This window comes from Actinocrinis sp. (assembly GCF_035946395.1).
Lineage (GTDB): Bacteria > Actinomycetota > Actinomycetes > Streptomycetales > Catenulisporaceae > Actinocrinis.
This window is the reverse complement of sequence record NZ_DASYZI010000174.1, coordinates 1-44,995: the sequence shown is the minus strand read 5'-3', so window position 1 is coordinate 44,995 and position 44,995 is coordinate 1. Positions and strand designations below refer to the sequence as shown.

Annotated in this window: 36 protein-coding genes and 1 pseudogene; 20 read left to right on the top strand and 17 right to left on the bottom strand. The window is 71.4% G+C overall.

The window, feature by feature from the left end:
* From VGS97_RS11205 to VGS97_RS11180, 6 genes and pseudogenes are all read right to left on the bottom strand, one after another.
* Window positions 1-426: pseudogene (locus VGS97_RS11205) on the bottom strand (hypothetical protein); the annotation flags it as partial.
* Entirely contained in the window at window positions 423-1,766 is a 1,344-nt protein-coding gene (locus VGS97_RS11200) for a DUF58 domain-containing protein (RefSeq protein WP_326853290.1), read from the bottom strand. The gene VGS97_RS11200 and the pseudogene VGS97_RS11205, both read right to left, overlap by 4 nt.
* A gap of 449 nt (window positions 1,767-2,215) precedes the next feature.
* Window positions 2,216-3,370, bottom strand: a complete 1,155-nt coding sequence (locus tag VGS97_RS11195; RefSeq protein ID WP_326853289.1) for a MoxR family ATPase — start codon at window positions 3,368-3,370, stop codon at window positions 2,216-2,218.
* Between the two features lie 54 nt (window positions 3,371-3,424).
* Window positions 3,425-4,039, bottom strand: a complete 615-nt coding sequence (locus VGS97_RS11190; protein WP_326853288.1) for a hypothetical protein — start codon at window positions 4,037-4,039, stop codon at window positions 3,425-3,427.
* A complete protein-coding gene (locus tag VGS97_RS11185) occupies window positions 4,036-5,091 on the bottom strand; it encodes a DUF4129 domain-containing protein (RefSeq protein ID WP_326853287.1) in 1,056 nt (351 codons plus the stop codon). Before VGS97_RS11185 ends, VGS97_RS11190 begins: the two co-directional genes overlap by 4 nt.
* 105 nt (window positions 5,092-5,196) lie before the next feature.
* On the bottom strand, window positions 5,197-6,228 hold the full coding sequence (locus VGS97_RS11180) for a hypothetical protein (protein WP_326853285.1): 1,032 nt from the start codon (window positions 6,226-6,228) through the stop codon (window positions 5,197-5,199).
* A 273-nt stretch (window positions 6,229-6,501) separates the two neighbouring features.
* Here VGS97_RS11180 and VGS97_RS11175 point away from each other — a divergent pair, with 273 nt between their 5' ends.
* Window positions 6,502-7,626, top strand: coding sequence for a glycosyltransferase family 1 protein (locus VGS97_RS11175; RefSeq protein WP_326853284.1), 1,125 nt, complete (start codon window positions 6,502-6,504; stop codon window positions 7,624-7,626).
* A 336-nt stretch (window positions 7,627-7,962) separates the two neighbouring features.
* Here the strand turns inward: VGS97_RS11175 and VGS97_RS11170 are convergent, their stop codons facing one another.
* Window positions 7,963-8,778 (bottom strand): VOC family protein, encoded by an 816-nt coding sequence (locus VGS97_RS11170; protein WP_326853283.1) that lies wholly within the window; start codon window positions 8,776-8,778, stop codon window positions 7,963-7,965.
* Window positions 8,779-8,949: 171 nt separating this feature from the next.
* Window positions 8,950-9,597, bottom strand: a complete 648-nt coding sequence (locus VGS97_RS11165; protein ID WP_326853282.1) for a DJ-1/PfpI family protein — start codon at window positions 9,595-9,597, stop codon at window positions 8,950-8,952.
* A gap of 220 nt (window positions 9,598-9,817) precedes the next feature.
* On the opposite strand from VGS97_RS11165, the gene VGS97_RS11160 reads away from it, so the two are divergent.
* The 16 genes from VGS97_RS11160 to VGS97_RS11085 all read left to right on the top strand — a co-directional run bounded on the left by VGS97_RS11160 (window position 9,818) and on the right by VGS97_RS11085 (window position 31,415).
* Window positions 9,818-10,645, top strand: coding sequence for a polysaccharide deacetylase family protein (locus VGS97_RS11160; protein ID WP_326853281.1), 828 nt, complete (start codon window positions 9,818-9,820; stop codon window positions 10,643-10,645).
* A complete protein-coding gene (locus VGS97_RS11155) occupies window positions 10,642-11,946 on the top strand; it encodes a glycosyltransferase (RefSeq protein WP_326853280.1) in 1,305 nt (434 codons plus the stop codon). Before VGS97_RS11160 ends, VGS97_RS11155 begins: the two co-directional genes overlap by 4 nt.
* A 226-nt stretch (window positions 11,947-12,172) precedes the next feature.
* Window positions 12,173-13,405 carry a cytochrome P450 gene (locus tag VGS97_RS11150; RefSeq protein ID WP_326853279.1) on the top strand — a complete coding sequence of 411 codons (1,233 nt, stop codon included), beginning with the start codon at window positions 12,173-12,175 and terminating at the stop codon, window positions 13,403-13,405.
* A complete protein-coding gene (locus VGS97_RS11145) occupies window positions 13,402-13,635 on the top strand; it encodes a ferredoxin (protein WP_326853278.1) in 234 nt (77 codons plus the stop codon). The genes VGS97_RS11150 and VGS97_RS11145 overlap by 4 nt, the downstream gene beginning before the upstream one ends.
* A gap of 249 nt (window positions 13,636-13,884) precedes the next feature.
* Window positions 13,885-14,232, top strand: coding sequence for a LysR family transcriptional regulator (locus tag VGS97_RS11140; RefSeq protein WP_326853277.1), 348 nt, complete (start codon window positions 13,885-13,887; stop codon window positions 14,230-14,232).
* An 84-nt stretch (window positions 14,233-14,316) separates the two neighbouring features.
* The gene (locus VGS97_RS11135; protein ID WP_326853276.1) at window positions 14,317-15,204 is read left to right on the top strand and encodes an alpha/beta hydrolase; all 888 of its coding nucleotides are present in this window, start codon (window positions 14,317-14,319) and stop codon (window positions 15,202-15,204) included.
* 111 nt (window positions 15,205-15,315) lie between these two features.
* A complete protein-coding gene (locus VGS97_RS11130; protein WP_326853275.1) occupies window positions 15,316-16,752 on the top strand; it encodes an MFS transporter in 1,437 nt (478 codons plus the stop codon).
* Window positions 16,753-16,938: 186 nt separating this feature from the next.
* A complete protein-coding gene (scoE, locus tag VGS97_RS11125; protein WP_326853274.1) occupies window positions 16,939-17,847 on the top strand; it encodes a (3R)-3-[(carboxymethyl)amino]fatty acid oxygenase/decarboxylase in 909 nt (302 codons plus the stop codon).
* Window positions 17,848-17,869: 22 nt separating this feature from the next.
* On the top strand, window positions 17,870-19,087 hold the full coding sequence (locus VGS97_RS11120) for a cytochrome P450 (RefSeq protein ID WP_326853272.1): 1,218 nt from the start codon (window positions 17,870-17,872) through the stop codon (window positions 19,085-19,087).
* 1 nt (window position 19,088) lies between these two features.
* Window positions 19,089-19,667: an FcoT family thioesterase gene (locus VGS97_RS11115; RefSeq protein ID WP_326853271.1), complete on the top strand. Its 579-nt coding sequence runs from the start codon at window positions 19,089-19,091 to the stop codon at window positions 19,665-19,667.
* The gene (locus tag VGS97_RS11110) at window positions 19,664-20,080 is read left to right on the top strand and encodes an acyl carrier protein (protein ID WP_326853270.1); all 417 of its coding nucleotides are present in this window, start codon (window positions 19,664-19,666) and stop codon (window positions 20,078-20,080) included. The genes VGS97_RS11115 and VGS97_RS11110 overlap by 4 nt, the downstream gene beginning before the upstream one ends.
* 75 nt (window positions 20,081-20,155) lie before the next feature.
* On the top strand, window positions 20,156-26,674 hold the full coding sequence (locus VGS97_RS11105) for a type I polyketide synthase (RefSeq protein WP_326853269.1): 6,519 nt from the start codon (window positions 20,156-20,158) through the stop codon (window positions 26,672-26,674).
* Window positions 26,675-26,684: 10 nt separating this feature from the next.
* Complete coding sequence (locus VGS97_RS11100) at window positions 26,685-28,493, top strand: polyketide synthase (RefSeq protein ID WP_326853268.1); 1,809 nt, start codon at window positions 26,685-26,687, stop codon at window positions 28,491-28,493.
* A 23-nt stretch (window positions 28,494-28,516) separates the two neighbouring features.
* Entirely contained in the window at window positions 28,517-30,088 is a 1,572-nt protein-coding gene (locus VGS97_RS11095; RefSeq protein ID WP_326853267.1) for a long-chain-fatty-acid--CoA ligase, read from the top strand.
* Between the two features lie 44 nt (window positions 30,089-30,132).
* Window positions 30,133-31,161: a beta-ketoacyl-ACP synthase III gene (locus VGS97_RS11090; RefSeq protein WP_326853265.1), complete on the top strand. Its 1,029-nt coding sequence runs from the start codon at window positions 30,133-30,135 to the stop codon at window positions 31,159-31,161.
* Window positions 31,161-31,415, top strand: coding sequence for an acyl carrier protein (locus VGS97_RS11085; protein WP_326853264.1), 255 nt, complete (start codon window positions 31,161-31,163; stop codon window positions 31,413-31,415). The genes VGS97_RS11090 and VGS97_RS11085 overlap by 1 nt, the downstream gene beginning before the upstream one ends.
* A 5-nt stretch (window positions 31,416-31,420) precedes the next feature.
* On the opposite strand, the gene VGS97_RS11080 is transcribed toward VGS97_RS11085, so the two are convergent.
* Window positions 31,421-32,065, bottom strand: a complete 645-nt coding sequence (locus VGS97_RS11080; protein ID WP_326853263.1) for a TetR/AcrR family transcriptional regulator — start codon at window positions 32,063-32,065, stop codon at window positions 31,421-31,423.
* Between the two features lie 120 nt (window positions 32,066-32,185).
* Window positions 32,186-33,937 carry an AfsR/SARP family transcriptional regulator gene (locus tag VGS97_RS11075; RefSeq protein WP_326853262.1) on the bottom strand — a complete coding sequence of 584 codons (1,752 nt, stop codon included), beginning with the start codon at window positions 33,935-33,937 and terminating at the stop codon, window positions 32,186-32,188.
* Between the two features lie 425 nt (window positions 33,938-34,362).
* Here VGS97_RS11075 and VGS97_RS11070 point away from each other — a divergent pair, with 425 nt between their 5' ends.
* Window positions 34,363-34,929 carry a Chromate resistance protein ChrB gene (locus VGS97_RS11070; protein WP_326853261.1) on the top strand — a complete coding sequence of 189 codons (567 nt, stop codon included), beginning with the start codon at window positions 34,363-34,365 and terminating at the stop codon, window positions 34,927-34,929.
* A gap of 110 nt (window positions 34,930-35,039) precedes the next feature.
* Here VGS97_RS11070 and VGS97_RS11065 read toward each other — a convergent pair whose 3' ends face one another.
* Both VGS97_RS11065 and VGS97_RS11060 read right to left on the bottom strand, forming a co-directional pair.
* Window positions 35,040-35,240 carry a hypothetical protein gene (locus VGS97_RS11065; RefSeq protein ID WP_326853260.1) on the bottom strand — a complete coding sequence of 67 codons (201 nt, stop codon included), beginning with the start codon at window positions 35,238-35,240 and terminating at the stop codon, window positions 35,040-35,042.
* Entirely contained in the window at window positions 35,237-36,022 is a 786-nt protein-coding gene (locus VGS97_RS11060; RefSeq protein WP_326853259.1) for a hypothetical protein, read from the bottom strand. The genes VGS97_RS11065 and VGS97_RS11060 overlap by 4 nt, the downstream gene beginning before the upstream one ends.
* A 189-nt stretch (window positions 36,023-36,211) precedes the next feature.
* On the opposite strand from VGS97_RS11060, the gene VGS97_RS11055 reads away from it, so the two are divergent.
* Complete coding sequence (locus VGS97_RS11055; RefSeq protein WP_326853258.1) at window positions 36,212-36,334, top strand: hypothetical protein; 123 nt, start codon at window positions 36,212-36,214, stop codon at window positions 36,332-36,334.
* A 23-nt stretch (window positions 36,335-36,357) separates the two neighbouring features.
* On the opposite strand, the gene VGS97_RS11050 is transcribed toward VGS97_RS11055, so the two are convergent.
* On the bottom strand, window positions 36,358-36,642 hold the full coding sequence (locus VGS97_RS11050) for a hypothetical protein (RefSeq protein ID WP_326853257.1): 285 nt from the start codon (window positions 36,640-36,642) through the stop codon (window positions 36,358-36,360).
* 7 nt (window positions 36,643-36,649) lie between these two features.
* Window positions 36,650-37,129, bottom strand: coding sequence for a TIGR00725 family protein (locus tag VGS97_RS11045; RefSeq protein ID WP_326853256.1), 480 nt, complete (start codon window positions 37,127-37,129; stop codon window positions 36,650-36,652).
* 80 nt (window positions 37,130-37,209) lie between these two features.
* On the opposite strand from VGS97_RS11045, the gene VGS97_RS11040 reads away from it, so the two are divergent.
* Window positions 37,210-37,860 (top strand): hypothetical protein, encoded by a 651-nt coding sequence (locus VGS97_RS11040; RefSeq protein WP_326853255.1) that lies wholly within the window; start codon window positions 37,210-37,212, stop codon window positions 37,858-37,860.
* Window positions 37,861-37,883: 23 nt separating this feature from the next.
* Here VGS97_RS11040 and VGS97_RS11035 read toward each other — a convergent pair whose 3' ends face one another.
* The 3 genes from VGS97_RS11035 to VGS97_RS11025 form a co-directional block, all read right to left on the bottom strand.
* The gene (locus VGS97_RS11035) at window positions 37,884-39,893 is read right to left on the bottom strand and encodes a hypothetical protein (RefSeq protein WP_326853254.1); all 2,010 of its coding nucleotides are present in this window, start codon (window positions 39,891-39,893) and stop codon (window positions 37,884-37,886) included.
* 185 nt (window positions 39,894-40,078) lie between these two features.
* Entirely contained in the window at window positions 40,079-43,480 is a 3,402-nt protein-coding gene (locus VGS97_RS11030) for an error-prone DNA polymerase (RefSeq protein ID WP_349262088.1), read from the bottom strand.
* Window positions 43,480-44,995: DNA polymerase Y family protein (locus VGS97_RS11025; RefSeq protein WP_326853252.1), on the bottom strand; the 1,516-nt coding region annotated here is incomplete at its 5' end. The genes VGS97_RS11025 and VGS97_RS11030, both read right to left, overlap by 1 nt.

Here is a 44,995-nt window from a genome sequence, read left to right as displayed (position 1 = left end):
AGGGTCATTGAGTCCTGCGATGACCGTGCATCCGACGGCGAAGACCGTGTTGCGGTGCCGCGCCAACTGGGTGTTCCAATTCACCGCCGCGATGGCAGGACGCTGCGCCACGATGGGAGCAGCCCAGATCGCCGCGACCATCACGGCGGTGGTCAGCAACCAGTAGACCGGGCCGCGTTGGGCGAGTTCCGCCGGGTCGGTGGCGGTCAGGGCTAGGACGACTCCGAGGAACTGCACTGCCCGGTTCGGCAGCGCGGATTGAAGTGTGGATTGGCTGGATATCGCTTGAACTACATGACCGGACATTTGATTGGGCGCCGCGGATTGCTCGGACATCACGGGCTGCTCAGTCAACATGGCTTGCTCGATCAACATGGCTTGATTCGACGGTTCAGTTCGCCCGGGTGAGGCGCTTGTGTCGGTCATCGGGTCCTGCCTCGAACTCCGGTACGCAGTAGTGGCGCCAGTGCGAGATCCAATTCGCCTGTGCCATTCCACGCCACCACGGGGATACCGCGCTCCGCCAGGCTGAAACGCAGCGCCTCGCGGTCCAGCCGCCACAGCCGCAGGGCAAAACCGGCCGCCTCGTCTGTCGGGTCCACGCGCGGATCACCGGCCGGAATCTCCACGACCACCACCGGGTTGCCGCGCTCCGCCAAGTCCCGCAGCACGTCAAGGACCCGGTCGTCGGCGAGTGGCGTGATCGCGTACACCAGCGCGCCGTGCGGCAACGCGGGAGCGGGGACGTGGCTGAGGTCAGGTGTTTGATAACCGAGATCGCGACGCACTTCGAGCACTGTCTCGATGATCCGGTACAGGTAGGCGCCACCGGTGCGGGGTTGCAGCCACCGCAGCCTGCCGCCGATCGAGACCACTCCTACTCGATCATGGCTGCGCAGGTAGGCGCGCGTGATGCCGGCCGCCGCGCGCACCGAGTCGTCGAGCGTCGAGCGGCCGGTCGCCGGGTCGAGGAGGTCGCCGAACGCGTCGAGCAGCACGACCGCGTCCGCCGCTCGCTCGGCCGCGTATTGCGTGATCTGAATCGCGCCGCGCCGCGTCGTGGACGGCCAGTGGATGCGCCGCTGCCGGTCGCCCCACGCATAGGGCCGGACGCCCGCGAACTCGAAGCCGTCGCCGTTCTGCCTCGCCGTGTGCTCGCCGAGCCGATCGGGCAGCCGCGCCGGGATCGGAGTCAGGGCGGTGCTGGCGGGCCACGGGTAGATGTCCACCTCGCCCAACTCCACCCGCATGGTTCGCCGTCCGAGGCCACCGACGTCGTGCAGGTCGATGTCCGCGGTGCCCAGCGACCACCGGCCCCAGCGGCGCGCGGCAAAGGAGAGCGCGACGACCGGGCCTGTGATTGCGATGTCGGTGAGCTCGACCCCGGGACCAGGCGCCACGCCCGGATCGATCCAGCCGACCAATCCGTCGAAGGCCAGGTCGATACGCACGGCGATCGGTTCGCCTTCGAAGCACCGCCGCACCGGAACCGTCGCCCGCGCGGCGGCGCGCGTCGGGCGGGTCGATCCGGGCGCGCTGAGCGCGAGCAGCACCGCAGGTGCGGCGGCGAGGGCGAGTACCCAGGCGCGACCAGTGATCAAGGCAATCGAGATGGCGGCCAAGGCGACGCTGGTCAGGCGCAGCGCACGTTCAGTGAAGCGCCATTGCGTCGTTGGTGCGGGCGGTGCTCCGGCTGGTCCCGTGATTGCGTTCGGCCCGCCGATGGCGCGGCGTATGGCGTCGCTAGTGGTGTGAGCTGTGGGCATGCTGGGAGCGGCGTGGTCGGCGTGGTCGGCGTGGGTGATGGGGGTGATGGGGGTGATGGGGGTGATGGGGGTGATGGGACCGGCTGGACTAGCAGAGTTGGCTGAACTGGTGGCGCCGATTGCACTGGCCGGGTGTGTTCGAGCGGCAGGGCTGGGGGTTCCGGCGGCGTCGGCCAGAGCATTGGCACCGGTTGGGCTGGCGGGAATGTTGGTATCGGCAGGACTGCCCAGGCTAGGTGGACCATCTGCGCCAGGTGGGCTATCTGCGTTAGGCGAACGGGTTTCGTTAGGTGGACTGTCTACGTTAGGTGGGCTGCCTGCGCTGGGTGGATTGCTTGGGGCGACGGGGCCGACTGTGCCAGTTGGACCGCCTGTACCGGGTGGACCGCCTGCGCCGGTGGGTCTGCCCGGTGTGGACGGACTTGGTTCGCTGGCTGGGCCGGGCGTGGTCACGGCTGCGGGACCGTGCGTGGGGTGGCTACCGAGTTGACGATGCCTGCGATCACGTCGTCGGCGCTGATCCGGCGCACCCACAGTTCGGGGCGCAGCGTGACTCGGTGGGCGAGCGCGGGTACTGCGACGGATTTCACGTCTTCCGGGGTGACGTAGTCGCGTCCGTCCAGCACAGCCCGGCCCCGAGCCAGCTGGACCAGCGCCAGGCCGCCGCGTGGGGAGGCGCCGACTTGTATTTGCGCGTGCGCCCGTGTCGCGTTGACCAGGCCGATGATGTAGCCGAGCAGGTCGTCGTCCACCTCGACCGCTTCCAGGCTCGCCCGCATTGCCAGGACCTCGGCCGGGGTGGCCAGTGGCTTGAGTACCGCTTCCGGTGTCGCGCGGTCGAGGCGCTTGCGCAGCATCGCGGCCTCGTCTACCGGCGGCAGGTAGCCCATGCGTACGCGGAGCAGGAACCGGTCCAGTTGTGCCTCGGGCAGTGCGTATGTGCCCTCGTACTCGATCGGGTTGTCGGTCGCGATCACCACGAAGGGCTTGGGCAGCGGACGGGTCGCGCCGTCCACCGAGACTTGTCCCTCGCCCATCGCTTCGAGCAGCGCGGCTTGGGTCTTCGGCGGGGTACGGTTGATCTCGTCGGCCAGCAGCAGGTTCGTGAAGACGGGGCCGGGGCGGAAGACCATCTCGCCGGAGCGCTGGTCGTAGAACGGCGCCCCGGTCACGTCGGAGGGCAGCAGGTCCGGGGTGAACTGGATCCGGGTGAACTCCAGGCCAAGCGCGGTGGCGAAGGAGCGGGCCAGCAGGGTCTTGCCGAGTCCCGGCAGGTCCTCGATCAGCACGTGGCCGCCGGCCAGTACGCCGAGCATCACCAGTTCCAGCGCCGGGCGCTTGCCGACCACCGCGCGCGCGACCTCGTCGAGTACGGTGTGCGCTCGCTCTCCGGTCTGCTTTGGAGTCAGCGTGACGGCGTCGTTCGGGGTGGTGGTGGCGGCGTTCTCGGTCTTGGTCCCGGGCGCGCTCTTGTTTCCGTTTCCGGGAGTGGCGTCGGCTTGGTCGCCGGTGTCGGCCGTGTTCCTGTCTGCGTGCATTCCCGTCCCCCGATCCGTCGGCACCGCGGCGGCCGGCACCGCTCCGGTGGTCACTGCGTTCTCCAAGGCTTTCAGGCTCCTCATCCTCATCCGGTCACGCTGCTTCCCCGTCGGGAGGCTTCACAGCGTTTCGAGGCGGTGGACGAGCGCGCGGAGCACCACGTCCGGGACGGGCGGGGGATCGCTGGCGGACTGTGCGCGCCGGTCCAGCGTCTTGCGCGGCGGCAGCGGCCCCGAGTAGGTCGGCCGGCGCGGGTCGATCCACGCGAACACGTCGTAGCCGACCACGGCCGCGGCCCGATCCGGTTCGCGGTAGAGGGAGATCCCGTGCCTGTCGGCCAAGCGCACCGCGTAAAGCCGTTCCAGTTGCGGGCGCAGCACTCGCTCGAATCCGGCCGCGGACTCACGCGCCGACTCCACGGCCGTCGCCCAGCCGCGCAGGCTTGGCTCGCGCTGGTGCACGAGGCGCACGGACCTGCGGTGCGAGCCGTCGATCGCGTCTGCGCCGGCGACATACCGGGCGACCAGCAGTCCGACGACGACGATCGCCACGGCGCCTGCCGCTGCCGCTCCAGGGCCACCGCCGATCGCCAGCACTGCCTCGGACGCGATGGCTGTCGCGGAGAGCAGGAGTACGGCGCGTGTTGTGTGGCCCAGGGGAGATTGGCCGTTGCGCCGGTCTGTTCGGCGGAAGCGGCTTACGCGGAAGCGGGCTACTTGGGTGGGTGTGGTCATGAGGTGACCACCTGCGTCTTCGGGTCCTGGGTTGTCGGGTCTTGGGTTTTCGGACCCTGTGATTTCGGACCCTGTGATTTCGAGTCCTGCGATGTGTGGGCTTCGGCTTCGGCTTCGGCCTGCGCGCGTATTCGCTCGGACAGTGCGCTCGTGACCGTGTCCAGGGCGCTTCGCGCCGCCTCCAGGTGCTTGGGCGTCATGGGGTGCGAGGAGAAGCGGGCTTCGCGGAACAGGTCTGTCAGCGTCGCGGCGTTTCGGGCGCCAGTGTCGGGGAGATCGCGGGCTGCGCGGCGCAACAGGTCGGATGGACTGTCGGAATGCTCGCGCACGACGCCCACCCTTGCGAGCGAGTCCTCCATCGCGGCGTAGCAGGCGATGATCGCGGCACGTGCGTCCTGCCCGGACAGCGCCGACCGGCCGGCGAGTAGCGCGTCGGCCAGCGCCTCGTCTTCGGCCTGCGACTGCGCGAACGACGGTATGGACGTGGTCGGCGGGGCGATCGGCACCTTGCGCAGCAGGCGGATCGCCACGGCGATCATGGTCACCAGCAGCGCCACGCCGATCACGATCACCAGTCCCAGGAGGAATTGGGCCAGGTCGAAGGAGAAGCCGTGTCCCTTGCCGGGGGCATGCGTGGGTTGTGGCCGTAAGGCGCGCCACCGGGCAGCGCTCGGAGTCGGGAGGGGTGAGTAATCGGGGGCCTCTTCGCCCGTGATCGGCTTGCTCAGCAGCAACAGTGCGAAGGGGACCAGGACGGCGCTGGCGAAAAGCACCGCGATCGTCGCCTGGCGCAGCCGGTCCTGCGCGGTGGTGGCCGTTTCGGTCGAGCGCACGTGGTCGCGGTACTTCGCGGCGGTGAGGACCGCGATGAGGGCGAAGAGGATGCCCAGGCCGAGTGCGGCGCCGGTGGCCAGGCCGGAATCGCGCAGGGTGGCTCCGTTGGCTGCGCGGACGCCCACCGCGGCGACGGCCAAGCTCAGGGCCGCGGCCGCCGCGAGCAGCACGCCGGACCGGCGTATCAGCCGCCGATCATCGCTCCCGCTCCGTGTCACGCGCCCGTTCTCTCCAGTGTTCCCGCAGTTCGGCTGCCAGCCTGGCACACCGGCGCGGGCGATGTCAGCACACTGGGGTTTTTGTCCGCGTTCGCCCGGTTCCGGTCACAGCCGGGTCATCGTGGTGGTGGCCTCCATGATCTCCGAGCTGATCAGCGAGAGCTCGCCGCGCAGATCGCCGGGGATCTCCCGGACCCGGGCCGGCAGCTGCCGCGCCGCGGCGACCAGCGAGAGGTCGGGCAGCCGCGCGGTGAGCTGGAGATGCTGATCCATCAGCCGGACCAGCCGGCGCCTGCGCACCCGGGCGAAGGCCTGCGCCAGCCGCAGCGAGAGCAGCCAGACCGTCAGGTGCCACAGCGGGATCACGATGAGCCAGATCATGAAGTACGTGTGGGTCGCGTGCTGCACGGTGACCGCGTAGTGCTTGAGGTTGATCACGTGCGTCACCACCCGCGGCTCCCAGCGCCCCTCCAGGTACACCGGCAGCGCCCACATCGCCAGCGCGATGGAGCTGAGCGCCCACGGGATCGCGGCGTAGATCATCCAGCGCGCCCACGTGCCGACCGCCTGGAACCGCTTGCTCATCCGCATGAACGGACACGGCACCAGGACCGAGGCGAGGTTCCCGATGGCGATCGAGGCGATCGGCAGCACCGCGAGCTGCGGCAGGGCGGGGCCCACCCACGCGGAGTCGTGGCCGAGCAGCACGGTGGCGGCGACGACGAGCCCGACGAAGAACAGCTCCCACAGCGCGAGCACGATGTTGCGGGCCAGCAGGATGCGGCCCGGATCGGTGCCGGAGCGCAGTATCCCGGCGAGCCACCGCGGCTCGGCGGCCAGCTGGTTGGTCAGCGAGCCGTCCGCCACCGCGGTCAGGATGACCGGCACCACGAGCTGGTTCATCGGGTCGGCCAGGTTCGGCCTGGTGAAGACCAGCAGGAACGCGTACGTGCCCACGCCGAGCATCCAGCTGCTCAGCATCCCGTAGAGCCAGTCCGGGCGCGTTCGCAGTACCCTGATGAACTCGGTGAGGATGGTCACGCGCTGCGGCGGGCTGTCCGGGCCGGCCGGGGCGGCGGGCTCGATGAGGGACTCGCCGTCCGCAGAAGCCTGCGAAGCCGCTGTCCGGTCCGTCATGCTTCGCCCCTCTCGCCGACGCCCCTGTGCCGTGAACGATCGCCCGCTCGCCGAACCATGATTCACTGTACTTGGTCATTCCCCGGCGCAGCCGGGCTGATGCCCGCGCCCGGAGTCGAAGGGGCGCCCTGCGGGAGACTGCGGCGCCAGGCCGGACAACCACGAAGTAGCGTCCGGAATCCGCACCCGCACACACCGATCCTGCGACCAGAGTTCTCCCGTCGCCCCCACTCTGGTTACTTCGAGGCCATCCCCGACGGGCACATTCCGCACATGCGGGTCGCACTCGTCACAGAATCCTTCCTGCCGCAGGTGAACGGCGTCACGAACACCGTGTGCCGGATCCTTGAGCACCTCGCCTCACGGGGCCACGAGGCGCTGGTCGTCGCCCCCGGGCCCGGCCCGGATTCCTACGCCGGCTTTCCGGTGGTCGCGGTACCCGGGGTCGGCCTGCCCGGATACCGGGAGTTCAAGCTCGGCCTGCCCACCCGGCGGGTGGAGAAGATCCTGCGCGCCTTCCGGCCCGACCTGGTCCACCTGGCCTCGCCGATCGCCCTCGGCGCCGCCGGGGCGCGGGCCGCGCGCCGCATCGGCGTGCCGAGCGTCGCGGTCTTCCAGACGGACGTGGCCGGATTCGCCCGGCAGTACGGCTTCCGCGGCACCGACGCGGTGATCTGGTCCTGGATCCGGCACATCCACCGGCAGGCCGAGATCACCCTCGTGCCGTCCCGGGCCAGCTACGAGCAGTTGAGCGCACAGAGCGTCCCCCGGCTGGCCATGTGGGCGCGTGGTGTGGACGCCGACCGGTTCAACCCGGCACACCGCGACGAGCAGTTGCGCGCGTGGTTGCTCGGCGACCGCGAGGTGCTGGTCGGATACGTCGGGCGGCTGGCCGCAGACAAGCGGGTGCACCTGCTGGCGCACCTGGCCGACCTGCCCGGGGTGCGCGTGGTCGCGGTCGGCGACGGGCCGGCCGCGACCAGCCTCAGAGCCCTGATGCCCAGCGCGGCGCTGCCCGGATTCCTCAGCGGCCAGGCGCTGTCCGCCGCGTACGCATCTTTCGACGTGTTCGTACACACCGGCGCCGACGACACCTTCGGCCAGTGCGTGCAGGAGGCGATGGCTTCCGGCGTCCCGGTCGTCGCCCCGGCGGTCGGCGGGCCGCTCGACCTGGTCCAGCCCGGCCGCACCGGGTCGCTGTTCGAGCCGGACGACACCGAGGACCTGCGCGGCAAGGTCTTCGAACTGGTCTCGAACCCGGTGATGCGAAGGCAGTACGGGGCAAACGCCCGCGATGTGGTGCTGAGCCGGTCCTGGGCCTCAGTGTGTGACGAACTGCTCGGGCACTACCAGAACGCGCTCGCCCCGTTCCAGGGCCTGACCGGCGCGGCTGTGTGAGACGGCGGCGCGACCCTGCGTATGGCAGCGGCCGACAGGGCTCTGTGTGTAATGCTTCGGGGGTGGCGCGGATACGCCAAGGCAGGTTCCCGCCATGGCTGGGATCTGTCGTTCGACGTTGGTGACCGGCAGGGTAAGGGGTGCCGTGGGGGCCGTGGGCCGCATGCCACGGACACGTCCGTATCTGATCGTCGCCGCGCTGGGGGCGCGACGATCCCCTGAACGGCGGCGCCCTCCTCGCGTGGGGCGCCGTCGCGACACCGTTCCGAGCCGCTGCCCGACCCCGCAGCGGCTCGGAACGGCGTTATCAGCCGTGTTATCAGCCGTGCGGACGGATCAGGACGGCATCGCGGTGATCACCGAGAGTTCGGCGCCCTGCGGGTCGCGCAGCTTGGCGAAGCGCCCGTAGGGGGAGTCCTGGGCCTCACGCACCAGGCTCGCGCCGGCGGCCAGGGCCGCGGCCACCGCGGCGTCGGCGTCGGCGACCTGGAAGTACGGCTGCCAGTGCGGGGCACCGGCCGGCCCCTCCTTCTTGCCCTCTGTCATCTTGAGCTCCGGGGTCATCTTGAGCTCCGGGTCCTGGTAGATCCCGGCGGCCTGCTCGCCGCCGACGGTGACGATCCAGTAGGAGCCGGCCATCTCCGGGCTCGTCGGCGCCTCGACGCCGAGCAGCGCCGCGTAGAACTCGGCGCTGGCCTCGCCCTGCTGCGTCTCCAGCTCGAACCAGACCGGCGCGCCCGGTTCCATGGCGGCCTGGAAGCCGGGGAACGGCGCGGCCTCCCAGAGGCCGAACGGCGCTCCGGCGGGGTCGGCGGCGAAGACCAGCTTGCCGGTGCCGGGCACCTCGTCGGGGCCGACGAACTTGGTGCCGCCGAGCTTGCCGATCCGCTCGGCGACCGACGCGATGTCGTCCACCGCGAAGTAGGTGTTCCAGGCCGGCGGCTGCGGCGGCTGGTCCGGCATGAGCGGGGAGATCCCGGCCACGGCGCGCCCGTCCAGTGAGAGCACCGCGTAGCCGCCGAACTCGCTGTTCGGCTCGCCGACCCAGCCGAAGACCTTGTTGTAGAACGCCAGGGCGGCGCTCTGGTCGGCGGCGAACATGTCAAGCCAGCAGGGCTTGCCCTGGGCGTGCGGAAGCTTGGCGTCGGGCATAGTCCCGACCTCCTTAGCCATTGGGGATGAATGCCACGGCTCACTCTTCCACCGCACACCGACAGCAGCATCCCCTGCGCGGCTGGGCCGGGTATCGGCGGTTCGGCCGCGCAGGTGGGGATGCCCTCGCCGCGGCGTTATGCCGTCATCGTGTTGCCATGTCGGCCACGGTCACCGGCTCGCCGAGGCGGGCGGCAGGTCGCGCAGCGTCGCGTTGACGGCGATGATCTCCGGTCCCGCCTTGGCCGGCGATCCGGCGTCGAACGGCGGCTGAGGGTCGTACTCGATGGCCAGCTGGATCGCCTTCGCGATCCGTTCGCCCGCGATCAGCCCGGCGAGCGTCAGCGCCATGTCGATCCCCGACGAGACGCCCGCGGCGGTGATGATCTTCCCCTGCCGCACGACCCGCTGCTCGGTGTAGCGGGTGCCCAGCTTCTCCAGCTTCTGCACGGTGCTCCAGTGCGTCGTCGCCTCCAGCCCGTCGAGCAGCCCGGCGGCGCCCAGCACGAGCGATCCGGTGCACACCGACGTCGTCCACTGCGTCGTGGCGTCCACGGCGCGCACCCAGTCGAGCACCTTCTCGTCGGTCATCAGGGCCCTGGTTCCCCAGCCGCCCGGGAAGACCAGGACGTCGGCGGAGTCGATCTCGTCGAAGGCGGCGTCGGCGTGCAGGCCCACCATCAGGCTCTCGGTGCGCACGACGCCGGTCGCGGCGGCCGCGAAGATCACCTCGGCGCCCGGCACCAACCGCAGCACCTCGTACGGGCCGATCGCGTCGAGCGCGGTGAACTGCGGAAAAATCGGGATCACAACTCTCATGCGGCCAGCGTTCCGCGCTTCCGCGCATGGCGGCAAGGACATATTCACGGCGAGTTCCGCTGCCGGATTTCGCCTCAGCCGCCGGTGATAGCCTCTGCCACGGCGCCGCGGGCTCCGGCCGCAGACCAGCGGTCCCGGCGTGACCGTTCGCCGCGTGCCGTTTACCCGCTGCCAGAACGTTTGTCACGAGCCTGTCACCCGGACCCGTGACGCTCCACGTGTGCGCAGACCCTCCACCGACGAGCCGCCGCTGGTCGTCTCGATCCACGACGTCGCGCCCGCCACCGCCGCCGAGACCCGCAGCTGGCTCGCCGATCTGGACGGGCTGGGCGTGCGCGCCACGATGCTGGTCGTCCCAGGGCCGTGGCGCTCGCCGGCGCTGACCGACGCACCCGAGTTCGGCGCCGAGCTGCGCCGCGCGGCCGACGCAGGGCACGAACTCGCGCTGCACGGCTGGAGCCACACCGCGCAGCCGGGCGGCGCCGCTTCCCGCCGCTGGACCGGGCGGATCGCCGCGCGCGGCGCCGGCGAGTTCTGGACCCTGGACGCCGCCGAGGCCCGCGTCCGGATCGACCGGGGACTCGAAGCCCTGCGGCTCGCCAAGATCGAGCCCGAGGGCTTCGTCCCGCCCGGATACCTGGCCTCGCCGGGCACCCGGCAGGCGCTCGCGGCGTGCGGACTGCGTTACTGGACAAGCCATTTCGGCGTCCACGACCTACGCAGCGGCGTGCGGCACACCGTGGTGGCGCTGTCGCACAGGCCCGCGATGGGCGCGGACGGGCGCCCGTTCAGCGAGCGCAGCGGCGACTATCTCATCGAGCGCTCCCCGCAGTGGTTCACCCGCCGGGGGCGCCCGCTGCGGCTCGCCCTGCACCCGGACGACGTGCATCGCCCGGGGCTGCGGGACACCACGCTGCGCGCGATCGAACGGGCCCTGACATTCGGAGCCCGCGCCATGACGTACCGCGAACTGCTGGCCCGCAGCGCGGAAACCCTGGCCGGCGAGCGGCGCTCGGCGTCCGCGCGGTCGACGGCGGCCGCTCGGTGAGGATCGTCCAACTGGCCAACATGTACCACGCGCGCTCCGGCGGACTGCGCACGGTCGTGGACACCCTGGGCCGGGGATACATCGCGGCCGGGCACGAGCGGTTCCTCATCGTCCCCGGCGCCAAGCCGTCGATCGCGGCGGACGAGCGCAACGGCACGGTCATCACGGTGCCCGGCACCCCGGTCAGCGGCGGCTACCGGATGATCTTCCGGCCCGAGCGGGTGCTGCGCATCCTGGCCTCGCTCGCCCCGGACTCGGTCGAGGTCTCCGACAAGGCGACGCTGGTCGTCGCCGGGCCGTGGGCGCGGGAGCGGGGCGTGCGCGCCGTGTTGTTCTCGCACGAGCGCCTGGACTCGATGGTGGCGAACCGGACCGGGATCCGCACCCTGCCGCGCAGCATGGAGCGCGCGGTCGGCCGGTGGAGCCGCAAGGTCGTTGCCGGGTTCGATGATCATGTCGCCACCTCGGCCTACGGCGAGCGCGAGCTGACCGAGGCCGGGGCCACCGCCATCCGGCGTGTCCCGCTCGGCGTGGATCTGAACGTCTTCCGCCCGCATCCGCGAGCGCTCCCCGCGCCGCCGCCCGGCTTGACCACGCTGCCCCGGATCAAGGGCGCCGAGGCCGGGCCCGGGCTCGCGCCGACGCCGGCCGCGGGCCCGATCCGGCTGGTCTACTCGGGCCGGCTGTCCACCGAGAAGAACCCGCACACCGCCGTCGAGGCGCTCCGGGCCCTGCGACAGTGGGGAATCGACGCGACGCTCGACGTCTACGGCAGCGGCCCGCAGTTCGCCTCGCTCACCCGGCGCGCCGACGGGCTGCCGGTCACCTTCCACGGCCACATCGCCGACCGCGCCAGGCTGGCGGCGAAGCTGTCGCACGCCGATCTCGTGCTGGCCCCCGCCGCATGCGAGACCTTCGGCCTGTCCGTGCTCGAAGCCCTCGCCTGCGGGGTGGCCGTGGTCGCGGCGGCCGGATCGGGCGCGGCCGAACTGGTGTCGCCCGAACCGGGCGGCGCGATGCCGGGCGCGGGTCTCGCGGTCGAGGCGTCGGCCGACGGCATCGCGCTCGGCGTGATCGAGCTGCTGGCTCACCCCGCGCGCGAGCGGGCCACCGCGGCGCGAGCCCGCGCGACCCAGTTCCCGTGGTCCGCCTCGGTCGGCCGGATGCTCGCGATACACAGCGGCGAAGGGCACCGTTGCGACGACCTCGTCAGCGCGCTGGGTGGCGTTGCGAGCCCGGCGGCGGTCGAGGCCGGGCCGGTCCCGGTGGAGGATCACCGCAAAATCGATATCAATATCTGAGCCGGACGCGCCGATAAGTAGAAGTTATTGGCCTGAGCGCGTGCGTTTCTCTATGATTTTGTCGATTTTAGCGGCGTGCCGAAACGTCGGCCACAGGCACTGCGGCCATCCGGGTTCCGGTCCTGTCGGCTGCTCCGCCCGGAATTCATCGCCGTTTTCCGCCGCCGACGGCCGCGACGGATCTCGACGTCTGCGACACCTAAAACATCGCACCAGGGGGAGCACGATGACTGAGCTGGTCCAGACTTCTCCGGGAATCCACCCGGAAGCACTTGCGCCGCTGGCGGACGTCGTATTCGGCGAGGAGTACTTCGCGAAGCCCTATCCGCTTTACGACCAGTTGCGCGAGGCCGGTCCCGCGCACCGGGTCACCGCTCCGGACGGCTCGATGGTCTGGCTGGTCACCCGGTACGCGGACGTCCGCCAGGGCCTGGCGGACCAGCGGCTGGCCCGCCACCCCCGGCACAACACCGACGGCTATGCGGGCATCCCGCTGCCCGAGGAGCTGTGGGTCACCCTCGCCACCACCGACCCGCCGCACCACACCAGGCTGCGGTCGCTGATCAACGCCGCCTTCACCCGCCGCCGCATCGAGTCGCTGCGGCCCCGGGTGAACGAGGTCGTGGACGAGTTGCTGGACCGGATGGCCGAGCAGGAGCACGGCGCCGACCTGGTCACGGCGCTGGCCGCCCCGCTGCCCATCACCGTCATCTGTGATCTGCTGGGCATTCCGGAAGCCGAGCGCGGGACGTTCCGGCGGTACACGGACGCGATCGTCGGCACCGACCGCGAGGCTTCCGCGCAGGGCTGCCGTGACATGGTCGCCTTCCTGAAGCGGATGATCACGCTCAAGCGCGAGCAGCCCGACGACGCGCTGATCACCGGGCTGATCGAGGCCCGCGACCAGGACGACAGGCTGACCGAGAACGAGATGGTCGGCATGGCCTTCATGATCCTGATCGGCGGGTACGACACCACGCTGAGCATGATCAGCTCCGCCGCGCTCGCCCTGCTGCGCGACCCCGAGCGGCTGGCGGAACTGCGCGCCGATCCGGGGCTGCTGACGGGCGCCGTCGAGGAGTTGCTGCGCTTCGAGCCTCCGGTGCAGAACGCCATCCGCCGGTTCGCCACCGAGGACATGGAGATCGGCGAGGTGCCCATACCGGCGGGCAGCGCCGTGGTGCTGTCGATCGGCTCGGCCGGGCGCGACCCGCGGCAGTACGGCTGCCCGGCGCGGCTCGACTTCCACCGCGAGGAGAGCACCCACGTGAGTTTCGGCTACGGCCCGCACTTCTGCCCCGGCGCGCAACTCGGGCGGATGGAGGTGGGCGTCGCCGTCCACAAGCTCTTCGACCGGTTCCCAGACCTCGCTCTCGCCGAGAGCGGCGAGCTGCGTTACCGGCCGGGCTTCACCTTCCGCGAGCTGTCCTCGCTCCCGGTCACGTGGGGGAACGCATGAGCGGCGACTGGCGCCTGCGTGTAGACCGTTCGCGCTGCATGGGCACCACGATCTGCGCGTCGACCGCGCCGAGCGGATTCGAGATCGACGGCCGGGGGCAGTCCCAGCCGACGGCTGAGATCGTCGCGCCTGCGGATGAAGTGATGAGCGCGGCGCAACTGTGTCCGGTGGAGGCCATCTCGATCTTGCTGGCCGCCACTGGCGAAGAACTGTTCCCCGGCGCCGAGTAGCCGACACCCGGCCTCTGGTGCGAATTTCAGGTGTTTGACCAGGTATGACGCCTCTTCGAACGTGACCGCGGCTGACCCTGCGCCGTCGGCTGCGGTCACGCTCGAAGAGGGGGCATGACGCGCCAGGCTCGGTGGCTTCCGGACGACCTCAAGCTTATTTCTATGACCGTCGTCTAATGTCGGGAGTCGCACGGGGGTTCGACGGGCGTGGCGTCGGCATAATGGGTCGATCATCATGGGGGTTGTGGGGTGGGTGGCTTTTTCCTCTCGCACGGTGGGACGGCCGAGCTGGACGTGGCGCGCGTCGAGCCCGATCTCGGGGTCGGCAGGCTGCGCTCGTTCGTCTGCCTGGCCGACGAACTGCACTTCGGCCGGGCAGCGCAGCGGCTCTACATCAGCCAGCCCGCGCTGAGCCAGCAGATCGCCCGGCTGGAGCGGGATCTGGGCGTCCAGCTGTTCATGCGCACCGGCCGCGCGGTGCGGCTCACACCGGCCGGCCTGGAATTCCTCGCCGGAGCGCACCGGGCGCTCGACGCTCTGCGCGACGCCGTCGCGGCGGCCCGGGAGCACGGATGCATCGTCATGGCGGACTCTTGACTGCCAATACGACTGTATGCACGATCGTGCTATTATCTCGGCGGTTAGCTGGCACTGCTGTATCTGGAACTCAGGAGGCTGAGCATGCGTCCCCCCAACAAGTTCGCCGTCGGCGCGCTCAGCCTCATCGCCCGCGTTGTGCCACCGCTGGGCGGGAGCGTCGCGTACGCGCTGTTCAAGTACCCGCTCGCAAAGGCCAAGCCCGGCTCCAACGAGCGGTCGGTGCTCGCTGAGGCGCAGCGCGGCAGCGTGACCGTCAATGGCAAGAAGGCCGTGACGTATCGGTGGGGCACCGGCGAGCGGCCGGTGCTGCTCGTGCACGGCTGGCAGTCCCGCGGCTCCCGGTACGCCGCGCTGGTGCCCGTGCTACTGGAGCGCGGGTACAGCCCGATCTCCTTCGACGCCCCGGCGCACGGCGACTCCGAGGGCCGGACCACTGAGATCCGCGAGTTCCGCGAGATCATCAGCTCCCTGGCCGCCGAGTACGGCGAGTTCGAGGCCGTGGTCGCCCACTCGTTCGGCGCGCTGGCCACCTTCCTGGCCCTGCGCGAAGGCGAGGGCGTACGCGCCCGGCGGGTGGTGACCCTCAGCGCGGTGTGCGAGTTCGAGTACCTCGTCGACGAGTTCTGCCGGGTGCTGCACCTCGGCCCGCGGATCAACGGCCACCTGCGCAGGCAGGTGGAGCGGGACCTGTTCCCGGGCGAGGCGGACCTCTGGCGGCGCTTCTCGGTCGTGCACCGGCCGGAGGCCGTCGGCGTGCCGATCCTCGTCATCCACGACGAGGGCGACGACATGGCCGACATCGCCCAGTCCGAGCGGATCATCGCGGCATACGGCGATCAAGTGAGCACCCTGATCACCAAGGGGCTCGGGCACCGCACGCTGCGGGATCCCGCGGTCGTCGACGCGGTGAGCACGTTCGTGACCGCGGGGGAGCGGCAGGCCGCCGCCGCGGTCGACGCGGAGAACTGAATCAGGCACAGAACCGGATCAGACGTCAGGGTACGGGCTCCAGGCGCCGAGGCGGCCGGAGCCGGATCCGCCGGCAGCCGATCGGCTGGCGACATTCCGAGGAGAGCGCGGATGACCACGACCCCCACGCCGCAGACCGCCCAGGATGCGCCGGTGTCCGGCGCGCCGGACACGCGGCTGGCCGGCCGGGTGCTCGGGCTGGCCTGCGGGGCCACCTTCCTGGCCTTCTTCGACACCACCGTGGTCAACATCGCGTTCTCCGACCTGCACCGCAGCTTCCCGGACGTGACGCTGGCCCGGCTGACCTGGGTGCTGACCGCGTACGCGGTGTTCTTCGCCGCGCTGCTGGCCAGTGCCGGGCGGCTCGCCGACGTGATCGGCCGGCGCCGGCTGTTCGTTCTGTCCACGGTCGCCTTCGCCGTCATGTCCGCGTTGGCCGCCGCCGCGCCGAACGCGGACACGCTGGTGGTGGCCCGTGCGCTCCAGGGCGCCGCGGCGGCGGGAATGATCCCCTCCGCGCTGGGCCTGCTGCTCGCCTCCACCCCGCCGCAGAAGCGGCACGCCGCCATCGGCGCCTGGGGCGCGGCGGGCGCGATGGCCGCGGCGATCGGCCCGACCCTGGGCGGCCTGCTGATCACCGCCTGGGACTGGCGGGCGATCTTCGTGATCAACATCCCGCTCGGCCTGCTGATCGGCTACGCCACGGTGCGCGGCGTGCCGGTCGACGAGCCGTCCGGCAGGCAGCTTCCCGACCGGATCGGCGCGGTCGCGCTGGCCTTCGGCGTCGGCGGCGTGGTGGCGGGCCTCACCGAGGCCAGCGACTGGGGCTGGACCAGCGGCGCGGTGCTCGGCCTGCTCGCCGGCGGGGCCGTCCTGACCGTCACGGCCCTCGGCCGCTCGATCAAGCACCCGGCGCCGGCGGTCGAGTGGGAGTTGTGGCGCAGCGGCACCTTCTCCGCTTCGAACGTGACGTCGGCGCTGTTCGGCGCCGGGATGTACGCCTGGCTGCTGGCCTGTCCGCTGTTCCTGGTCACCGTCTGGCACTACTCGGTGCTCAAGTCCGGCCTCGGAGTCACTCCGGGCGCGTTCACCGCGGTGGCTGGCGCGGTCGTGGTCGGCCGGCGGGTCCCGGCCTCGCGGCAGTGGGTCGCCGCCCTGGTCGGCGCGGGCTTCTTCGGCGGGGCAGGGGTGTGGATGTGGGCCGCGGAGGGCGCGAACGCCACGTACGCGGCCACCTGGCTGCCGCCCGGCCTGCTCGGCGGCCTCGGCATCGGCGTGACGCTCACCTCGCTGGGCACGATCGCCGCCGACGCGCTGCCGCCGTCCCGCTTCGCCGCCGGAAACGGCCTGCTGCTTACCGCGCGGCAGATCGGCGGGGCGCTCGGAATCGCCGGTCTGGCCGCGATTCTGGAGAGCGCTGGACCGCTGGACCGGAATGGTTATCTGCACGCATTCCTGGCGACGGGTATTGCTTCCTTCGTGGCCATGTTGTCCGCGGTCGCGATGCGCCGCGGTTCCAGCATGGCGCCAATCGAAACGGAATCGTAACCCCAGATAGGACTGGCTTAACTTTTCGGCGGCCAGCCGGCTTGCCGACTGCATTTCCGTGCGCCGCAAAGGATTGCAGCCGATCGATAAGCAGAACCAATTGGACCCGTCTCGCCGAACCTCCATACGATGGGGTGTGGAAACATCAGTTCGTGTTTCCATATTCATCACGGGAGGGCGATCAGCGTGATTTTCACCCGGCAGGCGGATCGTGAACTTGGATCGGTCGTCGAAGGGTTCAACCTGGCGACCGCCGGCGATGAGGACTTCGCCGCGCTGAAGAAGCTCGTCTACACCGAGCGGATCGTGATCCTCAAGGGCCAGCGGCTCAGCCCGCAGGAGTATGTGGAGCTCGGCCGCCGGCTCGGCCGGGTCGAGACCTACTACCAGCCGATGTACCAGCACCCCGAAGTGCCCGAGGTGTTCGTCTCCTCCAACGTCCCGCAGGACGGGAAGACCGTGGGGGTGCCGCAGACCGGCAAGTTCTGGCACGCGGACTACATGTTCATGCCGAACCCGTTCGGCCTGACCCTGATCTACCCGCAGGTGATCCCGCAGGCCAACCGCGGCACCTACTTCATCGACATGGCCCGCGCTTACGCCAAGCTGCCGGACAAGCTCAAGGACCGGGTCGTCGACGCGACGATCACGCACAGCGTCAAGCGCTACTTCAAGATCCGGCCCACCGACGTGTACCGGCCGATCACCGACATCCTGGCGGAGGTCGAGCGGGAGACTCCGACGGTCACCCACCGGGCGGTTCCCCGCCACCCGGTCACCGGCGAGGACTTCCTCTACCTGAGCGAGGGCTTCGGCATCGACGTGATCGGCGCCGACGGCGTGGCCGACGAGGACCTGCGCCTCGAACTGCTCGAAGAGACCGGCCAGCTGGACAACACCTTCCAGCACGAGAACATCCACTTGCAGACCTTCGAGCAGGACGATCTGCTGATCTGGGACAACCGGGTGCTGATCCACCGGGCGCTGCACACCACCAAGCCTGAGCCGACCGCCTCGTTCCGGGTGACCGTGCACGACGAGTACCCGTTCTACGACGGGATCGACAGCACCGCGGTCAACCACCCCGCGGCCTGACACGACCGGAGACGAGACGCGCATGGACCAGGTGTCGTCCCTGGACGCTGTGGTGTTCGACGAGGCGTACTTCGCCGACCCGTACGCGAAGTACGCCGAGCTGCATGCGACCGGGTGCCCCGTTTTCCGCACCGAGACCCCTGAGGGCGTCCCGGCGTGGCTGATCACCGGCCACGAGGAGGTGCGCGCGGCGCTCAAGGACCTGCGGCTCTCCCGGCGGCTCGACAACGCCGGGGCCGACTACCGGCGACTGCCGTTCCCGTCCGAGTTCACCGCCAAGTCGGTGGTGACCGAGGACCCGCCCGAGCACACCCGGCTGCGCCACGTCCTCAACCAGGCGTTCTCGCCGCGTTCGATCAGCCGGCTGCGGCCGCGGGTCGAGGCGGTGGCCGCGGCGCTGGTGGACGCGATCAAGGCGAAGGGCTCGGCGGACCTGGTGACCGACCTGGCCATCCCGCTGCCGCTCACCATCATCGCCGAGATGCTGGGCATCGACGCCCGGCACCAAGCGGACTTCCACCGCTGGGGCGACGGGATGCTCAGCCTGGACACCGAGACGCGGCGCGAGTCCTCGGCCCGGATGCTCCAGTTCCTGGTCGACCAGCTCAAGGGCAAGGCGGCCGAGCCGGGTGACGACATGCTCACCTACTGGCTCAACTCCCGCGACGAGGAGGGCAACCCGCTCGACCCGCAGGAGGTCGTCGGCCTGGCGATGGTCATGCTGGTCGGCGGGTACGACACCTCGGTCGGCATGATCGGCGCCACGCTGTACGGTCTGCTGCGCGAGCCCGAGCGCTACCACGCGCTGCTGGCCGAGCCGCAGTTGCTGCCCGAGGTGATCGAGGAGTACCTGCGGCTGTACGGGACCGTGCACACCGGAGTGCGCCGGTTCGCCGCGCAGGACCTGGAGATCGGCAGCCAGAAGATTCCGGCCGGAGACGTGGTGCTGCTCTCGCTCGGCGCGGCGGACCGGGACCCCGAGCGGTATCCGGACCCGGACACCGCCGACTTCGGGCGGCAGTCGCGCTCCAGCCACCTGGCCTTCGGCCTCGGCCCGCACGTGTGCCCCGGCAATGAGCTGGCCAGGATCGAGATCTCGGCGGCGGTTCAGGCCGCGATGACCGGGCTGCCCGGCTTGCGCCTCGCGGTCCCGGAAGAGCAGGTCAGCTGGCGCAGGGCCTACTTCATCCGCGTCCCGCTGACGCTGCCGGTCGTCTTCGACGTTCCCGTGGGCGGCTGACGTGGACACCGCAACCGGCACGGGCGCTGCGGCGATCGCGCCCGCGCAGTACGCGAACGACGAGGATCTGCTCGCCGAGGTGCTGAGGGTCTATCGGGCGGACTGCCGGTACCTCAAGTCGGCGGTGATCACGGACACGGAGTCCGGACTGGTCACCGGCACGTGCGAGTTCTCCATCCCGGCGCCCTTCTACATCGAGGACACCGGGCATTTCAACGCCGTTGAATTCAACCTCTGCTACAACCAGATGATGTACTACGCCGTCGCGAAGAGCGTCAAAGAGGGGCTGATGAAGCCCTTCGGCGACTGGACTCCCGACGAGTACCGGGAGCGGCAGCTGGCCGACTTCCTCATCGTGGACTTCAAGAGCAGCTTCCGGCAGGGTGTGCGCTCGCACCACTTCTACGGCGAGATCGCGTTCGCCCGCCTGCACACCACGGTCGGCGGCCGCAACTGGCGGCCGATGATCATCGCGGACACCACCTGCCGCTACTGGGACGACTTCGGGGGGCACTGCGCCGGCGAGGTCAGACTCGCGGTCACCAACCCTCCCGCCCGCACTGCGGGAGGGGACCGGTGACCGAGCAGCCGCAGAGCCCGTGGGTCGAGCGGCTGGCCGCCGCGCCCTACTCCGAGCGCGGCCGGATGCTCGACGACCTGGTCGTCGAGCGCTTCCGCAGCACGCTGCTGTTCGGCCGGGACGAAGAGGTCCCGCGCGACACGAGCTACTTCGAGCTCGGGCTCACCTCGCTCGGCGCGGTCGAGATCGAGCAGTACCTGCGGGTGACCACCGGCCGGCCGATCAACACCGCGACGGTGCTGAACAACCCGACCATCAACCACCTGGTCGCCTATCTGCGCACGGAGCTGCTGCGCGAGTTCTTCCCCGTAGCGCGCTCCGGCGAGGACGGGCGGCGCGAGACCGCGGCGGCGCAGAACGCCACCCGCCGCGCGCTGCTGGACGACCTGCTCGGCGAGCTCTACCAAGCCTGATCCACGGCGGCCGCGGCGGCACCTGCCGCGGCCGCCTCGACGACCGGACGCCCGCACCGAACACGGGAGTGACCCTTGACGACGGTTGCCGACCCGGCGACGCCGAACACCGAGCCGACCACTGAGCCGAGTGAAGAGCGGCGGGTGCTGCTTCGGCGGCTGATGCTGGAGAAGTACGAGCCGCTCGCCATCGTGGGAGTCGGCCTGCGCCTGCCCGGGGACGCCGGGGACAACACCGGCGCCGAGCAGTTCGCCCGGTTCCTGCGCGAGGCGCGCTCCGGCACCCGTCCGATCCCGGCCGACCGCTGGGACGTCGAGGAGCTCTACAGCCCGCAGCCGGAGAAGGGCAAGGTGGTCACCTCCGGCGGCGGCTACCTGGAGCACGTGGACCGGTTCGACCCCAAGTTCTTCAACATCTCGCCGAAGGAAGCCGCGTACCTCGACCCGCAGCAGCGGCTGGTGCTCGAAGTGGCCTGGCAGGCCCTTGAGTCGGCGAACCTGGACCCGGCCGCGCTGCGCGGCGGCAGCGGCGGGGTCTACATCGGGGTCAGCTCGGTCGACTACACCATCGAGATGGACGCGCTGGAGCGCTCCGACCTCGACGCGCACGTGGGCACCGGCACCGCGCACAGCGCAGTCTCCGGCCGCCTGTCCTACTTCCTCGGCTGGCGCGGGCCGTGCATGAGCGTGGACACGGCCTGCTCCTCCTCCCTGGTCGCGCTGCACCTGGCGGCCCAGGGACTGCGCCGCGGGGAGTGCGACATCGCGCTGGTCGGCGGGGTCAACGCGATCCACCATCCGCGAAACCACATCGTCTTCTCCCAGGCGACCATGCTCGCCCCGGACGGCCGCTGCAAGACCTTCGACGAGCACGCGGACGGCTACAGCCGCAGCGAGGGCTGCTCCGTGGTCGTGGTCAAGCGGCTCTCCGACGCGCTGCGCGACGGCGACCGGATCAGGGCACTGGTGCGCGGCTCCTCGGTGCGCCAGGACGGCGAGAGCGGCGGGCTGACCGTGCCCAACGGCGTCGCGCAGGCCGCGGTCATGCGCGAGGCGCTGGCCAGCGCGCTGCTGGAACCGCGCGAGGTGCAGTACGTCGAGGCGCACGGCACCGGCACGTCGCTGGGCGACCCGATCGAGATGGGCGCGATCGACAGCGTGTTCGGCGAGCACCCGGTGGTGGTCGGCTCGGTCAAGACGAACATCGGGCACATGGAGGCGGCCGCCGGCGCCGGCGGCGTGCTCAAGGCGCTGCTCCAGCTGGAGGGCGCCGAGTTCTTCCCGCACATCAACATGACCGAGCCGTCCAAGCGCATCCCGTGGGACAGCTACCGGGTCACCGTGCCCACGTCGCCGGCGCCGTGGCCGGCCGGCGACGGGCCGCGCCGCGCCATCGTCAACTCCTTCGGCTTCGCCGGCACCATCGCCACGGTCGTCCTGGAGGAGCCCCCGCCCTCCGCGCGCCGGGCCGCCGAGCCGGCCCCGGCCACGTCCGGGCACGTCTTCACCCTGTCCGCGAAGAACCGTCCTTCGCTGCGCCTTCAGGCCGAGCGCTACCGCGCGTTCCTCGCCGAGCGCCCCGGGACGGACATCGCCGACCTCTGTTACACCTCGAACGTTGGCCGCGCGCACATGAACGCGCGGCTGGCCGGAGTCGTCGACTCGGTGGCCGAGGTCGACAAGCTGCTCGCCGAACTGCTGGAACGGTCCGCGGACGGCGCGGCGGTCGACGAGGTGCGCGGCGGCAACATCGCCTTCCTGTTCACCGGCCAGGGATCGCAGTACCCGGGCATGGGCGCCGCGCTCTACCGCCGCTACCCGGTGTTCCGCAGGCATGTCGACGAGTGCGACGCGCTGTTCGCCCCCGCGCTCGGCCGCTCCATCAGGGAGCTGATGTTCACGCCGGCCGCCGACGGCGCCGAGCGGGAGATCGACCAGACCGGCTACACCCAGCCCGCCCTGTTCACGCTCGAATACTCGCTGGCCCGGCTGTGGATGTCCTGGGGCGTGCGGCCGACCGTGCTGCTCGGCCACAGCATCGGCGAGATCGCCGCGGCGACGATCGCCGGGCTGTTCACCCTGCCCGACGCGGTGACGCTGGTCGCGGCCCGGGCCCGGCTGATGCAGTCGGTCACCGCCCCCGGCGGCATGGTCGCGATCCGGGCCGGCGTCGCGGAGGTGGCCCCGCTGCTCGCGCAGCACCCCGACCTCGGCGTCGCGGGCGTCAACAGCCCGGAGCAGACCGTGGTCTCCGGCGGCCGCGACGCGCTGGCCGCCTTCGCCGAGCGGCTCAAGGAGCGCGGCCTGTCCGCGAAGCCGCTGGCAGTCTCGCACGCCTTCCACTCGCCGCTGATGGCAGAGGTCTACGACGAGTTCCGCGAGGCGATCAAGGACCTGCGCTTCCACGAGCCCGAACTGGCCTTCATCTCCAATGTCACCGGCGAGCCGGCCAAGTACGCCGAGGTCGGCACCCCGGATTATTGGGTGCGCCACATCGGTTCCCCGGTGGACTTCGCCGGCGGGATCGAGTCGGTCAGGGCCCGCGGGCGGCACGTGTTCGTCGAGGTCGGCCCGTCCGGCGCGCTGATCGGCATGGGCCGGCAGTGCGGCGGGGCCGCCGACCACCTGTGGGTGCCCAGCCTCCAGCCGGCCGACCCGGACGGCGAGAGCGTGCGCAACGCGCTGGTGCGCTGCTACGAGGCCGGGCTGGCCATCGACTGGCCCGCTTACCACGAGGGCGCCGGCCGCCGGAAGATCGGGCTGCCGCCCTACGCCTTCGACCACGCCCGCTACTGGATCCCGGTCGCCGGTCGGCACGGCGCCGCCCGGGTGCCCGAGGGCGACGGGCGCCATCCGCTGCTCGGCGCCGAGATCAGCACGCCGCAGCAGCGCGCCGCGGGCGTCCGCGAGTTCCGCGCCGAGATCGACCCGGGGCACCCGGCCCGGCTCGGCGACCACGTGGTGCTGGGCCAGGTCGTCTTCCCGGGCGCTGGCTACGTCGAGATCCTGTTCGCGCTTCAGGACGCGGTGTACGGCGAGACCGCCCGGCTGGTGCGTGACGTGGCCATCCGCGAGGCGCTGTTCCTCAGCGAGCAGCAGCCGACCGAGTTGCGCACCCGGCTGACCGAGCGGCCGGACGGGACGGCGGGCGTGGAGATCCTCAGCCGGATCTCCGGCCAGGGCGAGGCGATCGAGCGGCTGCACACCACCGCCGTGCTCGGCGCCGAGCCGACCGATCCGCGGGCCGCGCTGGCGCAGACCGCGGCCGGGCTGCGCGAGCTGCTGGCCGCGTCCGGGGGGCCGAGCGCGGTGCACGCCGCCGACGACCTCTACGCCGACTTCGCCGAGGCCGGCTTGAGCTACGGCCCCGAATTCCGGCTGCTGCTTCAGGCAGCCCGCCACCCGGGTGCGTTCGCGGTCGGCGAGCTGCGCGGTCTGGACACCCCGCCCAACAGCCAGCTGCCGGCCTCCGTGCTGGACTGCGCGATGCAGACGCTGGTCGCCGCCACCGATGCCGAGGGCACCTTCCTGCCGGTCGGCTTCGAGGCCATCGAGCTGAGCAAGAAGCCCAAGGCCGGCCTGCGGGTCCTGCTGCACCTGGCCGAACCGGACCGACAAGCGGGCTGGGACCTGACCGCCGACCTAGCCGCCTTCGAAGGCGACCGGCCGGTCTTCACCGTGCGGGGCCTGCGGCTGAAGAGGGTGGCCGCCCCCGCAGCCGGCGCCCGGCGCATCTTCCACGAACCGCGTTGGGAGAAGCGCTCGCTGCCCGCCCGCCCGGCCGCCGCGTCCGAGCAGGTACGCGAAGTGGTCGTGGTGAACGACAACGGCGCGCAGGCTTTCGCGCCGCTCGCCGACTCGCTTGCGGAGCACGGTGTGCGTCTGCTGTTCGCCGCCGACGCCCCCGAGGCCGCGCGCTTGCTCGGCGAGTCCTCAGCACGCGCGGACCTGTGGTGGTTCTGGCGGCCCGAGCCCGGTCCAGCCGGTGATCCGGCCGGGGCCGAGCGGCTGGCCGCCGAGTCCGAGCACAACTACCGCGACCTGCTCGCCCTGAACTCGGCGCTGGAACGGCTCGACCCGCCGCGCCGGATGCGGGTGCTGCTGGTGACCCGCGGCGCCCAGTGGCTGCCGGGTGACGGGGCCGGGCCGGACGTCGACGGCCTGGCAGCCGCGTCGCTGTGGGGCTTCGGGCACGCGCTGCTCAACGAGTACCCGGTGCACCGCATCAGTCTGCTGGACCTGGCTCCGGACGCCCAGCCTTCCGACACGACGGACTACCGGCCGCTGCTGGAGGAGTGGCTGGCCGGCGACGCGGCTGGCGGCGAGTCGCAGGTCGCCTATCGGCGCGACGGCCGGCACGTCAAGCGGCTGTACCCGGTCGGCGCGGAGCCGGTGCCCGACGAGAACTTCGAGTTGTCCATCACCGAGTACGGCCAGTTCTCCGGGATCAAGCAGACGCCCGTCGCGGACGAGGAGCCGCTCGGCGACCAGATCCAGGTGCGGGTGCGCGCGGCGGGCCTGAACTTCAAGGACGTGCTCAACGCCCTCGGCATGCTGAAGCAGTACGCGCAGGACACCGGCACCGAGTACCACGAGCTGCCGCTCGGCTTCGAGGCCTCCGGCACCGTCCTGGCCGCCGGGCCCGAGGCGCCGTTCACGCCCGGCGACGACGTGATCCTCAGTCACCTCGGCTGCATGAAGAAGCGGGTCACCGTCACCTCCGCGGTCGCCGTGCGCAAGCCGGCCAACCTCGGTTTCGTCGAGGCCGCCGGGCTGCCGACCGCGTACGTCACCGCGTACCACGCGCTGCACAACCTCGCCGGGATGAAGGCCGGGGACAGGGTGCTGATCCACGCGGCGGCGGGCGGCGTCGGCCAGGCCGCCGTGCAGCTGGCCAGGCTCGCCGGCGCCGAGGTCTACGCGACCGCCAGCCCGCGCAAATGGCCGCTGCTGCGCGCCCAGGGCGTCGAGCACCTGATGAACTCGCGCACCCTCGACTTCGCCGACCAGGTGCTGGAGGCCACCGGCGGGCGCGGCGTGGACATCGTGCTCAACAGCCTGAACAAGGACTTCATCCCGGCGGGCCTGCGCGCCCTGGGCGACGGCGGCCGCTTCGTCGAGCTGGGCAAGATCGGCATCTGGTCGCCCGAGCGGATGCGCGAGGAGCGCCCGGATGTGGACTACCACAACTTCGACCTGAGCGAACTGCCGCAGGACGAGCTCAACGGCCTGAACCAGCGCACCCTACAGACGGTCGCCGAGCTGATCGCCGAGGACAGGCTCGGCGCGCTGCCGACCGCCGCCTACTCGCTCGGCGAGGTTGAGGAGGCCTTCGCGGTGCTCAGCCGCGGAGCCAACACCGGCAAGCTGGTGCTCGACTTCGACGATCCGCGCGAGCTGCCGAACCGCCCGCTCGAACTGAGCCGGGACGAGACCTACCTGATCACCGGGGGCCTCGGCGCCCTCGGCCGGGTCGTGGCGCGCAAGCTGGTCAAGGAGGGCGCGCGCGCCGTGGAGCTGGTCGGCCGCAGCGCGGTGCCGCAGGCCGAGCGCGATGCGTTCGCCGCCGAGCTCGGCCCGGACGTCGAGCTGACGGTCCACCAGGGCGACGTGTCCGACCCCGCCGACGTCGAGCGCGTCATGGCCCTGATCAAGAACGGCCCGCGGCCGCTCGGCGGGATCGTGCACGCCGCGGGCGTGCTGGCCGACGCCCCGGTGGCGAACCAGACCTGGGAGAGCATCGAGGCGGTCTTCCGCCCCAAGGTCTACGGCGGCTGGCTGCTGCACCGGGCCGCGGCCGAGGTCGAGACGCTGCGCTTCTTCGTCGGCTACTCCTCGGTCGCCTCGGTGTTCGGCTCCGCCGGGCAGAGCAACTACGCGGCGGCCAATGCCTTCCTGGACGAGCTGATGCACCGGCGTGCCGCACGCGGCCTGCCCGCGCTCAGCGTCAACTGGGGCCCGTGGGCCGAGGTCGGCATGGCGGCAGGGCTCGACGACCGGCAGCGGCGCTCCATCGAGGAGCGCGGCGTCAAGTTCATCGGCCCCACCGAGGGCGTGCGCGCGCTGTTCCGGGCGCTGACCCGGCCGCGGGCGCAGGTCGTGGCCGGTGAGGTCGACTGGGAGAAGTACTCCGTGGGCCGCCCTGTGGAAGACGCGCTGTACGAGCACGTCATGCCCAAGGGCGGCGCCGGACCGGTGCTGACCGTCGACCTCGACGAGCTGCGGGCCAGGCCGCGCGGCGACCGCGAGGCAGCGGTGCGCGCCATCCTGCGCGAGCGGATCGCCGCGGTGCTGCACTACTCGGCCGACGAGATCGAGGCCGACGCCCGGTTCGTCGAACTCGGACTCGACTCGCTGGCCGCGGTGGAGCTGAAGAACGGGCTGGAGGCCGCGCTCGGCCTGCCGCTGCCGACCTCGGCGCTGTTCGACCACCCGACCATCCGGACCCTGGCCGAGTTCATCGGCGAGCGGGTGGCGGGCGGGACGCAGCAGGGCGCCGCCGAGCAATCTCAGGACACCGCCGCCGAGGTGCACGACCTGAGCGACGACGAAGCCGACGCGGAACTCGCGCAGCTGCGCGAGCTCGGCCTGTAGGGACGCCGCAGTGTCCGACTACATCGACATGCTCCAGTCGCTCTCGCACAAGCAGCTCATGGTGATGCTGGCGAGGCAGCGGCAGGAGGAGACCCAGGGGATCGCGATGGTCGGCGTCGGCTGCCGCTTCCCCGGCGGGCTCGACGACCCGGCGGCCTACTGGCGGGCGCTGCGCGACGGACGCGCGGTCCCGCAGGAGTCCGACGCGCTGCCCGCCGACAGCCTCGGCCGGCCCCGCTGGAACGTCGCGGCCGAAGACCTCGCGCCGCTGGCCGGGCTGCTGAGCTCCGGAGCGTACCTGGACGCGGTCGACCTCTTCGACGCCGACTACTTCGGCATGTCCGAGCAGGAGGCGACCTACCTCGACCCGCAGCAGCGGCTGCTGCTGGAAGTCACCGTGCAGGCGCTCGCCGACGCGAACCTGACCCGCGCTCAGCTGACCGACGGGCGCAAGGTCGGCGTCTACGTGGGCGTCAGCACCGTCGAGTACAACTTCGCCGCGCTGCGCAACGGTCTGCGGCCGCAGGACCTGTCCCCGTACATGGGCACCGGCACCGCGCTGAGCGCCACTGCCGGGCGCATCGCTCTGGCCCTCGGCAGCAGCGGTCCGACGATGACCATCGACACCGCCTGCTCCTCGGCGATCACCGCGCTGCACCTGGCCGCCGCCGCGCTGCGCCGCAGAGAGTGCGACGTGGCCGTCATCGGGGCCTGCCACCTGCTGCTCTCGCCGTTCACCAGCGACGTGTTCGCCAAGGCCGGCATGCTCTCCGCCGCCGGGCGCAGCCGGCCGTTCGCCGACGACGCCGACGGCCACGTGCGCGCCGAGGGCTGCGGCATCCTCGTGCTCGAACGGAAGCGGGACGCCGACGAGGCGGGCCGCCCGTACTACGCGGTACTGCGCGGCAGCGCGGTGCACCAGCACGGCGACCGCCCCGAGATGTCGGCCGCCTCAGCCGCCGGACAGCGCACGGTGATCGAGCTCGCCCTGTCCGCCGCCGGGGTCGAGCCGGCGGACGTGCGATACGTCGAGGCCCAGGCCAACGGCTCGCGGATCGGCGGTGTCATCGAGGCCGAGACGCTCGGCGAGGTCTATCGGGCCGCAACGGACGCGCCGCCGCTGTACGTGGGCTCGCACAAGGCGAACCTCGGCTACCTGGAGACCGCCTCCGGCGCGGCCGGGCTGATCAAGACCGTGCTGGCGCTGGCCAATGCCGAGATTCCGCCGCATGTGGGCGCGGACCGGCCCGACCCGGGCATCGCCTGGGACCGGCTTGGGCTGAAGCTGCCCGACAAGCCGCTGCCCTGGCCTGGCGACGGCCGGCGGATCGCCGCGGTCAGCGCCTTCGGCTTCACCGGCACCAACGCGCACGCACTGCTGGAGGCCGCGCCCGGCCCGGCTGCGGTACCGCCCACGAGCGTGGCCGCGCTGCTGGCCGTGTCAGCGCACAGCGACGCCGCGCTCGCCGCGACGGCCGCCCGGCTGCGTGACGATCTCAGCGCCCGGACCGACTGGGACCACGCCTCGGTCTGCCGCACGCTGATCGACGGCCGCGACCATCGTCCGCACCGGCATGCCGCGGTGGTCCGCGACCGAGCGGGCCTGCTCGCCTGGCTGGACTTCTGGGCGGGCGACGCGCCCGAGCCGCCGGTCGCGCAGGACGGCGACCTGCGACTTGAGGCGGAGCTTTACCTCGGTGGCGGGCAACCCGGCCCGGCAGCGCTGTGGCCGGACGGGACGCGTCCGCCGCTGATCCGGCTGCCCGGCCCGGTGCTGCTCGGACGCCGCTACTGGAGCGATGGGAATACCTGGTCATGACGGTCCGTGAAGGGAGCGCGCACATGTTGTATTACCCGCAGCTGCAAAGGGTCGCCGACACAGTGGCCTTCCACGCCGAGCGGCAGCCGGACACGGTCGCCGTGACGTGCGAGGGCCGCGAGGTCACCTACGCCGAGTTGCACCGGGAGAGCAACCGCACCGCGCGGGCCATCCTGGCCGCGGGGCTGCGCCGCGGCGCGCGGATCGGCTTCCTGGGCAAGGAGTCCGAGCACTACTACGAGCTCCTGTTCGCCTGCGCCAAGAGCGAGACCGTGCTGGTTCCGGTCAACTGGCGGCTGACCGCCCCCGAGGTCGACCACATCCTGCGCGACTCGGGCGCCGAGCTGCTGTTCGTCGAGCACGAATACCTGTCCGCGCTCGGCGACCGGACCGGCCTGCCCAGGCTGCGCGCCGTGGTCGAGGCCGACGCGCCCGGCTCGCCGGACACGGGCCTGCGCGCCTTCAAGGCCGGGCACGGTGACGAGGACCTCGAACCGGCGACCACGCCGGACGACCCGATCGTGCAGCTGTACACCAGCGGCACCACCGGCCTGCCCAAGGGCGTGGTGCTCGCGCAGCGCAGCTTCTTCAAGATCCGCGACGGTCTGGCGGGCGAGGGCCTCGACTGGATCGACTGGAAGCCGGGCGACCGCAGCCTGATCGGCATCCCGGGCTTCCACGTGGGCGGGATCTGGTGGGCCATGCAGGGCTTCAACGCCGGGATCACCAACGTCTCCATGCGCGCCTTCGTGAGCCAGGACGCCGTGCGGCTGATCCGGGACGAGGCGGTGACCACCGCCTGCGTGGTGCCCGCGATGCTCCAGATGATGCTCTCCGAGCCCGGCGTCGGCCCCGACGACTTCAAGACCCTGCGCAAGGCCGTCTACGGCGGGTCGCCGATTTCCGAGCGCCTGCTCCAGCAGTGCATCGACGTCCTCGACGCCGACCTGGCCCAGATCTACGGACTGACCGAGACCGGCAACACGGCGGTCTGCCTGCCGCCGTACGCGCATGTGACCGGCAGCCCGCGGCTGAGGGCGGCCGGCCGGCCGTATCCCGGCGTGCGGGTCAAGGTGATCGACGGCGACGGCGCCGAGCTGCCGCCCGGCGAGGTTGGCGAGATCTGCCTGCACACCCCTGCGGTGATGCTCGAATACTGGGGCCTGGAGCAGGAGACGCTGAAGACCCTCGTCGACGGCTGGCTGCACACCGGCGACGCCGGATACGTCGACGAGGACGGATTCATCTTCATCAGCGACCGTATCAAGGACTGCATCATCGTGGCCGGCGAGAACGTCTACCCGGCCGAGATCGAGAACGCGCTGTGCAAGCACCCCGCGGTCGCGGAGGCCGCAGTGATCGGGGTGCCGCACGAGCAGTGGGGCGAGGCGATCCACGCCTTCGTCGCGCTGCGCTCCGGGCAGCAGGCCACCGCGCGCGAGCTGATGATGTCGCTCAAGGGCGTCATCGCCGACTTCAAGATCCCGACCCAGTACGACTTCATCGACGCCGTCCCGCGCAATCCCAGCGGCAAGATCCTGCGCCGCACCCTGCGCGACCGGTTCTGGGCGGCCATGGACCGCAACGTCAACTGAGCCCGGCCGGACCCCGAATCCCGACCTCGTAGCAGGAGTGCCCGATGAGCACCGTTGACAGCGCCGCCGCGGCGGTCGTGTGCGGGCTCGGCGCGTACGTGCCCGAGCGAGTGGTCACCAACGCCGAGCTCGCCGGTGAGCTGAACGTCACCGAGGAATGGATCCACCGGCGCACCGGGATCCATCGCAGGCATGTGAGCGCCCTCGGGCAGACCACCTCCGATCTGGCGGTCGAGGCCGGTGCCAGGGCGCTGTCGTCGGCCGGGACCGGCCTGGCGGACGCGCTGCTGCTGGCCACCTCGACCCCGGACTACCAGATCCCCGCCTCGGCGCCGGCCGTGGCGGCCCGGCTGGGCCTGTCCGGAGTGGCGGCCTTCGACATCAACGCCGTGTGCAGCGGCTTCGTCTACGCGCTGGCCGTCGGCGCCGGGATGATCGCCGGCGGGCTGGCCGAGCGGATCCTGGTGATCGGCGCCGACCAGTTCTCCGGCCTGCTGCGCCCCGACGACGAGGTGATCAGGCCGCTGTTCGGCGACGGGGCGGGGGCCGTGGTGCTGCGCTCCGGCCGCGCGGACGAGCAGGGCGCGTTGACCGCCTTCGACCTCGGCAGCGAGGGCGAGCTCGACGAACTGCTCTACCTTCCCGGCGGCGGTGCGCGGCAGCGCGCGAGCGGGACCGGGCCGCAGCGGCAGGCCGAGGGCTACTACCTGGAGATGGACGGGCGAGCCGTGTTCGTCAACGCGGTGCGCCGGATGGCCGAGTCCTCACGACGGGTGCTTGAGCGGGTCGGGCGCACGTCCTGCGACGTGGATCGGGTGGTCGGCCACCAGGCGAACGTCAGGGTGCTGCGGGCGGTGGCCGACCAGCTCGACCTCCCGGAGGAGCGGCTGGTGCTGAACCTGGACGTGGTGGGCAACACGTCCGCGGCGTCGATCCCGCTGGCGCTGGCCCACGCCAACGCCGACGGGCGGCTCGAACCCGGCCGGTTCGTCCTGCTGACCGCCTTCGGCGCCGGGCTCACCTGGGGCTCAGCCGTGTTGGAATGGCCCTCGATCAAGGAAGTGGGAGCCTGATGGACAGCCCGATGGGCAACGTGGAGCAGCGGGTGGTGCGGGTGGTGGCCGACTGGTGCGGCCCGCAGGACACGGACGTCACCGCGCAGAGCCGGCTGGCCGACCTCGGCCTCGATTCGCTCACCCTGCTGGAGGTCAGCCTCGGGTTGCAGAAGGAGTTCGGCGTCGCGGTCGACGACGAGCAGATGGCCGAGGCCGTGACCGTCGCCGAACTGGTCGGTCTGGTGAAGGAGCGGCTCCCGGCCGACGAGTAGGCGCTCTACACGGCGTCAAGCTCGGCCGGGTCGGCTGCGACCGAGCGCAGTCGCGTCCTGATCGCTTCGGCGGCCATCCGGTACGGGTCCGCGTCGCCGCGCAGCAGCGACTCGGAGTTCGACAGCTCCAGGAACGCGATCAGCTCGAAGGCCAGCTGCGCCGGATCGGTCTGCGGCCGCAACTGCCCGCGCTTGGCCGCGGACTCGATGACGCGGCGCACGAACTCGAACCACTCGGACCGGGCCTGCGCCACCGCGTCGCGCACCGGCCCGGGCTGGGCGTCGTACTCGGCCGTCACCGAGAGGAAGAAGCAGCCGCCGGGGAACACCCGCCCTCGCGAGTATTCAAGCCAGGACTCACAGGTGCGCCACACCCGCTTGAGCCCGGGGGGCGCGGCCAGCGCGGGGTTCACCACGTGCCCGACGAACACCTCGGCCGCGGCGCGCACCGCCGCGAGCTGCAACTCCTCCTTCGAGCCGAAGACCGCGAACACGCCGCTCTTGCTGAGCTTGAGCTCCTCGGCCAGCCGCCCGAGGGTCGGGCTCTTGAGCCCTTCCACCGAGGCGATGTCCATTGCGCGACGCAGCACCAGCCGACGAGTGCGGTTCCCGCGTTCGACGCGCCCGTCGGTGCGTGTTCCGACCGCCACGCTCACCGCCTCCTCGCCTGCGAGGGTCGTTAGCTCAGGTAAGCATACGAATGAATCGACCGGTCGGTCACATACCACACATCGCCGTCATCCACACATCGCAGTCACCCATGCCGGAGATCAAGCCCGGCGCGGCCAGCCGATCGAGTTCCGCGGCGGCCTCGGGGGCGTGCCGGGCGTCCAGCGCCGCCACCGCGAAGAGGTCGGCGGCATGCTCGGACGTGCCGTCCAGGACGATCCGCTCGGGCAGTTCGAACGCACCGCGCACCGCCCGAACCCCTCCTCGTCCACGGCGGTCGTGCTCAGCCGGTCGTCGGCGCTCAGCGCGTCCACCGCGGCGCTCAGCGCGATACGCGGCTGACCGGCCAGGTTCGCCGCCGCGATGCGCAGCGCGAGGGGCAGATCGCCGCACAGCCTACAGAGCTGCTCGACAGCGTCCGGCTCGGCGTCCAGGCGCTCGGCGCCGAGCAGGCCGCGCAACAGTTCGAGCGACTCCTGGCGTTCCAGCACGCCGATTCCGAGGCGGTGCGCGCCGTGCTCGTGCACCAGCCTGCTGAGCCGTCGGCGGCTGGTCACCACGACGACGCAGTCGCCGTTGCCGGGCAGCAGCGGACCGATCTGCCGTGTCGAGGCCGCGTTGTCCAGCAGTATCAGCATCCGCCGGCCGGCAAGCAGCGACCGGTACAGCGCCGCCCGCTCGTCCATGTCCGGCGGGATGCTGTCCGGGGCGACGCCGAGGGACCGCAGGAACCGGCCGAGGACGGCGCCGGGACCGAGCGGGACCTGGTCGGGGTTTCGGCCGCACAGGTCGAGGTACAGCTGCCCGCCCGGGAAACGGTCGGCCACCCGATACGCCCATTGCACCGCCAGCGCGGTCTTGCCGACGCCGGCCATCCCGTCCAGCGCGATCACGACCGCCGGGTTGCACGCCCCGCCGCCCGGTGAGGCGTGCTCGGCCAGGTACGCGTCCAGCTGTCGCAGCGTACGTGCTCGGCCGGTGAAGCCGGGCACGCTGCGCGGCAGCTGCGCGGGTCGTGGCACTGCCGTCCCGGCCGACGCCACAGCCGACTCGGCACGCTCCGGCACCGCGAGGGCCGGGTCACCGGTCAGGATGCGCTCGTTGAGAGTGCGCAGCTCCACCCCCGGCTCGATGCCCAGCTGGGTGACGAGCAGCTGGCGCACCTCGCGGAACCGGGCCAGCGCTTCGGCGATCCGGCCGCTTCGGTAGAGCGCCAGGATCAGATTGACCCAGAGCTGCTCGCGCATCGGATGCTCGCAGACCAGCCGGGAGTGGTCCGCGATGATCTTGTCGTGCCAGCCCAGTTCGAGCAGCGCGGCCCCGCGGTACTCGATCGCGGTGAGCCGCAGCTCGGCCAGCCGCGCCCGCTCGATCTCCGCGAACGGGCCGGGCACGCCGGCCAGCGGGGCGCCGGGCCCGTGCCAGAGTTTCAGCGCCTGGCCCAGAACCGCCGCCGTGGCCGCGTGATCCCCGGCTGCACGTGACTCGTACGCACGCCGCAACCGGTCGTCGAACACCAGCGCGTCCACCGAGTCCGGCTCGACCTTGAGGCTGTAGCCGCCGACGCAGGTCGTGAGCACGGTGGCGCTGGCCCGCCGGACGAGCTCAGGTTCGAAGAGGCGGCGCAGCTGGGAGATGTACTTGTACACATCGCTGGCGGCGCTGCTGTGCGAGTTCTCGCCCCACACGGCGTCGATCAGCTCGTCCCTGGAGACGACCTGGCCCGACCGCAGGGCCAGCACGGCGAGGACCGCCCGCTGCTTGGGCCATCCGATGTCCAGCTCCTCGGTCCCGCGCAGGACGGTCAGCGGGCCGAGCAGCTCGACGCGAACCTCTGATGCGCGGCCCGACACTTGACGCCTCCCGGGGGTGCAGGTGAACCGTAGTTCCGCTCCCCCTCACCTCGTCGTGGTGGGTCGGCCTCGGCCATGTGATCCGCGGATGTCGATGCTGTGACAGTACCATGCGACATTTGCCAGTGAGTGCGATTGTGAATTAGGCATCGTTGATACTGCCCATAAGGGCATTACGATCTTATGCCCGCTCGGATCACCGCTAGAGTCAGGATCCGCACCGGAGTGAGCCGGTCCGTGATGCATCGGAACGACTCGGAGGTTTCCATGCGCATCTTCACCACGACATGTGTCTTCACCACGCCACATCGCCGGTCACGGCGCACGCTGGTGTCGGCCAGATCGTCATCGGCCGTGCCGTCCTCGGCTTGACGGTGATCATCGGCGCCTGAAGCGGCAGGCTGTTCCTGAGGCAGACTGGACATGTGCTCAACGACGTAGCGGACGCCTCGGGCGAGCCTATGGGCGGCTGGCTGCTGCTGATCTACCGGATCCCGTCCGAGCCGACTCGGCTGCGGGCGGCGGTGTGGCGGCGGCTCAAGGGACTCGGCGCCGTCTACTTGCAGAACTCGGCCGCAGCGTTGCCCGCCGGCGCCGCGGCCGAGAATGCGCTGCGCAAGCTGTGCCGGGAGATCATCGAGATGGGCGGCACCGCGGTGCTGATGTCCTGCGGCGTGCTGGTCAGCGAGGCCGCGGTGCTCGCCGCGTTCCACGCCGCGAGGGACGACGAGTACGAGGAGATCATCGACAAGTGCCAGGACTTCCTCGGGCAGCTCGACAAGGAGTACAAGGCCGAGCACTTCACCTACGCCGAGCTTGAGGAGAACGAGGAAGATCTGGTCAAGCTGCGCAACTGGCTCGCGAAGGTGACCGACCGCGACGTGTTCGGCGCGCCGAAGCGGGCCGCGACGCTTGAAGCAGTGGCGACCTGTGAGCACGCGCTGGAGGAGTACGCCGCCCGCGTCTACGCCGAGGAGGCCGAAGGAGACTAGCGCGGCGCGCCGGAAGCCCGGCGCATGAGAAATCTGTCATCCGCGTCCGGCGGGCTGTGTTTGACCAACCGTGTTTGACCAACTGTGTTTGATCAACCGCGTGGGGCCGGTCAGCGGCGGCGGGCCTGCCACAGGCTCCAGGGCAGCACGACCGCGACCGCCGCCGGCAGGATCCACCAGGCCGGGATCGAGGTCTTGCTCACCGCGAACGTCACGGCGAGCGCGGTGGCCACGACCGCGGCGACCCGCCAGTCGTCGCCGATCACGAAGTCGTACCAGAAGGCGCCGAAGGCGCGCAGGCGGTCGATCACGGCTGCTCCAGTTGCAGGGCCGGGACGGAGGCGGCGGCCGAGCCGCGCGGCGGGGCGGTGCGGCGCAGCAGGGCGACGAGGCCGAGGGCGAACAGCGCGACGAGCGGGACGATCGCCAGCAGCGCGGCGTCATCCCCCGGCCAGTGGGCGTCGGCGCCCTCGGCGCCCCAGAAGATCCCGAAGCCGGTGAGCATGACGCCGACCACGAACTTCAGCGTGTTCTCCGGAACCCGGGCCAGCGGCGCCCTGACCGCGAAGCCGACCGCCGCCACCAGCAGGACGGCGCATCCGGCGGCGAGCGCGGCGAGCGGCACGTCGTGCTGGTTGCTGCCGAAGGTGATCGCGATGAACGCGACTTCGAGCCCTTCGAGCACGACGCCCTTGAAGGAGAGCGTGTAGGCGTACCAGTCGTCCACGGCGAACCGGCGCTCGGCATGCGCGGTGCGCGCCGCGGCCAGCTCTCGCTGGAAGATCGCGTCCTCGTCGTGCAGGTCCTTGTGCCCGCTGTACCGCAGCACCGCCTTGCGCAGCCACTGGAGCCCGAACACCAGCAGCAGGCCGCCGACGACCAGCCGCAGCGCACCGAGCGGGATGGCGGTCAGCGCCGGGCCGAGCGCCGCGACGACCGCGGCCAGGACGACCAGCCCGCTGCCCACGCCGAGGCCCGCCGAACGCCAGTCGCGCGCGGTCCCCGCGGCCAGCACGATCGTGACCGCCTCCACCGCCTCGACCGCGCAGGCCAGGAACACCGCGACGAACAGCGCGGCGCTTGTTCCGGTCATGCACCCACCTCCCGGCGGCTAGTCCAGTCTCCCACTGCTCTTCTACTGTCCTGTCGATAATTGTAACAGTCGTTAGATCGGCCTTGTAAATGCCATGACCTGAATAGTCGGAGCGCACTGTGCCGGACACGCGGTGTCAGAACCGCGTGATGTAGTGGTCTGGACGGACAACCGCACCGTGGAGCGGCGATGACGACCAAGACGACGGCGACCAAGAGGGACGCCGGTGACGCGATCCGCATCGTTCCCGCGAACGAAGCGTCCTGGGACGATCTGCGCGCCGTGTTCGGTGAGCGCAGGGAGCCGGCCTGATGCCAGTGCCAGTGCCAGTGGTTTCAGACCGCGGCGGCCGAGTGCCGCGCGCTTCCGGTCGAGGAGCGCGCCTGGCGGCCGCGACGGTCGGCTTCGCCCGGGAACGCGGCGCCCGTGCGCTTGAGGGTTACCCGATGATCATCAAGCCGGGGCAGGAAATCGTCTGGGGCGAACTGTACGTCGGCAGCCGCGGCATCTTCGCCGCCGCCGGGTTCCACGAGGCCGGCAGGCCCACTGCCCTGCGCGTCGTAATGGGCGTCGTGATGGGCGTCGTGATGCGCGTCGACTTCCGGCGCGGCGCCGGGCAACTGAGTATCAGAGGCCTGACAGTGCCGCGTCCACTGCGCCGGCCGGGGTGTCGGCGGCCAGGATCGCGTCGGGAGCCTGCGGGATCGTCCAGCCGTCGAGCCAGACGACGCGTGCCGGGCGCCCGGCACGCTCGCGGTGCCGGACCGCGTGGGCGACCTCGGAGAGCGTCCCCCACGAGCCGCCGACCGCGATGAGCGCTTCGCAGGACAACGCGATGACGGTGTTGCGCGCCTGGCCGAGACCGGTCGGCACGACGATGTCGAGATGCGGGTTGGCCGGGCCGGGATCGTCGCCGGAGAGGATGCCGACGACGGTGCCACCCGCCGCGTGAGCCCCCCGTGCGGCGGCCTGCATCACGCCGCCGTAACCGCCGCAGACGACGACGGCCCCACGCTCGGCGAGCAGCCGACCGACCTCTTCGGCAGCGGCGAGCGTCGGTGCGTCGGCGGCGGACGGCCCGCAGACGGCGACCTGGACGCGGCTCACCCGGCGATCATACGGGCCAAGGCTTTTGCCTGACCGGAGCTGCGGCCAATCGCGTCAACCGCTTCAATGATGGTGTGCGGTTGGATGAGATTCCCATGCCGGCGCCGGTCGCCGAGCGTCCGCGAGACGCGCGCGGATATCCGGTCCTGGCGATCACGCCGTGGTCTGACGGCAAGCCGGATTTCGCGGTGACGAGCACCGCGCGGATCCTGGTGTGCGCCGTCGAGCGGCGCTGCTCGATCTGCGGCACGCCGCTGCGCAAGGGCCCGGTCTGGCGCGTCGTCGCCGCCGAGGAGGCCGCCGCGATCTCTGTTCATGACAACGCTGCTTATACGAATTATGCGAATACCGCGCAAACCGTGGAGCCGCCGGGTCACCACGCGTGCATGTTGTACGCGGCGATCGTCTGTCCGTATCTGGCGCGGCCTACGGCGCGGCGCGGAAACGACGCCTTGGTGCCCGAGGCCGAGTTCCGTCGTGGCGAGGTGCACGGGTCGCTGGACGGCATGACCGGCGCGGTGGTCGCCTTCGACACGTACGAGTTCGAGGCGGGGGAGACGGTTCGGTTCCGGTTCAGCGGCCTGCGCGAATTTCTGCCTTACACGCTCGGCGACGAGCACCTGGTGGCGCTGCGCGACGCGATCGCCGCACAGCCCACCGCCGAGCCGTGCCCACCCTGGCTCCTGGACGACGAGTCCAGCGCCGAGCGGCGTGCGGCCGGTTACGCCTGACCGCACGCCTCCCGGCTCCTGCGCTACAGGGGCAGCAGCCGACCGGGATTCAGTACGTTGTTGGACCCCGCCGGCGCGCTGAGCGCACCGACCGCCTGGTTCACGATCGCATCGGGGACCGATGACGTGTCGCCGTACACGACGACGGTGGACACCGAGGCGGCCGACTGGCCGAGCCAGCCGGTCGCGTCCGCGCTCAGCTGCGCCTGCGGATCGACGACGAGCAGCGGCATGCCCGGACCGTTGGACGCGGCCAGCAGCGCGTCCTGCCACGAGCCCGTCGCGGTGAGCGCCACCTCGGTCGGGCCGTCCGAGTACTGCTTCGCGACCAGCAGGGCGTTGAGATCCGCGCCGGAGCCGCCGACGGCGGTCACCGGCAGGTTCGCCGGCTTGCCCGGCCAGGAGGAGGCGAGCGCCGCCTGAGCCTGGCCTCCCACAGCGACGAGAGAGGGCGGATATTGTCCGGTGAACTTGAGCCGGTTGATGATCGGCTGGTCGGCCGCGGGCATGGTCGCGTTGTCCGTGAGCAGGATCGAGCCGCCCTTGCGAAGGGCTTCGAGCGACAGGATCGCGGGCGTGTCCGTCGCGGACACAACGTACACCGCTCCGCCGTAGTTCACGCTCACTTCCGGACCGTTGAGCGCTGCCGCTTCGGCGATCGAGTTGCTGTCGGCGACCCGCTTCGTCTTGTAACCGAGCCCGTTGAGCTGGGTCTCGATGCCCGCGGAGACGGCGTTGGTGTCGCCGATGATGTCGATCATGCCCTGATCCAGGTTCTGCACCTGCTGCGGCCCGAGCAGCCGTGCGATCTCGGCGACGGTGTCCTGGCTCAGGCTGTCCGGCTGGGTGAAGAGTACCGGGCCCCAAGCGATGCCGAGCCTCGCGGCGGTCAGCGCCGCCGGGTCCGACGTGCTGACGAGGGTGACGCCGGACGCGTAGTTGTGCCCGTCCGGAACGGGCGGAATGCCCCTGGCAGGCACCGTCGTGTAGTACGCCTTGCTCTGCGCGATGGAGTCGGCGATCGGGTCGCCGGTGAATCGCAGCACGCTGGTCGGCGTCATCGGCTCGTAGCTGGGCACTCCGGGCGACGGCGCTTCGACCTTGGGCGCGGCGCCGCCGCCTCCGGCCGTCACGGACTCGATGTTCGAAGTCGTGCTGAACGCGATCCGGGTGCCGTCGGGCGACCAGACCGGGTGCGTCAGGCCGGTCACGCCGGTGGTGATCCTGACGGCGACGCTGGTGGAGCCGATCGGCAGTGCCTCGGCGTAGAGCTGGCCGTCACCGCCGACGAAGGCGATCCGCGAACCGTCCGGCGCGATCACGGGCGCGGCGCCGTCGCGGGCCTTGCGGCCCATCGGCCCGCGCTGGTTGCGGTCCAGGATCCAGATCTCCGGTCCGCTCGCCCCCGCGTGCTGGTAGGCCAGGATGCTGAACGGGCCGTCGAAACTGGCGCGCGACGGGTCGTAGACCGCGTCGGCGGCCGTGTCGCCGGTGCCGTCGCCGATGCTGTCGAGCAGCGCCTCGCCGGGCGTCCCGTTCGCCGCGATGTCCTGCCCGTTCGCGGAGACCGACATCAGCCGCCACACGCCGTCGGTCCCGCGCTCGGAGAAGACGATCTCGCCGCCGCCGTCCTCGAACGCCGGCTGCGCCCGCTTCGCCCCGGGCTTCGTCTGCGTCAGGACCAGCACGCCGCTGCCGTCGGGGCGGGCGGTGGCGATGTTGCCGTCGCCGTCGAGGTAGACCAGCCGGGTGCCGTCCGGCGACCAGGCGGCGTCGGTGACCGTCGACGGGAACGTCACGGACACCCCGCCGATCAGGACCTTGTTCGTGCCGTCGCTGATCGTCGGCACACTGGCGGTGTACACCGGCGCGGGACGCGTCGGTGACGCCGACGCGCCGCCACCGGCTCCGGCCTGCGACGCCGAGCCGCCGGCGTGCGGCGTCGAGTGACCGCCCCCGCAGGCGGCGGTGGTGATGATCGAGCTCGCGATGACTGCGAGCACTGAGATGCGGTGCCGTGTCGGCATCGGCATGCCTTCCCCCGGGTGGATCACATCGGATGTCGAGCGAACATTTGCCCCTTTGACGTTTGATTCCCGCCCCCGGTTGTCCCTGACACCGGCTGTGTATGAAGCGTTACATGCGTTACCGAACTGCGAAGTGACCACCCCGTCAGCCGGCGCTGAGCGGCGTGCCGGACCATGGTCGGCGCACGGATTCAGCGGAAGTCGCGGCCGCGCAGATGTTCGGGCTGAGCGGCGACGCGCAGGGGTGCGAGGCGCCCGGCGACGATGTTGATCGCGCCGCCCCGGCGCCCGGCCCGCCCGGAATCAGCCCGGTCCGAATCAGCACTGTCTGAACCAGCACTGTCTGAACCAGCACTGTCCGAATCAGTGTGATCCGAGCGTTCGAGGCTGCCGGTGATGCGCAGTGCTCCGTGCGCCAGCCCGATCCGCTGGTATTTCTGCCAGACCTCCGGCGAGCAGACGACGTTCACCAGGCCGGTCTCGTCCTCAAGCGAGAGGAAGCAGACGCCTCCGGCCGTCGGGGGCCGTTGCCGGTGGGTGACGATCCCGGCGACGTGCACCAGTCTGCGGTCTGGGACGTCCGCGAGGTCCGCGATGCGGGTGTGGCCGGTGGCGTCGAGGTGGGCGCGCACGTGGGCGATGGGGTGCGAGTCCGGGGACGTGCCGGTGGCCCAGAGGTCCGCGAAGGTCTGCTCGACCGGGCTCATCGCGGGCAGGGCGGGGGTGCGGTCGGCGCCTGAGGTACCGGGCAGGTGGGCGTCAGTGGTGCCGGCCAGCGCGCCGGCCTGCCAGAGGGCTTCGCGGCGGGCCGGGCCGAAGCAGTCGAACGCGCCCGCCGTGGCCAGGGCCTCCAGGGCGGCGCGGGGCAGGCCGGTGCGCCGTACGAAATCCTCCAGGTCGTCGTAGGGGCCGTTCTCGTCGCGTTCGGCGGTGATGCGCTCGGCGGCTTTCGCGCCGAGGTCGCGTACGGAAGCGAAGCCGAGACGCAGGGCGGGCTGTGGGTGGGGCGAGGAATGCGGGTGCGTGCGGACGTAGGGGCCGGATACGGGTTCGAGGATCGCCTTGTCGCGTGAGGCGTTGGCGTCGACGCCGCGCACGGTCACGTCGTGCCGCCGGGCGTCGTTGATCAGGGACGCGGGGCTGTAGAAACCCATCGGCTGGTTGTTGAGCAGCGCGGCGGTGAACGCGGCCGGGTAGTAGAGCTTCAGGTACGAGCTCGCGTACACCAGGTACGCGAACGAGATCGAATGGCTCTCCGGGAAGCCGTAGGAGCTGAAGGCCTCAAGCTTCTGGTAGATGCTCTCGGCCAGGTCGCCGGTGATCTCGTTGTTGGCCATCCCCGACATCAGGCGCCGGCGCAGGGCGAGCATCTTCTCGGTGGAGCGCTTGGCGCTCATCGCGCGGCGCAACTCGTCGGCCTCGGTGGCGGAGAAGTTCGCCGCGTCGATCGCCATCTGCATCACCTGCTCCTGGAACAGCGGCACGCCCAGGGTGCGGGACAGGGACTTCTCCAGCAGTTCGTGCGGCGCCTCGGGTTTCTCGTCCCCGTGGCGGCGGCGCAGGTAGGGGTGCACCGCCCCGCCCTGGATGGGGCCGGGGCGGATGAGAGCGACCTCGACGACCAGGTCGTAGAACTCGCGTGGCCTGAGCCGGGGCAGGGTGGCCATCTGCGCCCGGGACTCGACCTGGAAGACGCCCACGGAGTCGGCGTCGCAGAGCATGTTGTAGACCGCGTCCCGCTCCGCGGGGATCGTGCCGAGGGTCAGGTTCTCGCCGTGGTGGTCGCGCACGAGGTCGAAGCAGTCGTGCAGCGCGCCGAGCATGCCCAGGCCCAGCAGGTCGAACTTGACCAGTCCGGCGTCGGCGCAGTCGTCCTTGTCCCACTGCACCACGGAGCGGTTCTCCATCCGCGCCCACTCGGTGGGTACGACCTCTGCGACCGGACGGTCGCACAGCACCATGCCGCCGGAGTGGATGCCCAGGTGCCGGGGCAGGCCGTGCAGCGTCGTCGCCAGTTCCAGCACGTCGGCGGGGACGTCGGTGGCCTGGAGGTCCATCGCGCCGGCGTAGGGGCCGAGTCGCTTGGCCCAGGCGTCCTGTGCGCCGGGGGAGTAGCCGAGCGCGCGGGCGGCGTCGCGGACCGCCATGCGTGCCCGGTAGGTGATCACGTTGGCGACCTGCGCGGCGCGCTCGCGGCCGTACTTGCGGTAGACGTGCTGGATGACCTTCTCGCGTTTGCCGGACTCGATGTCCAGGTCGATGTCCGGGTAGCCGTCGCGCACCGGGGAGAGGAAGCGCTCGAAGACCAGGTTGTACTGGATCGGGTCCGCGTTGGTGATGTGCAGGGCGTAGCAGACGGCCGAGTTGGCCGCCGAACCGCGGCCCTGCGCCAGGATGTCGTTGTCGCGGCAGAACTTCGCGATCTCGTGGACGATCAGGAAGTATCCCTCAAGCTTCTGCTTCGAGATCACGCCGAGCTCGTAGTTCAGCTGCCGGTAGGCCTCGGGGTGCTCGCGGCGGGCGCCGTAGCGTTTCCGCGCCCCCCGCTGTACCAGGTGCTCCAGGTAGGAGAATTTGTCCTCGAAGCCCGGGGGTACCTCGCAGTCCGGCAGGCTCGGGGTCACCGCGGCGAAGTCGAACGCGCACTGCTTCGCCAGCGCGACGGTCCGTCCGAGGACGCCGGGGAAGCGGGCGAAGCGCTCGGCCATCTCCTCGCCCGAGCGCAGGTGCGCGGTCGGCCCGGCGGGCAGCCAGCCGTCGATCTCCTCCAGGGACCTGCGGGCGCGCAGCGCAGCCAGGGTGCTGGCGGTGGGGAAGGCGGCCGGGGTGGCGTAGTGCACGTTGTTCGTCACGATCGTCAGGGCATTGTGACGCGCGGCGAGGCCCGCGAGGGCGTCGTTGCGCGCGTCGTCCCCCGGCAGGTCGTGGTCGATCAGCTCCACGAAGACGTTGTCCGCCCCGAAGAGCGAGCGCAGGCGGTCCAACTCGCGGGACGCCGCCGACTCGCCGCCCCGGACCAGCGCGGCGGGAACCAGGCCCTTGCGACAGCCGGTGAGCACCGCCCACCGCCCGGCCGCGCGCGCCGCCAACTCTTCGAGGTCGTATACGGCCCGGCCCTTGCCGGCCCCGGCCAGGTGCGCGTCCCCGATCGCCTTCGACAGCGACCGGTAGCCGTCCACGTCCCGGGCCAGCAGCAGCAGGTGCGCGCCGAGCGGGTCCTCGATCCCGGTGCGCTCGACCGTGTCCGCCGCCAGCGACAGTTCCGCCCCGAACACCGTCCGCACCCCGCTGCCCTTCGCGGCCTGCGCCAAGCGCACCACGCCGTAGAGCCCGTCGTGGTCGGTGAGGGCGAGGGCTTCCAGGCCGAGCCGCGCGGCCTCGGCCACCAGATCCTCCGGGTCGGACGCGCCGTCCAGGAACGAGAAGCCGCTGTGCGCGTGCAACTCGGCGTAAGGCACTGTGGCCTCGGCCCGGCGTATCGGTTCAGGCGCCTCGGCGGGTTTCGGGGGCTTGGCGGTCAGCTCCCCGTGCTTGGCCCACGACAGGGCCTTGTCAAGCTCCCGCCATGGCATCACCGGATTGTTGAAACCCATTACTGATACACCCCCTCCACCCGCCACGACCCGCCCTCGACCACCAGCAGCCACGCCCGGCCGTCCGGGGTTTCGCACTGCACCCGCGCCCGCCGCCGCGCCCTGCCCGGATCCCAGCGCCGTTCGTCATATGGCCACGGCCCCGCCCACCTGGTCACGGGCAACGACTCGCCCGCCACGACCAACACCGCCGGAGCCCCCGTCACCCGCGCCCGGCCGGTGACTGTCACCGGATCGCCCGCGGCATCGCGCAACTCGGCCGCCATGGCCCCAGCCGAATCAGACACAGCCGGACCCGGCAGATGCGGCGGCGCCGGGGGAGGCACCGCGCCCGGCCACGGCGCTTCCGTCCGGTCGGCGATGTCGGGCTGCGGCAGGTCGCCCCACGCGACCGGGACGATCCGCGCTCCCGGATCCCGGCCGCCGGTCTCGAACAGGCGCAGCACGCCGCCGTGCCCGAGCAGCGCCTGCGCGTGCTCGGCCGCGCGGCCGACCCGGTCCGGGACCTCCTCGCGGCCCCACAGCGCCTGCTGCGCTCCCGTGTCCAGCATCAGCTGATCGGGGGTCAGCCGCAGCAGTACCACCGGGTCGGCCTGCTCGGCGGCGGCCTCCCGGGCCCGCCAGCTGTCCAGCTGCCAGCGCACCCGCTCGGCGACCGCCAGCGCCGAGAGCGCCCCGCCGAGCGCGTTGCCGTGCCGCCACATCCGCACGCACTCCCGGCCGCCCGCGGTGGCGATCCCGATCTCCACTCGCACGCAGGACAGGCCCGCCGACCCGAGCAGCGCGTGCAGCCGATCCGCCAGCATCTTGGCGACGAACACCACCGGCTCGTCCGCTTCGGCCGGCGGGTCGAACTCGTGCACCACGCCGCACTCCTCGGCCGGGCGGCGCGGCGCCGGCGGCCGGGGGTCGAGCCCCCGGGCCAGCCGGTGCGCCGCGATCCCGTCCGCGCCGAACCTGGCCCCGACGTCACCGGCCGGCAGCGCCGCCAGCGCGCCGAGGCTGCGCACCCCCAGCCGATCCAGCGTGCCCGCCAGGTCCGGCCGGTCCAGCACCGCCAGCGGGAACGGGGCCAGGAACGCCGCGCTGCCCCCGGGCTCGACGACCAGCGGTTCGTCGCCCGGCCGCCGCGCGGCCAGGCTCGCCGCGAACATCCCGTCCGCGATCCCGGTCCCGCAGCCGATCGGGCTGCCCGAACGCGTCGTCAGTTCCGCGACCTCGTCCCGGAACAGCATCGCGAGCCTGTGTTCCCCGCCGTGGTAACGCGCCGGGCCTCGTGCGCCCAGGGCGATCAATCCGGGCCGCACCACCTCTACTGCCGCGGCGAGCCCCTCGGCCACGGCGACCACCGGTTCGAACGTGCGCGCCTCAGCCTGCTCGTCGCGGGGGTGCACCGTGAGGCTCGGGCACAGCCGCTGCGCATCGCGCACCCGCTGCCCGCGCCGCACCCCCGCCTGTCGTGCGGCGGGAGAGCACGCGACGACGGTCCGGCGCGCGCCCACCCCGTCGAGGATC

Excerpts from the sequence above, each read along its gene's own strand:
- VGS97_RS11200 (WP_326853290.1), bottom strand. The coding sequence starts at position 1,766 with ATGCCCACAGCTCACACCACTAGCGACGCCATACGCCGCGCCATCGGC.
- VGS97_RS11190 (WP_326853288.1), bottom strand. The coding sequence starts at position 4,039 with ATGACCACACCCACCCAAGTAGCCCGCTTCCGCGTAAGCCGCTTCCGC.
- VGS97_RS11180 (WP_326853285.1), bottom strand. The coding sequence starts at position 6,228 with ATGACGGACCGGACAGCGGCTTCGCAGGCTTCTGCGGACGGCGAGTCC.
- VGS97_RS11175 (WP_326853284.1), top strand. The coding sequence starts at position 6,502 with ATGCGGGTCGCACTCGTCACAGAATCCTTCCTGCCGCAGGTGAACGGC.
- VGS97_RS11170 (WP_326853283.1), bottom strand. The coding sequence starts at position 8,778 with ATGCCCGACGCCAAGCTTCCGCACGCCCAGGGCAAGCCCTGCTGGCTT.
- VGS97_RS11165 (WP_326853282.1), bottom strand. The coding sequence starts at position 9,597 with ATGAGAGTTGTGATCCCGATTTTTCCGCAGTTCACCGCGCTCGACGCG.
- VGS97_RS11150 (WP_326853279.1), top strand. The coding sequence starts at position 12,173 with ATGACTGAGCTGGTCCAGACTTCTCCGGGAATCCACCCGGAAGCACTT.
- VGS97_RS11145 (WP_326853278.1), top strand. The coding sequence starts at position 13,402 with ATGAGCGGCGACTGGCGCCTGCGTGTAGACCGTTCGCGCTGCATGGGC.
- VGS97_RS11135 (WP_326853276.1), top strand. The coding sequence starts at position 14,317 with ATGCGTCCCCCCAACAAGTTCGCCGTCGGCGCGCTCAGCCTCATCGCC.
- VGS97_RS11130 (WP_326853275.1), top strand. The coding sequence starts at position 15,316 with ATGACCACGACCCCCACGCCGCAGACCGCCCAGGATGCGCCGGTGTCC.
- VGS97_RS11120 (WP_326853272.1), top strand. The coding sequence starts at position 17,870 with ATGGACCAGGTGTCGTCCCTGGACGCTGTGGTGTTCGACGAGGCGTAC.
- VGS97_RS11095 (WP_326853267.1), top strand. The coding sequence starts at position 28,517 with ATGTTGTATTACCCGCAGCTGCAAAGGGTCGCCGACACAGTGGCCTTC.
- VGS97_RS11090 (WP_326853265.1), top strand. The coding sequence starts at position 30,133 with ATGAGCACCGTTGACAGCGCCGCCGCGGCGGTCGTGTGCGGGCTCGGC.
- VGS97_RS11085 (WP_326853264.1), top strand. The coding sequence starts at position 31,161 with ATGGACAGCCCGATGGGCAACGTGGAGCAGCGGGTGGTGCGGGTGGTG.
- VGS97_RS11060 (WP_326853259.1), bottom strand. The coding sequence starts at position 36,022 with ATGACCGGAACAAGCGCCGCGCTGTTCGTCGCGGTGTTCCTGGCCTGC.
- VGS97_RS11055 (WP_326853258.1), top strand. The coding sequence starts at position 36,212 with ATGACGACCAAGACGACGGCGACCAAGAGGGACGCCGGTGACGCGATC.
- VGS97_RS11035 (WP_326853254.1), bottom strand. The coding sequence starts at position 39,893 with ATGCCGATGCCGACACGGCACCGCATCTCAGTGCTCGCAGTCATCGCG.
- VGS97_RS11030 (WP_349262088.1), bottom strand. The coding sequence starts at position 43,480 with ATGGGTTTCAACAATCCGGTGATGCCATGGCGGGAGCTTGACAAGGCC.